59 protein-coding genes (1 of these 59 only partly in view) are annotated in these 55,104 nt (G+C 59.3%); 27 read left to right on the top strand and 32 right to left on the bottom strand.

The window, feature by feature from the left end:
- The 6 genes from AC1RMF_RS19240 to AC1RMF_RS19215 form a co-directional block, all read left to right on the top strand.
- A protein-coding gene (locus tag AC1RMF_RS19240) for a BMP family ABC transporter substrate-binding protein (RefSeq protein ID WP_493143615.1) crosses the window boundary here: on the top strand, positions 1-393 show its 3' end. Its footprint begins 765 nt before the window's first position; the window shows 393 of its 1,158 coding nt (coding positions 766-1,158); its start codon lies off the left edge, out of view; its stop codon occupies positions 391-393.
- A gap of 63 nt (positions 394-456) precedes the next feature.
- Complete coding sequence (locus tag AC1RMF_RS19235) at positions 457-1,440, top strand: aromatic ring-hydroxylating dioxygenase subunit alpha (RefSeq protein WP_493143613.1); 984 nt, start codon at positions 457-459, stop codon at positions 1,438-1,440.
- Between the two features lie 5 nt (positions 1,441-1,445).
- A complete protein-coding gene (locus AC1RMF_RS19230) occupies positions 1,446-2,486 on the top strand; it encodes an adenosine deaminase (protein WP_342621113.1) in 1,041 nt (346 codons plus the stop codon).
- A 10-nt stretch (positions 2,487-2,496) separates the two neighbouring features.
- A complete protein-coding gene (guaD, locus tag AC1RMF_RS19225; protein ID WP_342616631.1) occupies positions 2,497-3,840 on the top strand; it encodes a guanine deaminase in 1,344 nt (447 codons plus the stop codon).
- A 67-nt stretch (positions 3,841-3,907) separates the two neighbouring features.
- Positions 3,908-4,480, top strand: a complete 573-nt coding sequence (dcd, locus tag AC1RMF_RS19220) for a dCTP deaminase (protein WP_342616632.1) — start codon at positions 3,908-3,910, stop codon at positions 4,478-4,480.
- Between the two features lie 238 nt (positions 4,481-4,718).
- Positions 4,719-6,197, top strand: coding sequence for a DEAD/DEAH box helicase (locus AC1RMF_RS19215; protein ID WP_493143611.1), 1,479 nt, complete (start codon positions 4,719-4,721; stop codon positions 6,195-6,197).
- 45 nt (positions 6,198-6,242) lie between these two features.
- On the opposite strand, the gene AC1RMF_RS19210 is transcribed toward AC1RMF_RS19215, so the two are convergent.
- Positions 6,243-7,088 carry a symmetrical bis(5'-nucleosyl)-tetraphosphatase gene (locus tag AC1RMF_RS19210; protein WP_493143609.1) on the bottom strand — a complete coding sequence of 282 codons (846 nt, stop codon included), beginning with the start codon at positions 7,086-7,088 and terminating at the stop codon, positions 6,243-6,245.
- 24 nt (positions 7,089-7,112) lie between these two features.
- Between AC1RMF_RS19210 and AC1RMF_RS19205 the strand changes: the two genes are divergently transcribed.
- Positions 7,113-8,426 (top strand): hemolysin family protein, encoded by a 1,314-nt coding sequence (locus AC1RMF_RS19205; protein ID WP_342616635.1) that lies wholly within the window; start codon positions 7,113-7,115, stop codon positions 8,424-8,426.
- On the opposite strand, the gene AC1RMF_RS19200 is transcribed toward AC1RMF_RS19205, so the two are convergent.
- Entirely contained in the window at positions 8,423-9,193 is a 771-nt protein-coding gene (locus tag AC1RMF_RS19200) for a YdcF family protein (protein WP_493143608.1), read from the bottom strand. The two genes, AC1RMF_RS19205 and AC1RMF_RS19200, sit on opposite strands and share 4 nt — an antisense overlap.
- A gap of 121 nt (positions 9,194-9,314) precedes the next feature.
- On the opposite strand from AC1RMF_RS19200, the gene AC1RMF_RS19195 reads away from it, so the two are divergent.
- Entirely contained in the window at positions 9,315-9,941 is a 627-nt protein-coding gene (locus AC1RMF_RS19195; protein WP_342616637.1) for an excisionase family DNA-binding protein, read from the top strand.
- A gap of 12 nt (positions 9,942-9,953) precedes the next feature.
- Here the strand turns inward: AC1RMF_RS19195 and AC1RMF_RS19190 are convergent, their stop codons facing one another.
- A complete protein-coding gene (locus tag AC1RMF_RS19190; RefSeq protein ID WP_493143607.1) occupies positions 9,954-11,195 on the bottom strand; it encodes an MFS transporter in 1,242 nt (413 codons plus the stop codon).
- An 87-nt stretch (positions 11,196-11,282) separates the two neighbouring features.
- Between AC1RMF_RS19190 and ybgC the strand changes: the two genes are divergently transcribed.
- The gene (gene ybgC, locus AC1RMF_RS19185; RefSeq protein WP_342616639.1) at positions 11,283-11,681 is read left to right on the top strand and encodes a tol-pal system-associated acyl-CoA thioesterase; all 399 of its coding nucleotides are present in this window, start codon (positions 11,283-11,285) and stop codon (positions 11,679-11,681) included.
- 13 nt (positions 11,682-11,694) lie between these two features.
- Here the strand turns inward: ybgC and AC1RMF_RS19180 are convergent, their stop codons facing one another.
- The 6 genes from AC1RMF_RS19180 to AC1RMF_RS19155 all read right to left on the bottom strand — a co-directional run bounded on the left by AC1RMF_RS19180 (position 11,695) and on the right by AC1RMF_RS19155 (position 16,941).
- Positions 11,695-11,883, bottom strand: coding sequence for a hypothetical protein (locus AC1RMF_RS19180; protein ID WP_342616640.1), 189 nt, complete (start codon positions 11,881-11,883; stop codon positions 11,695-11,697).
- Between the two features lie 8 nt (positions 11,884-11,891).
- Entirely contained in the window at positions 11,892-12,092 is a 201-nt protein-coding gene (locus tag AC1RMF_RS19175; RefSeq protein ID WP_342616641.1) for a hypothetical protein, read from the bottom strand.
- A complete protein-coding gene (locus AC1RMF_RS19170; protein WP_342616642.1) occupies positions 12,093-12,284 on the bottom strand; it encodes a hypothetical protein in 192 nt (63 codons plus the stop codon).
- Positions 12,285-12,503: 219 nt separating this feature from the next.
- On the bottom strand, positions 12,504-14,756 hold the full coding sequence (locus AC1RMF_RS19165) for a nitric oxide reductase activation protein NorD (RefSeq protein ID WP_493143605.1): 2,253 nt from the start codon (positions 14,754-14,756) through the stop codon (positions 12,504-12,506).
- Positions 14,731-15,534 (bottom strand): CbbQ/NirQ/NorQ/GpvN family protein, encoded by an 804-nt coding sequence (locus AC1RMF_RS19160; protein ID WP_493143604.1) that lies wholly within the window; start codon positions 15,532-15,534, stop codon positions 14,731-14,733. Before AC1RMF_RS19160 ends, AC1RMF_RS19165 begins: the two co-directional genes overlap by 26 nt.
- A gap of 27 nt (positions 15,535-15,561) precedes the next feature.
- Positions 15,562-16,941, bottom strand: a complete 1,380-nt coding sequence (locus AC1RMF_RS19155; protein ID WP_493143603.1) for a ribulose-bisphosphate carboxylase — start codon at positions 16,939-16,941, stop codon at positions 15,562-15,564.
- 411 nt (positions 16,942-17,352) lie between these two features.
- Between AC1RMF_RS19155 and AC1RMF_RS19150 the strand changes: the two genes are divergently transcribed.
- The gene (locus AC1RMF_RS19150) at positions 17,353-17,577 is read left to right on the top strand and encodes a hypothetical protein (protein ID WP_493143602.1); all 225 of its coding nucleotides are present in this window, start codon (positions 17,353-17,355) and stop codon (positions 17,575-17,577) included.
- Between the two features lie 435 nt (positions 17,578-18,012).
- On the opposite strand, the gene AC1RMF_RS19145 is transcribed toward AC1RMF_RS19150, so the two are convergent.
- Genes AC1RMF_RS19145 through AC1RMF_RS19135 form a run of 3 tightly spaced genes read right to left on the bottom strand, consistent with a single transcriptional unit; the run spans position 18,013 to position 19,946 of the window.
- Entirely contained in the window at positions 18,013-18,198 is a 186-nt protein-coding gene (locus AC1RMF_RS19145) for a PEP-CTERM sorting domain-containing protein (RefSeq protein WP_493143600.1), read from the bottom strand.
- A 52-nt stretch (positions 18,199-18,250) separates the two neighbouring features.
- Positions 18,251-18,637: a hypothetical protein gene (locus AC1RMF_RS19140; protein ID WP_493143598.1), complete on the bottom strand. Its 387-nt coding sequence runs from the start codon at positions 18,635-18,637 to the stop codon at positions 18,251-18,253.
- A gap of 19 nt (positions 18,638-18,656) precedes the next feature.
- Positions 18,657-19,946: a hypothetical protein gene (locus AC1RMF_RS19135; protein ID WP_493143596.1), complete on the bottom strand. Its 1,290-nt coding sequence runs from the start codon at positions 19,944-19,946 to the stop codon at positions 18,657-18,659.
- Between the two features lie 763 nt (positions 19,947-20,709).
- Between AC1RMF_RS19135 and AC1RMF_RS19130 the strand changes: the two genes are divergently transcribed.
- Entirely contained in the window at positions 20,710-21,024 is a 315-nt protein-coding gene (locus AC1RMF_RS19130) for a PilZ domain-containing protein (protein WP_342616650.1), read from the top strand.
- A 24-nt stretch (positions 21,025-21,048) separates the two neighbouring features.
- Here the strand turns inward: AC1RMF_RS19130 and AC1RMF_RS19125 are convergent, their stop codons facing one another.
- The 7 genes from AC1RMF_RS19125 to AC1RMF_RS19095 all read right to left on the bottom strand — a co-directional run bounded on the left by AC1RMF_RS19125 (position 21,049) and on the right by AC1RMF_RS19095 (position 28,372).
- Positions 21,049-21,924, bottom strand: a complete 876-nt coding sequence (locus AC1RMF_RS19125) for an alpha/beta fold hydrolase (protein WP_493143593.1) — start codon at positions 21,922-21,924, stop codon at positions 21,049-21,051.
- Positions 21,914-22,987 carry a branched-chain amino acid ABC transporter permease gene (locus AC1RMF_RS19120; protein ID WP_493143591.1) on the bottom strand — a complete coding sequence of 358 codons (1,074 nt, stop codon included), beginning with the start codon at positions 22,985-22,987 and terminating at the stop codon, positions 21,914-21,916. The genes AC1RMF_RS19125 and AC1RMF_RS19120 overlap by 11 nt, the downstream gene beginning before the upstream one ends.
- A 10-nt stretch (positions 22,988-22,997) precedes the next feature.
- On the bottom strand, positions 22,998-23,978 hold the full coding sequence (locus AC1RMF_RS19115; RefSeq protein ID WP_493143589.1) for a branched-chain amino acid ABC transporter permease: 981 nt from the start codon (positions 23,976-23,978) through the stop codon (positions 22,998-23,000).
- 13 nt (positions 23,979-23,991) lie between these two features.
- The gene (locus tag AC1RMF_RS19110) at positions 23,992-24,717 is read right to left on the bottom strand and encodes an ABC transporter ATP-binding protein (RefSeq protein WP_493143587.1); all 726 of its coding nucleotides are present in this window, start codon (positions 24,715-24,717) and stop codon (positions 23,992-23,994) included.
- Positions 24,714-25,481 carry an ABC transporter ATP-binding protein gene (locus tag AC1RMF_RS19105; protein ID WP_493143585.1) on the bottom strand — a complete coding sequence of 256 codons (768 nt, stop codon included), beginning with the start codon at positions 25,479-25,481 and terminating at the stop codon, positions 24,714-24,716. Before AC1RMF_RS19105 ends, AC1RMF_RS19110 begins: the two co-directional genes overlap by 4 nt.
- A gap of 58 nt (positions 25,482-25,539) precedes the next feature.
- Entirely contained in the window at positions 25,540-26,748 is a 1,209-nt protein-coding gene (locus tag AC1RMF_RS19100; protein ID WP_493143584.1) for a substrate-binding domain-containing protein, read from the bottom strand.
- 133 nt (positions 26,749-26,881) lie between these two features.
- On the bottom strand, positions 26,882-28,372 hold the full coding sequence (locus AC1RMF_RS19095) for a sigma-54 interaction domain-containing protein (protein ID WP_493143582.1): 1,491 nt from the start codon (positions 28,370-28,372) through the stop codon (positions 26,882-26,884).
- 325 nt (positions 28,373-28,697) lie between these two features.
- On the opposite strand from AC1RMF_RS19095, the gene AC1RMF_RS19090 reads away from it, so the two are divergent.
- Positions 28,698-30,308, top strand: coding sequence for a methyl-accepting chemotaxis protein (locus AC1RMF_RS19090; RefSeq protein ID WP_342616653.1), 1,611 nt, complete (start codon positions 28,698-28,700; stop codon positions 30,306-30,308).
- Positions 30,309-30,468: 160 nt separating this feature from the next.
- Here the strand turns inward: AC1RMF_RS19090 and AC1RMF_RS19085 are convergent, their stop codons facing one another.
- Entirely contained in the window at positions 30,469-30,981 is a 513-nt protein-coding gene (locus AC1RMF_RS19085) for a TetR/AcrR family transcriptional regulator (protein WP_342616654.1), read from the bottom strand.
- 53 nt (positions 30,982-31,034) lie between these two features.
- Between AC1RMF_RS19085 and AC1RMF_RS19080 the strand changes: the two genes are divergently transcribed.
- Positions 31,035-31,643, top strand: coding sequence for a DUF6130 family protein (locus AC1RMF_RS19080; RefSeq protein WP_493143580.1), 609 nt, complete (start codon positions 31,035-31,037; stop codon positions 31,641-31,643).
- Between the two features lie 441 nt (positions 31,644-32,084).
- Here AC1RMF_RS19080 and AC1RMF_RS19075 read toward each other — a convergent pair whose 3' ends face one another.
- Both AC1RMF_RS19075 and AC1RMF_RS19070 read right to left on the bottom strand, forming a co-directional pair.
- Positions 32,085-32,705, bottom strand: coding sequence for a class I SAM-dependent methyltransferase (locus tag AC1RMF_RS19075; protein WP_493143578.1), 621 nt, complete (start codon positions 32,703-32,705; stop codon positions 32,085-32,087).
- Positions 32,706-32,782: 77 nt separating this feature from the next.
- Positions 32,783-33,415, bottom strand: coding sequence for a Crp/Fnr family transcriptional regulator (locus AC1RMF_RS19070; protein WP_493143576.1), 633 nt, complete (start codon positions 33,413-33,415; stop codon positions 32,783-32,785).
- A 71-nt stretch (positions 33,416-33,486) separates the two neighbouring features.
- Between AC1RMF_RS19070 and AC1RMF_RS19065 the strand changes: the two genes are divergently transcribed.
- Positions 33,487-34,059 carry an aspartate carbamoyltransferase gene (locus AC1RMF_RS19065; RefSeq protein WP_493143575.1) on the top strand — a complete coding sequence of 191 codons (573 nt, stop codon included), beginning with the start codon at positions 33,487-33,489 and terminating at the stop codon, positions 34,057-34,059.
- Between the two features lie 146 nt (positions 34,060-34,205).
- Here the strand turns inward: AC1RMF_RS19065 and AC1RMF_RS19060 are convergent, their stop codons facing one another.
- On the bottom strand, positions 34,206-34,523 hold the full coding sequence (locus AC1RMF_RS19060) for a putative sulfate/molybdate transporter (protein WP_493143729.1): 318 nt from the start codon (positions 34,521-34,523) through the stop codon (positions 34,206-34,208).
- Between the two features lie 276 nt (positions 34,524-34,799).
- Between AC1RMF_RS19060 and AC1RMF_RS19055 the strand changes: the two genes are divergently transcribed.
- Positions 34,800-36,074, top strand: coding sequence for a di-heme oxidoredictase family protein (locus tag AC1RMF_RS19055; RefSeq protein ID WP_493143573.1), 1,275 nt, complete (start codon positions 34,800-34,802; stop codon positions 36,072-36,074).
- Here the strand turns inward: AC1RMF_RS19055 and AC1RMF_RS19050 are convergent.
- The 5 genes from AC1RMF_RS19050 to AC1RMF_RS19030 all read right to left on the bottom strand — a co-directional run bounded on the left by AC1RMF_RS19050 (position 36,022) and on the right by AC1RMF_RS19030 (position 40,275).
- Positions 36,022-37,692, bottom strand: a complete 1,671-nt coding sequence (locus tag AC1RMF_RS19050) for a CRTAC1 family protein (RefSeq protein ID WP_493143572.1) — start codon at positions 37,690-37,692, stop codon at positions 36,022-36,024. The genes AC1RMF_RS19055 and AC1RMF_RS19050 overlap by 53 nt on opposite strands.
- Before the next feature lie 164 nt (positions 37,693-37,856).
- Positions 37,857-38,075 (bottom strand): hypothetical protein, encoded by a 219-nt coding sequence (locus AC1RMF_RS19045; protein WP_493143570.1) that lies wholly within the window; start codon positions 38,073-38,075, stop codon positions 37,857-37,859.
- Between the two features lie 133 nt (positions 38,076-38,208).
- Positions 38,209-39,105 (bottom strand): hypothetical protein, encoded by an 897-nt coding sequence (locus AC1RMF_RS19040; RefSeq protein ID WP_493143735.1) that lies wholly within the window; start codon positions 39,103-39,105, stop codon positions 38,209-38,211.
- Entirely contained in the window at positions 39,065-39,316 is a 252-nt protein-coding gene (locus tag AC1RMF_RS19035; RefSeq protein ID WP_493143568.1) for an Lcl C-terminal domain-containing protein, read from the bottom strand. The genes AC1RMF_RS19040 and AC1RMF_RS19035 overlap by 41 nt, the downstream gene beginning before the upstream one ends.
- A 380-nt stretch (positions 39,317-39,696) precedes the next feature.
- Entirely contained in the window at positions 39,697-40,275 is a 579-nt protein-coding gene (locus AC1RMF_RS19030) for a TetR/AcrR family transcriptional regulator (RefSeq protein WP_493143567.1), read from the bottom strand.
- A gap of 145 nt (positions 40,276-40,420) precedes the next feature.
- Between AC1RMF_RS19030 and AC1RMF_RS19025 the strand changes: the two genes are divergently transcribed.
- The 3 genes from AC1RMF_RS19025 to AC1RMF_RS19015 all read left to right on the top strand — a co-directional run bounded on the left by AC1RMF_RS19025 (position 40,421) and on the right by AC1RMF_RS19015 (position 41,938).
- A complete protein-coding gene (locus AC1RMF_RS19025) occupies positions 40,421-40,822 on the top strand; it encodes a 4-oxalocrotonate tautomerase (protein WP_493143565.1) in 402 nt (133 codons plus the stop codon).
- Between the two features lie 69 nt (positions 40,823-40,891).
- Complete coding sequence (locus AC1RMF_RS19020; protein ID WP_493143563.1) at positions 40,892-41,299, top strand: VOC family protein; 408 nt, start codon at positions 40,892-40,894, stop codon at positions 41,297-41,299.
- Positions 41,300-41,551: 252 nt separating this feature from the next.
- On the top strand, positions 41,552-41,938 hold the full coding sequence (locus AC1RMF_RS19015; RefSeq protein WP_493143561.1) for a hypothetical protein: 387 nt from the start codon (positions 41,552-41,554) through the stop codon (positions 41,936-41,938).
- Here the strand turns inward: AC1RMF_RS19015 and AC1RMF_RS19010 are convergent.
- Together AC1RMF_RS19010 and AC1RMF_RS19005 are read right to left on the bottom strand one after the other, a co-directional pair.
- Positions 41,882-42,853, bottom strand: a complete 972-nt coding sequence (locus AC1RMF_RS19010) for a DMT family transporter (RefSeq protein ID WP_493143559.1) — start codon at positions 42,851-42,853, stop codon at positions 41,882-41,884. The genes AC1RMF_RS19015 and AC1RMF_RS19010 overlap by 57 nt on opposite strands.
- Positions 42,854-42,954: 101 nt before the next feature.
- Positions 42,955-43,866, bottom strand: a complete 912-nt coding sequence (locus AC1RMF_RS19005) for a LysR family transcriptional regulator (protein ID WP_493143557.1) — start codon at positions 43,864-43,866, stop codon at positions 42,955-42,957.
- A gap of 153 nt (positions 43,867-44,019) precedes the next feature.
- Between AC1RMF_RS19005 and AC1RMF_RS19000 the strand changes: the two genes are divergently transcribed.
- From AC1RMF_RS19000 to AC1RMF_RS18960, 9 genes are all read left to right on the top strand, one after another.
- Complete coding sequence (locus tag AC1RMF_RS19000; protein WP_493143728.1) at positions 44,020-44,733, top strand: HAD-IA family hydrolase; 714 nt, start codon at positions 44,020-44,022, stop codon at positions 44,731-44,733.
- On the top strand, positions 44,730-45,452 hold the full coding sequence (rpe, locus tag AC1RMF_RS18995; RefSeq protein WP_493143556.1) for a ribulose-phosphate 3-epimerase: 723 nt from the start codon (positions 44,730-44,732) through the stop codon (positions 45,450-45,452). The genes AC1RMF_RS19000 and rpe overlap by 4 nt, the downstream gene beginning before the upstream one ends.
- Positions 45,453-45,487: 35 nt before the next feature.
- Positions 45,488-46,570, top strand: coding sequence for a class 1 fructose-bisphosphatase (locus tag AC1RMF_RS18990; RefSeq protein ID WP_493143555.1), 1,083 nt, complete (start codon positions 45,488-45,490; stop codon positions 46,568-46,570).
- Positions 46,571-46,600: 30 nt separating this feature from the next.
- Positions 46,601-47,470, top strand: coding sequence for a phosphoribulokinase (locus AC1RMF_RS18985; protein WP_493143553.1), 870 nt, complete (start codon positions 46,601-46,603; stop codon positions 47,468-47,470).
- A 151-nt stretch (positions 47,471-47,621) separates the two neighbouring features.
- A complete protein-coding gene (gene tkt, locus AC1RMF_RS18980; protein ID WP_493143552.1) occupies positions 47,622-49,631 on the top strand; it encodes a transketolase in 2,010 nt (669 codons plus the stop codon).
- Positions 49,628-50,299: an HAD-IA family hydrolase gene (locus tag AC1RMF_RS18975; protein ID WP_493143551.1), complete on the top strand. Its 672-nt coding sequence runs from the start codon at positions 49,628-49,630 to the stop codon at positions 50,297-50,299. Before tkt ends, AC1RMF_RS18975 begins: the two co-directional genes overlap by 4 nt.
- 43 nt (positions 50,300-50,342) lie before the next feature.
- Positions 50,343-51,380 carry a class II fructose-bisphosphate aldolase gene (gene fba, locus AC1RMF_RS18970; protein ID WP_493143550.1) on the top strand — a complete coding sequence of 346 codons (1,038 nt, stop codon included), beginning with the start codon at positions 50,343-50,345 and terminating at the stop codon, positions 51,378-51,380.
- A gap of 89 nt (positions 51,381-51,469) precedes the next feature.
- Positions 51,470-52,351: a hypothetical protein gene (locus AC1RMF_RS18965; protein ID WP_493143548.1), complete on the top strand. Its 882-nt coding sequence runs from the start codon at positions 51,470-51,472 to the stop codon at positions 52,349-52,351.
- A gap of 67 nt (positions 52,352-52,418) precedes the next feature.
- On the top strand, positions 52,419-52,856 hold the full coding sequence (locus AC1RMF_RS18960; protein WP_493143547.1) for a GNAT family N-acetyltransferase: 438 nt from the start codon (positions 52,419-52,421) through the stop codon (positions 52,854-52,856).
- A gap of 343 nt (positions 52,857-53,199) precedes the next feature.
- On the opposite strand, the gene AC1RMF_RS18955 is transcribed toward AC1RMF_RS18960, so the two are convergent.
- Together AC1RMF_RS18955 and AC1RMF_RS18950 are read right to left on the bottom strand one after the other, a co-directional pair.
- Positions 53,200-54,306 carry an alpha-hydroxy acid oxidase gene (locus AC1RMF_RS18955; RefSeq protein WP_493143546.1) on the bottom strand — a complete coding sequence of 369 codons (1,107 nt, stop codon included), beginning with the start codon at positions 54,304-54,306 and terminating at the stop codon, positions 53,200-53,202.
- Positions 54,307-54,624: 318 nt separating this feature from the next.
- Positions 54,625-54,918 (bottom strand): DUF1330 domain-containing protein, encoded by a 294-nt coding sequence (locus AC1RMF_RS18950; protein WP_493143544.1) that lies wholly within the window; start codon positions 54,916-54,918, stop codon positions 54,625-54,627.
- Between the last annotated feature and the right edge of the window lie 186 nt (positions 54,919-55,104).

The following is a 55,104-nucleotide window of genomic DNA, read 5'->3' as shown; positions in this document are numbered from 1 at the left end:
AAGCGCGCATTCGGCTGGGACTCTGACATGACTGCCTATGGTCCCAAGGCTCACCTGGCTTCCAGCGTCATTAACTGGACTCCCTACTACATCAAGGCCACCAAGGATGTGCTGGAAGGTACCTGGACGACCGGCCAAAGCTGGTGGGGTGTGAAGGAAGGCGCGATCGACATCGTCTCTATCGCTGAAGACGTGCCTGCCGAAACCAAGGCCAAGATCGACGAAGTCAAGAAGGGCCTGACCGACGGCTCCTTCGCCATCTGGAAGGGCCCCATCACCGACAACACCGGCAAGGTGCAGCTGAAGAAAGACGAAGTGGCTGATGACAAGTTCCTGGGTGGTCTGAATTTCTACGTCAAGGGCGTGGAAGGCAAGATCCCCGGCGGCAAGTAATCCATTGGGTCGCTGACAAGGGCCGCCTTCGAGCGGCCCTTTTTGATTGGGCAGACAGACAACATGATGGAAAAAGAACTGTGGCATCCGGTGGCGCTTCGCGAGTCGGTCACCGGCGCGCCCCTGGCTGGCGTTCTGCTGGCGCAGCCGCTGGTGCTCTGGCGCGATGGACAGGGCAGGGTGCAGGCCTGGGCTGACCAATGCCCGCACCGCGGCGCCCGCCTGTCGCTGGGGCGGGTCTGCGAAGGCCGGCTGGAGTGTCCCTACCATGGCTGGCAGTTCGATGCCGTAGGCCAGTGTGTGCACGTGCCCGCGCTGCCGCAGTTTGTTCCACCCGCTACGCATGCTGTCAAAACCTTTGCCTGTACCGAGCGCAATGGCTTGGTCTGGGTGCGTCTGGCCGGATCGGGGGACGCAGCCTTGCCCGCATTCGCAGCAGAAGACGACGCGCAGTTGCGCAAGGTCAACTGCGGCCCGTATGACGTGGCCGCCAGTGCGCCGCGCATCATCGAGAACTTTCTGGACATGGCGCACTTTGGCTTTGTCCACGAGGGCTGGCTGGGCAGCCGCGACGTTGCGCAAATTGCCGAATACGCCGTTGAGGCAACGCCCACTGGCTTGCGCGCTACCGGCTGCAAGGCCGTGCAGCCGCAGAGCAACCTGCACTCCACGACGGCTGCGGAAGTGGCCTATACCTACGAGGTGACTGCACCCTACACGGCGCAGCTCACCAAGGTGCCCGACGCGGCCAGCGTGGCATTGCAGGGTTACCGCGAGTCGATCGGTCTGTTCATCTGCCCAGTGACTCCCGAGCAAAGCCGGGTCTGGTTCCGGCTGGCCGTGGCCGATTTCACCTCCCCCGACCAGGTGCTGCGCGATTTCCAGCACACCATCTTCACGCAGGACCAGCCGGTGCTGGAGTCGCAGAGCCCGAAGCGCCTGCCGCTGGATTTGCGTGCAGAAGTACATACTGCGGTGGACAAGGCATCTTCCGCCTATCGCCGCTTCTTGAAGCAGCAAAACGTTTCCTTTGGAGTTATCCCATGAACCCTGTGCGCACAGTCAAACCGGTGGCTGCTGATCGCATGCCCGCGCTTCTGCGTGCCATGCCCAAGGCCGAACTGCATATGCATATCGAGGGCTCGCTGGAGCCCGAGCAGATGTTTGCCTTTGCCCAGCGCAATGGCGTGGCGCTGAAATTTCCCAGTGCACAGGCGGTGCGCGAGGCCTACGTGTTCGACAATCTGCAGAGCTTTCTGGACATCTACCACGCGGGCACGCTGGTGCTCAAGACCGAGCAGGACTTCTACGACATGGCTTGCGCCTACCTGCAGCGCGCGCAGGCCGACAACGTCACCCACACAGAGCTGTTTTTCGACACACAGACCCATACTGGCCACGGCCTGAGTGCCGAGATCGTGGTCAACGGACTGCATCGCGCCTGCATGGACGCGCCTGCCAAGTTCGGCATGACGGCGTCTCTCATCCTGTGCTTCTTGCGCCACTTGAGCGAAGAAGAGGCTTTCGAGTGCCTGGAGCAGGTGCAACCGCTGCGCGACAAGATAGTGGGCATTGGCCTGGCCAGCAGCGAAGTCGGCCATCCACCGGAGAAGTTCGCCAAGGTGTTTGCGCGTGCACGCCAGTTGGGCTACCGCCTGGTCGCCCATGCGGGTGAAGAGGGCCCGCCGGCCTATATCTGGAGCGCGCTGGATGTGCTCAAGGTGGAGCGCATCGACCATGGCGTGCAGTCCATGCAGGACAAGGCCCTGATGCAGCGCCTGGCCCAGGACCGCATTCCGCTCACCGTGTGCCCGCTGTCCAACCTCAAGCTCTGCGTGTATCCATCGCTGACGCAGCATGCCATTGGCCGCATGCTGGAAGCCGGCATGGTGGCCACCATCAATTCCGACGACCCGGCCTATTTCGGCGGCTACATCAACGAGAACTTCACCCAGACCTTTTCAGCATTGCAGTTGGGCGCGCAACAGGCCTACCAGCTCGCGCTCAACAGCTTCGACGCTAGCTTCATCGAGCCCAGTGAGCGCGCGCGGCATATCGACAAGCTGAATGCAGTGTTTGACTCCTTCCAGTAAATTGGCAGCCATGAAAGCCTATCGCGCCTCCCTGCTCTGGTTCGCTCCCCACAGCGAGGGCCCGGTGCAGGCCCTGTACGAAGAAGACGGCATGCTGGTGGTGGGGCCGGATGCCAAGGGTCTGCAGGTCGTGCAGGCCATCGGTCCCTGGCGCGAGGTGTCGGGCCGCTACGCACATGTGCCGGTCGAAGACCTGCGCGGGCGCATCATTGCCCCGGGCTTTGTGGACCTGCATGTGCACTTCCCGCAAACCAATGTGATCGGCTCGCCCGCCAGCGGCTTGTTGCCCTGGTTGGAGAACTACACCTTCCCCGAGGAAAAGCGCTTTGCCTCCATCGAGCACGGCGCCGAGGGCGCGCAGTTCTTTGTGGACGAGCTGCTGCGCAACGGTGTCACCACGGCGCTGGCTTTTGCAACCTCGCACACGGCCTCGGTCAACGCGCTGTTTGCCGAAGCGCAGGCGCGGAGCATGCGCATGATCACCGGCCTGTGCCTGATGGACCGCCATGCACCGGCCGACCTGCTGAACCAGCAGTCCGCTGGCGGCCATGTGGACGCCACTCTGCAAAGCCTGATGGACAGCGAGGCGCTGATCCACCACTGGCACGGCAAGGACCGCCTGGGCTACGCCATCACGCCACGCTTCGCTCCTACCAGCACCGACGCGCAATTGCGCGGGGCAGGGGAGCTGGCCGCACGCTACAGCGACGTCTGGATCCAGTCCCACGTGGCTGAGAACAAGGACGAGATCGCCTGGGCACGCGAACTGTTTCCCCAGTCCCGCAGCTACCTGGCCACCTATGCCGACTTCGGCCTGATGCGCGAGCGCGCGGTGTATGCGCACTGCATCCACTTCGACGACGATGACCGCGCCCTGATGCGCGATACCGGCTCCAGTGCCGCCATCAGCCCAACCAGCAACCTGTTCCTAGGCAGTGGCTTCTTCGATTACGAAGGCGCCGACCGCGTCGGCTTTGGCTACGGCCTGGCCAGTGACGTAGGCGGCGGCACCAGCTTCAGCCCGTTCCACACCATGCTGGCGGCCTACTACGTGGGCCGCGAAGGCCAGACCAAGCCAGGGTTGTCCTTATCACCGCAGCACCTGTGGTGGCAGCACACGGCGGGAGCAGGGCAGGTCCTGGGCGTCAAGAACGAAGCCGGGCAGTCGATTGTTGGCAATCTGCTACCAGGCTGCGAGGCGGACTTTGTGGTGCTCAATCCCAAGGCCACGCCGTTGCTGGCGCGCAAGACGGCGCTGGCCTCCAATCTGGATGAGTTGCTGTTCTCCATGATTGTGTTGGGGGATGACCGGTTAGTTGAGCGCACGGTGATTTCGCAAGGGCCTTCGGCGTAATCAGACGAACAACCCTCTTGGCTATTGCCACTGCGTACAATCAAGCCCCCTACAGGAGTTGAGCCCCATGAGCATCAAGAGCGACAAGTGGATACGCCATATGGCCGAAACCACCGGAATGATTGAACCGTTTGAGCCGGGTCAAATCCGCCAGCGCGACGGCCAGAAAATCATCTCCTACGGCACCAGCAGCTACGGCTACGACATCCGCTGCGCACCCGAATTCAAGGTCTTCACCAACATCCACAGCACCGTGGTCGACCCCAAGAACTTCGACGAAAAAAGCTTCGTCGACTTCCACGACGATGTCTGCATCATCCCGCCCAACAGCTTTGCCCTGGCCCGTACCCTCGAATACTTCCGTATTCCACGCAATGTCCTTACCGTTTGTCTGGGCAAAAGCACCTACGCCCGCTGCGGCATCATCGTCAACGTCACCCCGTTCGAACCTGAATGGGAAGGCTATGTGACCTTGGAGTTTTCCAACACCACACCGCTGCCCGCCAAGATCTATGCCGGTGAGGGCTGCGCCCAAGTGTTGTTTTTTGAGAGCGACAAGGACGACGTCTGCGAGATTTCCTACAAGGACCGCGGCGGCAAATACCAGGGGCAGGTGGGCGTCACGCTGCCCAAGGCCTGATCTGCTGCCAATACCGTTTCGACCAGTCGCTGGCCGAAAACCGGGCATTGGAGGATAATGCGGGTTTGCCCCTAGCCTTGGGGGCGCCCTGCTATCGGATGGATAGCTCACATTTTGGCTATGCCTTAACCGTTTGAATACTGAACTGAATTCCCCCTCTGAGACCGTCTCCCCCGCAGCCAACGCTGCCCCTGAGAGCACCGTCCATTCCAACGTCCTGACCCAGGACACCCCCGTGATGGCTTTTGCCCAGCTGCAGTTGGCTGCCCCTATTGCACGTGCGGTGGCCGAGATGGGCTATGAGTCCATGACGCCGATCCAGGCACAAGCCATTCCCGTGGTGCTCGCCGGGCGCGACGTCATGGGCGCGGCCCAGACTGGAACCGGCAAGACCGCCGCGTTTGCCCTGCCGCTGTTGCAGCGCATGATGAAGCACGAAAACGCTTCCACATCCCCCGCGCGTCATCCGGTGCGCGCCCTGGTGTTGCTGCCCACGCGTGAGCTGGCCGACCAGGTGGCCCAGCAGGTCAAGCTGTACGCCAAGTACACCAACCTGCGCAGCGCCGTGGTGTTTGGCGGCATGGACATGAAGCCGCAGACGCTGGAGCTCAAGGCCGGCGTGGAAGTGCTGGTGGCCACCCCAGGCCGTCTGCTGGACCACATTGAAGCCAAGACCGCCGTGCTTAACCAAGTGGAATACGTGGTTCTGGACGAGGCCGACCGCATGCTGGACATCGGCTTCCTGCCCGACCTGCAGCGCATCCTGTCGTACCTGCCCAAGCAGCGCACTACGTTGCTGTTCTCGGCGACGTTCTCACCCGAAATCAAGCGCCTGGCCAATAGCTACCTGCAAAACCCGACCTCCATTGAAGTGGCGCGTTCCAATGCCACCGCGTCCACCGTGGAGCAGCACTTCTACAGCGTCAACGAAGACAGCAAGCGCCACGCCCTGCACCAGATCCTGCAGAGCCGCGGCATGAAGCAGGCCTTTGTGTTTGTGAACAGCAAGCTGGGCTGTGCCCGACTGGCCCGTTCGCTGGAGCGCGAAGGACTCAAGACTGCAGCCCTGCATGGCGACAAGAGCCAGGACGAGCGCCTCAAGGCACTCGAGGCCTTCAAGAAGGGCGAAGTGGATTTGTTGGTGTGTACCGACGTGGCAGCGCGCGGCCTGGACATCAAGGACGTGCCTGCGGTGTTCAACTTCGACATCCCCTTTAACGCCGAAGACTATGTGCACCGCATCGGCCGTACCGGTCGTGCCGGTGCCTCCGGTCTGGCCGTGAGCTTTGTCGGTGGCAACAACGATGCGCGCCTGGTGGCGGATATCGAAAAGCTCATCAAGAGCAAGATCGAAATCGAGGCGCTGGAGTTCGACGAAGACCTACCCGACATCCGCAAGCAAGGCCGCATCAACGATGGTCGCCGCATGTACCACGAAGACGGTGGCGACAATGGCCGAAGCGAACCGCGCCGTGACGCCCGCCCAGAAGGACGTGGCGATGCGCGCAGCGAGAGCCGTGGTGGCCGCAGCGAAGGCCGACGCGAGTATTCCCGTCCGGCGCCGGCTCCGCGTGATCCGTTCTTCGACAAACCCTATGAAGCACCGGCAGCAGACGCCGCACCTTCCTGGGAGGCTGCAGCCAAGCCAGCGACCCGCAGCATATCGGCCAACATCAAGCCCAAGCGCAAGGTGGCAGCACTGTTCAAGTCGGAGTGACAAACGGGCCCTTGGGGCCCGTTTTGCTGTGCGGCCATTGCGGGCTTATTCGCCCGGCTTTTGCGCCTGCTCGCACTGCACCTGGATTAGTTCCGCATCCCACCCCTGTTGCAGGGGCGTGACGCGCATGGCGCTCAGGCAACCACCCCACACACAGCCGGTATCCATGGACAGCACATCCCCACGGTCGAGATGGCCCAAGGTGGACCAATGGCCGAACGCGACCGTACTCTGCGCCGTGTGGCGTCCGGGCACATCAAACCACGGCATATAGCCTGGCGGGGCGGTCGTGCCGCTTTCTCCGAATTCCATCGTGCCCTGCGGCGTGCAGAAACGCATGCGGGTGAGGGCATTGACCACCACGCGCAGCCGCTCGGCTCCCTGCAGCGCTTCATCCCAGGACGCAGGTGCATTGCCATACATGGTGGCAAAGAAGTCCGCCACCGTATTGGAGCGCAGCGCAGCTTCCACCTCGCGTGCCAGCTCCAGGGTTTGTGCCGCGCCCCATTGCGGCAGCACGCCGGCGTGCACCATCAGCATCTCGCGTCCGCCCCATTGCTCCAGCAGAGCCATGTTCTGGTGGCGCAGCCACTCCAGCATGGCGTGGCGGTCGGGGGCTTGCAGAATGCACTGCAGTGTGTCCTTGCGCCCGGGCTTGCGTGCGCCGTAGGAAACGGCCAGCAGGTGCAGATCATGGTTGCCCAGCAGGCAGCGGGCCGAAGCGCCATAACCCATCAGGCGGCGCAGTACCGCGTCCGACGCCGGGCCGCGGTTGACGAGATCTCCAAGAAGGTAGAGCGTGTCGCGGCTGGGCGAGAAGGATATTTTTTCCAGAAGACGCTGCAATGCGGCATCGCAGCCTTGCAGGTCACCGATCATGTAAAGTGCCATGTCTACATTTTCGCTGAAGGCTGCATGGACTTTTTAGTCATTCTGGTGCTCACGTTGCTCAACGGCGCGTTCGCCATGTCGGAGCTGGCGCTCACCGCCAGCAGGAAAGTACGCTTGCAGACCATGGCCGACGAAGGCGACGCAGGGGCCAAAGCGGCGCTGGAGCTGCTGGACAACCCGACGCAATTTCTCTCTGTCGTGCAGGTGGGTATCACCGGCATCGGCATGTTGAACGCCGTGGTGGGCGAGGCCGCCTTTGGTGACGGTTTGGCAGACGTACTGGAACGTACCTTCGCCTTGTCGCACAAAGCATCCGGCGTGACCTCCACGGTGCTGGTGGTCACGGCCATCACCTTCATCACCATTCTGTTTGGTGAACTGGTACCCAAGCGCATCGGGCAACTCTACCCGGAGCCGGTGGCCCGTGTGGTGTCGCGCCCCATGCTCTGGATTGCGATTGCGGCCAAGCCCTTTGTGCGCCTGCTGTCGCTGTGTACCCATGGCATGCTGCGCTTGCTGCAGATCGACACCAGTGACAACCGCGCCGTGACCGAGGCCGAGATTTCCGCCAGCCTGGAAGAAGGCGTGGACGCCGGCATCATCGAAGAACATGAGCATCAGATGGTGCGCAACGTGTTCCACCTCGATGACCGCACGCTCACCTCCATGATGCTGCCGCGCTCCGACATCGAGTGGCTGGACGCCAGCAGTACCGTGGCCGAAGCGCTGCAACAGGCCAGTGGCGCAGCGGAGAAGAACCCGCACTCCTGGTACCCGGTGTGCCGCGGTTCGCTGGACGACGTGGTGGGGGTGGTCAGTGTGGCGCGCATGCTGGAGCGGGGTGTGCGCTACCCCTACGGCATCGGTGCACTGGTGGAGCCGGCGGTGTATGTGCCCGAGACGTTGACTGGCATGGAACTGATCGAGCAGTTCCGCACCAAGGCCGCCCGCATGGTGTTTGTGGTGGACGAATACGGCGTGGTGCAGGGCCTGATCACGCCTCACGATGTGCTGGAGGCCATTACCGGAGAGCTCAAGCCAGAGGTGCAGGAAGAAGCGTGGGCCACCCAGCAGCCCGACGGCTCCTGGCTGCTGGACGGCCTGATGCCGGTGGCGGAACTCAAGTCGCGTCTGGATATCGAGCAGGAACTGCCCCATGAAGACCGCGGCCGCTACAACACGCTGGCCGGGTTGCTGATGACGGTTTCCGGCCACATGCCTTCAGTGGGCGAAAAAATTGTCTGCGCCCAGTGGCGCTTTGAGGTCAAGGAACTTGATGGTCGGCGCATCGACAAAGCGCTGGCCTGGCATCTGCCCCAGGGGCCTGTCAAGCCCTAGAGGCGACCCGCCAGGCGGTAGGCGGCAATACCAATGCATTCGTGCAGCAGCAGCTCCCACTGCTCCGCGCCGCTACGCAGGGAATAGCTTGTCAGCGGCGTCAGGCCGCCCGTGCGAAAGTCTACCGGATAGGGCGTTACCTTCCAGCCAGCCTTCTCAAAGGTGCGCAGCGAGCGCGGCATGTGCCAGGCGGAGGTCACGAGCAACCAGCGCTTGCTGGTATCCACGCCGGGTAGCTCCTTGGTAAAGAGGGCGTTTTCATAGGTGGTGCGGGATCGGTCTTCCAGCGCAAGGGCCTCTGTAGGCAGTCCCATGCTGGTGAAGAAATTGCGGGCCCGCTCGGCTTCGCTGGGACCGGTGCCAAACAGTTCACCTTCACCGCCGGTGAACACCACCCGCAAGGCAGGATTGCGGCGCCAGAGCGCAAAAGCGGCTGTCATGCGTTCCGCACTGGAGTTGAGCTGAGGCAGCGCATGGTGCGCACTGACCCGGCCTGACTCCAGCGCACCGCCCAACACGATGACGCCCGCATAGCCACTCAGGTCGGCTTGGGCCCCCAGCTCCGGGTACTGGTCTTCCAGTTGGCTGAGCAACGCGTCCGGCAACGTGGTTATGCCACTTAGCGCCAGCAGAACCGTGCCACAGGCCAGCAGTCTGCGGGCAGCACGGGGTTTGTTTTTGCCGAGGTAGCAGGCCAGTGCCAATAGCAGCAATACCCCGTTCAAAGGCTGTGCAAGAAGATTGAGGAGCTTGGAAAAGAACAACATGGGATAAGCTGTAGCCGGATGCTAGCAGCAAGAAAGGCCGATAAAGCGGTCCGTGTCGCCTTCTGGATGCCATATCCGTGCCTCTGCCGATAAAATCTCTACGAACAATCAGAATCGTTCCATGCGCAAAATTTCCGCCAATGAAGATGTCATGACCACCCGCGAAGCCGGGGAAACCCTGGGCGTGGCCGTTCGCACCGTGCAGCTGTGGGTGGAAGCGGGAGTTTTGCCAGCTTGGCGTACTGCGGGTGGACACCGGCGGATTGCCCGAAGCGCTGTCGAAAAACTCATGGCCGAGCGTCAGCACGACCTGAGTCCCGTCAACGGCACCGCAGCAGCGGTTCCCACGGCACTCAAGTTGCTGCTTGTGGAAGACGACCCGCACCTGCTGCGCTTGTTCAGCGGCGTAGTATCCGGTTGGCCGTTCCCGGTGGAGCTGACGACTGCAACCAACGGCTTTGACGGGCTGGTGCGCATTGGCGAGAAGCGTCCGGACATCGTGGTTTCAGACTTGGTCATGCCCGGCATGGATGGATTCGAGATGTTGCGCGCCCTGACCAAGCCCGACTCGGCTTTCGCCGGGCTCAAGTTGCTGGTGATTTCGGCATTGAGCACGGACGAGATCAATGAGCGCGGTGGATTGCCCGAAGGCGTTATCTGTTTTCAGAAGCCTGTGAACTACGCCAAGCTGGAAACCCTGGTGCACAAGCACTTCACCGATAAGCTGCAACGCGTTGCGCTGAACTGAGCCACCGAAGCCTTATCGGGGGCTGTCGGGCTGAGAGGTGTTGCGTACCCGCAGCGCGCCAGGCACCCCGAGCTGCGGATGCAACTGGCCAGCAATCGCCCAACCCAGCAGCAGTGCACATCCTCCCGCGGCAAACACGCCCGACACTGTGGTGAATTGCAGCACTGCCCAGGCCAGCGCCGGCGACAGAATCCCCGACACATCGCGAAAGCTCGAGTACACCGCCGACATTTCCGTGCGTTCCGAAGGTTTAACCGACATCAGGAAGGGTAGACCGGCGCACACATCCAGCAGCACCAGGCAGTAGGACCCCAGAACCAGTATGGCGATGGTGGCCCAGGGCAAGGGCGACACCAGGGTAGCCAGCACAAAGCAGGTTGCGCTGCACAAAAACGCCGTACGCATGGCGCGGCGTACCGAAGTGCTTTGAACCCAGCGGTACATCAGCGGCGCAGCAATCAGGCCCATGTTGGCAAGTGACGTAGCCACACCACCCACCTCATCGCCCAGGCCGTTTTGCACTGCGAAGATGCCCAGATACACAAAGTAGAACCACCAGCCGCACGAGCGTATGACGGCAAACAGCCAGCCACCGATCAGGCGCGGCTGCACAAAGAAGCGCTGCAAATACACCAGTGGATTGGAAGCTCCGGAGCGCTGTCGGGACATGGCGCGCCCATTGCCCAGCCGCAGGTACCAGATGAAACCCAGAATGGCCGCAGCGCCCAACCCAGCCAGCAGGAATGGCGTGCCGTGCCAGACCGGCAGCAGCTGCACCCCCAGCGCCGGGCCCAGCACCCAGCCTGGTGCACCGTAAAACATGCGCAGGGATTCCAGCCGTGCAAAGTCCGTCTTGGACACATGGTCCAGCACATAGGCGTTGAAACAGACAAAGGAAGTGGCCGCTGCCAGGGTGTTGCACATCAGCGCTGCCGTGACCCATTTGCCGCCCAACATGCCAAAGCCAGCCGACACCACATACAGGCTCACACCCAGGGTGTAGACCCAGCGGCGTTGCATATGTTGCGTCAGCAAAGGCACACCCAGCGCCGTGAGCAGCGACAGCACGCCCACCACGAAGTAGATTTCCGACACCACCTGCGCATCATTCCACGCGCGGTACATCAGCAAAGGGTAGGCCGCCAACGTGGCGCCACGCACCAAAGCTTCCAACCCGGCAATCAGCGCAAACTCACGCACGCCCGGTTCAACGGGCGGACGTACAGGTGTGGCGATGGGGGATTCGGAACTCAAGACAGATTGTTTTTTGAGGAAGCAGAAGTATCGCACCGCGGCCGCGCCGCTGTTCAGCGAATAATCGGTATTTTGAAAGAGAAGATTTTGAGCCAAGCCAACAGTCCCTTGCAGGTGCGGGTTTATTGGGAAGACACCGACGCGGGCGGTGTCGTGTTCTATGCTAACTACCTGAAGTTCTTCGAGCGTGCGCGTACCGAGTGGTTGCGTGCACTGGGTGTCTCGCAAAGCGCGTTGCAGGCCGAGCAGGACTGCATCTTTGTCGTGGCGGAAGTGAACCTGCGTTACCTGGCTTCGGCTAGGTTGGATGACCTGTTGAATGTCACCGTGCGGGTAGCGGAGTGTGGCAAGGCATCCATGCTGCTCGAGCAGCAAGCGTGGCGAGACGAAGTGCTGCTGGCCGAAGCGTCGGTCCGAATCGGTTGCGTGAATGCATCCAACCTGCGGCCCCGGCGTATTCCGGAAACCATTCGCCAGCTTTTGTAATCAGGACAGCGGTTTACTTGTCGTCGGGAACCGGGCGGGGCTGTTGCATGATGGCCTCCACCTGTTGCTTGACCTGTTGTGGCGCCTGCTGCAACTGCTGTTGCGAACTCTGTGCAGAACCACCGGTCAATTGCTTCTTGACCAGTACGGACACGATGCCCAGCACGATCAGCAAGCCAACGATTCCCAAAATGCCCTTCATGACGTGCCTTAGGGGGAGGGCTTTATGGATTCAAATGCGGCCCATACCGAATCGCTGAACTTCTCTACGACTTCGGGCTCTGGTACCTCTTCGAAATACACGTTTTGTTTGGCGGCAGCCGCAGGTTCAGATTGCGCTTCAACGGGAACCGGCGGGGTTTCTGTCGCGGGCTTCTTGGGAACCCAGACCCGCTTGATGGGATTGAGCATTTACAGGCTACCTCTTTGCGACTCTTCAAAATCCCGGTTGAAGGCGATTTGTGAATCCTGAAAGTCGTTCCATGCTTCTTCGGAGTCAGACTCAATGGCCTCGGGCACCGGTAAGACGGGTGCAGGTTGCACGGGCGGTGCATCACCGCTTCTGACCAGTTCTTCAAGAAGCGTCTTCAAGTCCTTGTCCATACCAACTCCTGATTTTTATATTGCAGTTGCCAACGCGAGTATAGGTAATTCACACACTTTTACCTCCCGTGTTTCCAATTTTTACATACGGTTGACGCTGGCGGCTTACGATGCGCTTAGGCAAATGCCTCCGCGTCACCTCCCTGCGCGGCAAGCTTTCGGGGCTTGCTTGAACCCAGCCCATTGGCTGGGTTCTCTTTTTTTGTCTCCTGTTGGTTCTCAGGATGTCATGGCCACAAACAGCCGGGTGAGCTTTTCCGGCAGTCGCTCGATCTGGTCGGCGACGGTGAACTGGTTGGCGAATATGTCTTTTACATAGCTGTCTGCTTGCGTGTCCAGGCTGATGCAGTAAGTGCAGATACCTTGCGCGCGCAACTCGATGACGGCCTTGCGCGCATCTTCTACCAATAGCTGCTGGTCTTGTACGTCTACATCGGATGGCCTGCCATCGGTCAGCACCAGCAGGATTTTCTTGTCGGTCTTCTGCGCAGCCAGCGTGTGGGCGGCATGACGCATCGCCGCGCCCATGCGGGTGGAATACGCAGCTTGCACGGCCGCCAGTCGCGCTTTCACCTGATCATCCCAGTGTTCGCCAAATCCTTTCAAATGCATATAGCGCAGGTCATGACGTGTATTCGAATGAAAACCTGCAATCGCCAATGGATCGCCCAGTTGCTCAATTGACCAGGCCAGCAGAGCCACGGCTTCCTGGCTCAACTCCAACAGGCTTTGTCCTGAGCCTGGCACCTTCTGGTTCAATGATTCGGACAGGTCCAGCAACAGCGTGACCGCAATGCTGCGTCCATTGCTGCGGTGGCTCTGGGTGATGCGCCCATCGGGTTGTATTCCGCAGTGGTGGTCAATCTGGGCTTGCAAGGCGACATCCAGATCCAGTTCGCTGCCATCCTCCTGGTAACGTAGCCGCACCTTGTCCTGTGGTTTGACGAGATCCAACAAGCGCTTGAGCTGCTTGGCCAGCACGGCGTGCTTCTGAAGCAGTTGGTCAATGTCACTGGCTCTCCCACTGCCGTGCAGGCATTCATACAGGCTGACCCAGTCCGGCCGGTACGTTTGGCTGGCGTAGTCCCACTCCGGGTAGAGGCGGGGTGGCAGCCTTTGCACCTCTTGTTGCTGCGTATGCGCATACGGTCTGTCAAAGTTCTCCTCATCGTCGCTGAGTTCGTGGAATTTCCAGAGGTGGCGGTTGTCGTCGCGATAGCCCACGTGGGTATGGTCAAACCAGGTGTCGGCAAGCTGGTCGCTCTGCTGACGCGTGCGCGCCAGGTACTGCAGGGCCAGTGCGCTGATTTCCGTGGTGCAGGAAGGGCCAGGGGCCAGCAGCGCATGAAAGTGCGCCACACACGTCAGCAGGTCCGGATCGGTATAACCATGGTCCGGATACAGCAGTGCGCGCGACAGCATCGTGAGCCGATGGCGCAGGCAGGAGTGGGTGGCCGGGTTGCACGCGCCTAGAAGTGGGGCAGGGTGCAGGGCGCGCAAAGTCTTGCGCAGTCCGGGGTACAACCGCATGGTCAGCAGGTCCACCCGCGCGTCTTCCAGGCATTCGATGGTCAAGCGCTGCGCCGGGCTGAAGTTGTCGGCATGGATGGCAGTGCTCCAGCGTTTGTGCGCAGCCATGTGCGCCAGCGCTGCGCGGTAGCGGTCCAGACCGCTGATGCTGGCTTCTGCCTCATACACATCGGGCAGGCGTATGCCTTCGCCATCGAAATACGGTTGCGCAACCTGCTGCGGTAGGGACTCGTCCAAGGGGGCCGTGCTGTAGGGAATCAGCAGTGCGCCGTCATCCCACAATGCTTGCAGGTACATGTCTAGCACACGCATGTGGTCCACCAGCAGGGTTCCGTGACGCTCGCGCTGCAGCACGGCACGGCTGTCTGCGCTCTGCAGGGCAAAGTAGTCACGCTGCTGCTCGGGCTGATGGCCGTAATGGCGCACGCCATAGGCGGTCCAGGCCTGCAGGCCTTCCAGCGACAGGGTCTGCAGCACTTGCGGTGCCGTTTCGAAGAAGGTGGACAGGCAGGGGCTGGCATAGGTCTTGTGGATGCCGTGGATGGAGCCGCTGGTGGCATCCATGGTGTAGCGGCACAGTGCAAAGTAGTCCTGCATCTGCGCAATGGCGGGCAGCCTGCGTGCCACCGCCGGCAGCGCCTGCAGGAAGGGCGCAATGCTGCGCCCGTTGGGCGACTTGTTGATGCTGTGCACAGTCGTCATGACGGCAGACAGAGCCTCCTCACCCAATATCTGCGCTGTCTGCGGCCAGGCCTGCAGAAAGTTGAGCAGCGGATCCGGGCCGCGCCCCAGTTTGCCAAGCTGCGCGCAGGCGTCCACGAAGTCCTGCAGGCCCTGCTTCGTCAGCAGTTCCTCTGCTTGCAGCAAGCAGTCGTCCACCACAGCCGCCACTTGCGCAAAGCCGCAGGCCACGCGCTCATGCAAAGACGCTGTCAATGGCATGGTCCAGCGTCGCGCGGATATCGGCGTCGTCGGTGATGGGGCGTACCAGTGCCATGCGGCAAGCGTCACGTGCGCCCACGCCAGCCTGCATGAGCGTGGCCGCATACACCAGCAGCCGCGTGGAGATGCCCTCGTCCAGACCATGGCCCTTGAGGCGGCGCCCGGCCTGACCCACCTGCACCAGTTGCAGCGCTTGGGCCTCGGGCAGCCCGGTTTCCGTCTGCAGAATGCCGGCTTCCACAGCGGGCAGGGGATAGTCAAAGTCAAAGCCCACAAAGCGCTGTTTGGTGGATTGTTTGAGGTCCTTCATCAGGCTCTGGTAGCCCGGGTTGTAGGAGATCACCAAATGAAAGTCCGCATGCGCCTGGATCAACTCGCCATGCTTGTCCAGCGGCAACTGGCGCCGGTGGTCGGTCAGCGGGTGGATGACCACGGTAGTGTCTTGCCGCGCCTCCACGATTTCATCCAGGTAGCAAATGGCGCCTATGCGCGCTGCGGTGGTTAGCAGGCCGTCCAGCCAGCGCGTGCCGTTGGCTTCCAGCAGGTAGCGGCCCAGCAGGTCGGAGGCGGTCATGTCTTCGTTGCAGGCCACGGTGATCAGCGGCTTGCCCAGCTTCCACGCCATGTACTCCACAAAGCGCGACTTGCCGCAACCCGTGGGCCCCTTGAGCATGACCGGCAGGCGCGCCGCATAGGCGCTCTCGTACAGCGCCACCTCATTGCCCTGCGCCTGGTAGAAAGGCTGGTTCGTGATGCGGTAGGCAGTGGTATCGGCCATGGTGGCTGTCTCTGTGGGGTAAATGCCTCAGGCGTGCGTGCCCAGCTTGTCGCGCCAGCCGGGGTAGATCTTGTCGGCGTCGCCGGGGAAGGACGCAAACGCGCGGGCAAACTCCTTGTGCTCCTTGGCAAACGCAATCGGATCCGCGCCGCTCTTCCAACATTCATACGACTGGCGCAGCGAAATGGCGCCTGCCGCCGGGCTGTCGATGTGGCCGTACGAGCCGCCACCGGAGGTGTTGATGACATTGCCGTGGCCCAGGTTCTTGAAGAAGCCCGGCAGGCGCAGCGCATTCATGCCGCCGGAGATGATGGGTGTGGTGGGCTTCATGCCGTACCACTTCTGGTAGTACACCGGGCCCTGGCATTCGTCGCGCTCGATCATGTAGGCAATCTGTCGGTCGTCGTTCTCTCCTTCCATCTTGCCGTAGCCCATGGTGCCCACGTGGATGCCCGAGGCGCCTTGCAGCCGCGCAATCTTGGCCAGCACAAAGGCGGTGTAACCGCGCTTGGCCGAGGGCGAGGTGATCATGCCGTGGCCGGCACGGTGGTAATGCAGGTATTGGCCGGGATACTGGCGCCGTGCCGTGGTGATCATGCCCGGACCGCCCACAAAGCCGTCCACCAGAAAAGCTACCTTGTCGGCGTCGGAGCCAAAGGTCTCCAGGATGAAGTCGGCGCGTGCACACATCTCATAGTGGTCATCTGCCGTGATGTTGGCGGAAAACAGCTTGGGTTGGCCGGTCTCGTCCTGCGCGCGCTTGAGGGCATCGGCCACCAGCGGGATGGTCTTCTTCAGCGGTGCAAAGGTCTGGTTGCCCTGCGGCTCGTCGTTCTTGATGAAGTCACCACCCAGCCAGAACTGGTAGGCCGCATGCGCAAACGGCTCGGGGCGCAGGCCGAGCTTGGGCTTGATGATGGTGCCGGCAATGTAGCCGCCATCCTTGAGTGGGCGGCCCAGGATGCGCCACAGGTCCGAGATGTCCTTGGCCGGGCCGTCAAACAGCTGGACGGCCCGCTCGGGCATGTAGAAGTCATGGATTTTGGCGTGCTGGATGTCGCCCATGCCCTGGTTGTTGCCGATCACCAGCGTGAGGAAGGACACGATCATCATGCGCCCGTCGGTCAGATTGCGGTCGAACAGGTCCAGCGGATAGGCAATGCGCATGTCCTCGGTGGCCTCGTCGATGTAATAGACCAACGCGTCCACACCACGGGTGAAGTCATCGGTGGTGCTCACTTCCACATTGGTCCCGGTGGATGACTCCGCCGCAAAGTGCGCCGCCGCTTCCAGGTAGCCATGCCCTGCCTTGGGCTTCATGCGGTAGGCCACCAGAATGTGTTTGCCACCGGCAATGAGCTCGTCTTCTTTCAGGCTCAGGTCCGCATAGCGGTTGGATTGGTCCATTTTTTTTGCTCCGTTGAGTGCAGGGAATTGCTGTCTACGGAGCGGACTATAGAGACGCCCATTCATCATGAAAATTCAATTTAAATGTGTGGCGAATCAGGTTTTTCTGATGGTTTTCAAGGCAGCGTGAATACTGATGACGTGCCAGGCCCGATGCCACAGCGGCCTCTATGCCCGTGAGGCTGTGGCAGCCAAAGCCAAACGCAATACGCCAGCAAGTAGCCTACGGTTGGCCATGGCCATTTGCCGTGGAGTCTCCCGGAAAAAGGAATTTGCTCTAGGGGACTATGTCCTAAGAGTCATCGGGAGTGCCTATGTGTTATGGTCATTGCGCCAATTGCATCTGATTGATTCAGGTCAGTGCGATTTATTGGAGCGGTGACACCATGAGCTTCGCTGGAGGGTAAGAAGATGGGCAAGAAAATTGACAACCTGCGCAGCGTTGTGCAGGACTTGGAAACTCGATACGGCAAAGACGACCTTGATGTTCAGCGATTGCAATCAGAGTTGCATGCATTGGAGCAGGTCAAGGAGCGGAGAGTTGTTGATCGTCGTGCGGCCACACCGCACAAGCACAACTTTCAATCGCTCGCCAAACAGCATTTCCATGCATCCAAGCTAGGTGATTTGCACTAGCTGACGTGGCTAGTTGGCATGAGTAAGTGCCAAGGCGATGAGGAAGGTGAGCATTCCAAGGCCCAACGCGAGCAAGCCAAAGTAGCCGATCTTTTGCGAAGGGTCAATGGATGGGTGCGGTCCAAAGACGATAGCAATCACACCAAGTATCACGAGTGCTGCCGATAGGTAGAAAGCCGGGTTCACAGTGGTTGCCTCCGTTGGACCTTGGTGCCTTCATCGTTGGTACACAGACAGTACGTAAGATAGCAGTGCCACCGTATTGGCACTCCATACCGCACTCAGTGGCAATGCAAACAACAGCCAAGGCATTGCAGCCATTCAAACGCTATTGTCACTGCGCGTGCGCGTAGAGCTATTGGTAAGCCTGCATTCCAGGAGCAGAAGTCGATCCGATTTGGAGCATGATTTGCGAGACTTGAGTCACATGCCCGCTTAGGCTTGCAAGGAATTGCGCTTTTTGAGTGCAGCACCGATCAGACCAATTCCCGCCAGCAGCATGGCAACGCTGGTGGGTTCGGGAACGGGGGCCACGTCGACGCGCAGGCCAAACTGATAGGCACTGGCTCCACTTTGGTACGAGTCATACCCGTTCCCTGAGGTAATTGCTGTGCGTGTCAAAGGCGTTCCTGTGGCGAACTGTGGGGCGACGAGGTTGGAGCCCTGTGTATCGCTAACTTCCAGGCCAATCCAATATGTCCCGCTGTCCACTGTCCACTGTCCAGTTCAGATTGGATGCCCCGTTCCAGCCGGTGCCCGTAAAGGTCGCAGTGCTGGAATAAAGCTGGGAGCTCACCTTGTTTGCCGACGTGTTGCTATACAGCGTGATGCTGAAGTCGTTGCCACCTGGGAACAGTTGGTCCAGGTATGCAGAGATACTGTTGACTTGATAGGCTTGGTTGAAAGTCACCTGACCGGCCAGCCAGTCGGCACTGTCAACAGCAATCTGGCTGCCTGTATTGTCAGGCGTTCCGGTATTGACGGCCAGTTCGGCGTGGGCAACATTGACAGACAGCAGCAGTGCCAGCAGAGCAGAACCCGCAAATGTTTTGTTCATCATGATGGATATTTCTTTGCGTTCAGTAAGGCAGAACGAAGTTGCTCAGAACGGCGGTGCCGTTGTAGTTTTCATCGAAGCCGTATGCAGTTACTTGAACCTTGCCGCTCTGGTAGACGCGAACCTCGGCCCACGCATACTTACGGTCATTGGGGTTGTTGGTCGTAACCGACGTTTCAAACGGGGAACCACCAGAACCTACCAGCACCTGATAGGAACCACCCAACGGTTGCTGGATGTTGAAGATGTGTTCGTGTCCAGAGAAGTAGGTCGCATGGTTGCTTTCGATCACTTTCCAGAACTCGTCACGATTGCACGCAGTAGCCACAATTGCCACACTTCCATCCGCCGGGTTGGCGCACTTGGCGGTAGTTGCATCAATGCCTGCCAGTTTGGTGATGGCAACTGGTGGCGTTTTGGTGTAGTCCATGTACTTGTACGTATAGGCTGGCTTGTGACCGAATACGAACAGCTTGACGTTGGGGTTGCGTGCTTGGGCGGCAGCGAAATCAGCGGCGAGCCACACAGCAGGCGCGCGACCGTCTACGCCCACCGCATCGGTATTGACGATGGCGAAGTGGCTACCCTTGAAATCAAAGCTGTAGCTCAGACCATACTGGCTGGTTGAATAGGTCTTTGCTGGCTCCGAATTGGCCAGCTTGTCGCCAATTTTTGGATAGTTATTGGCGTCGTAGTAGAGATCAGAGGCGGACGCTCCCGTCACGTTCAGCAAACGGTTGTTATCCAGAATGAGATCAACCATGTTGTCGCGCCAGATCGCCTCATTGCCTGGTTGGGCGGTTTTGGCAGGTGTGCAGCTCTTGCACTGTGTTTCATGATTTCCAGGAACAGGAACCACGTAGGTGCCAGTCTCAAACAGATTGGCCACCATCCCACGCCAGAAGGCGTACTGTGCATAAAAATCCGTGGTGTCCGTCGTCAAACCGGAAGGCAGATTGGCCGGCGTCCAGACTCCGCCCACATTGGTGGTCTTGTATGGTGTCAGGTCCGTGCCATTGCCATATCCCATGACCATATCGCCATTGAAGAACAGCAGATTGGCTTTATGGGACGAGATGGTACGCATGATTCGCGACCATGCTTTGGTGTTCTGCAGCCACTTCGCATCCTGCGCAGTTACTCCTCCTTGTGCGACTTGAGAGGGGTCCAGGGTAATGGGATCCTGGCGGGAATCTCCAACGGTTGCAAAAGTGAGGATGACTGGATCATCAGCGAGAGCCGAGGTGGACACAGTGAGCGCGGCTGATGCGGCAAGTGCAAGGACAAATTTGGACAGGGTTGGATTTTTCATGGGTTCCATCTTTAGACTGATAAATGCAATAGCCCGCGGGCGTACCACGCATCCCTGAAATCAGGTCAGCGGCTCATCGTATGGATCAATTGTTACGAGAGATGCATCCACTCATGTGCGGAGCGTAGTACGTTTGGCCAAAGTACAAGCCCATTTGCGCGACGTACTACATGGCCTGCATCGGCAGAGACACTCAGGACGATGCCCGGATCGGCGTCGCCGCTCGATGCGAAAAAGTTGATGGCTCGTGCGTTTCGCACTGGCGGTGGTCCTTAAGACATAAACCAAGGCCGACCGTGCGTTCGGCGTTATTGGGCCAGCGTGAATGTCAAACCAAATATGCGGAGAGCCAAGTTTTGCATGGGGGCGGTCAGTATTGACTCGCTGTAATTGAGCATTCCTATCGTATTGACATATGCCAATGTAACAATTAATGGGAAAAAGTTACATTTCACCCGAATGGGGGATGCGTAGCTGGTGCTTCATCAATAGACTGAAAGAAATGCAGTATTCATATCGCCATCCAGACGCAAACGTTGCGGAAACCAAGGGTCCGGCGGAATCCGCGCGCCCAGAGATCAAGTCTATTGACCTGGTGGAGCGGCGAAAGTTTGTACGGACGTTACCTGTGCCGGAAGCGTTCGAAAGCAATGACGAGGAGTCCTGGAGACTTTGGACTCAAGCCTTGGATAAGTAGTCTTTCAATGCGGTCCACTCTTTACTGAAATTCAGCAATACGGCTCCAATAGCGTAAATACAGAAATTGCAAAATCCAACCAATACCGTCGTGGAGGGGTACCAGCAATCGCTGGATCGCGCCGAGCGTGTTTATGCAACGCTCCCGCTTGGGTATGGGGCTGCGGGGGCAACCACGCAGAATATCAGCGCCACCGGTGTCCTGTTTTCAACGAACGAGGATGCCGAGCTTGGATCGACAGTGACATTCACCGTAGAAGTCGTGTTGGACGGTAGAAGGCTGAATCTGGTATGTGAGGGGAAGGTGGTTCGGGTCGAACATCAAAACGGGAGAACCAGTGTGGCCGCAAGACTGTCTGATTCCTTTTTTGAAGTCGCCTGACCACATCTCACGGGTCCTTCCAGACTACCCCACCCGCTGAATGAACTCCGTGACAGCATCAAGCTGATGCGCAACATTGAGTGCTGGCGCATGGCCGCAGCCCGGCACTTCTAGCACCCGCAACTGTGCATGCTGGCCGGGGCCCCGGCTGCGCATCTGGTCTACCGTTTCGGGCAGCACGAGGTCGGAGTCTGCGCCGCGCAGCAGCAGTACTGGGATGGTCAGTGCATCGTAGTGTTGCCAGATCAGGTAGTCGTCCGGATGGTGGAAAAACTGGCCGACCATGGCAGGGTCATAGTGCGGGGTGACGCGGCCGTCCGGCAGGCGGCGTGTGGAACTCTCGGCCAGGCGGCGCCACTGCGCATCGCTGAGCCAGCCGAAGGGTTTGTAGGCCTGGCGGAAGAAGGCTTCGAGTTCGCGCACGGTGGCAAAGGCGGGCGGGTTGCCTGCATAGGCCTTGATGCGTTCAATGGCCGACTGGGCCAGTTGCGGCGCGTTGTCGTTGAGCACCAGGCTCTTGATCCGTTGCTTCATGGTGGGCGCATAAAGGCCCGAGGCACAGACGGTGCCGATGGCGCCGCCCATGGAGGTGCCAACCCAATGCGCAGACTGGATTCCCAGGGCATCAAACAGCCCTGCAGCCAGCCGTGCATAGAAGGCCAGGCAATATTCGTTGTGCGGGTCCGGGCTCCACTGGCTGTAACCGCGGCCCAGCGTGTCGGGGCAGATCACGCGGTAGCCGCGCTCGGCCAGGTGCATGGCCAGCTCGTCCATGTCGCGCCCGGTGCGCGCCAGCCCATGCCAGGCAATGACGACCGGGCCCTGGGCCGGTCCCCAGTCCATGTAGTGGATCTCGCGACCGGCGCAGAGAGCGTATTCCGAATGGGACTCAATGGCCATGAGATTCTCCTTGGCGGCGCAGGCGTCCCACCATGCCGGTGGGGAAGTAGTAAACCGAGAGCACAAACAGCAGGCCCAGCCACAACATCCAGCGGTCGGGCGAGAGCAGCGCGGAGAGCAGGGGCAGGGCGGTGGTGGCTTCGCTACCCAGGCGCAGCAGATCCTGCAGATAGCTTTGGGCCACCAGAAAGACCACCGAGCCCACGAGGGCGCCGTAGATCGTGCCCATGCCGCCGATTACCACGATGAGCAGCACGTCCATCATGATTTCGAAAGACAGCGAAGTGTCGGGCCCGTTGTAGCGCAGCCAGAGCGCCAGCATGACGCCGGCCAGCGTGGCAAACAGGGCGGACAGCACGCTCGACAGCGTGCGATACACGACCACCCGGTAGCCTATGGCCTCGGCGCGGAATTCGTTTTCGCGAATGGCCTGCAGCACCCGGCCAAAAGGCGAGTTGACGATACGCAGTAGCGCCAGCGTCAGCAGCACAGCCACCACAAAAAGCAAGTAATAGCAGATCACCCGGCCATCGATGGTCAGGCCCAGCACGGGTTCGTCAAAGGGTTCAAAGCTGGGCATTAGCCACAGCGGCAGCTTGAAGCTTAGGCCGTCCTCACCGCCGGTCACATCCGATAGCTGGGACGCCAGCGTTTGGAAGGCGGAGGCCACGGCCAGCGTGATCATGGCAAAGAAGATGGCGCGAACCCGCAATGAAAACAGGCCGACGGCCAAGGCCAGCAGCAGCGACAACAACAGCGACGCCCCCGTGCCGATGGCCAGTGCACCCCAGGTCGGGCCGAGGCTGGTAGTGGCAATTGCCACGCCATACGCGCCTATGCCAAAAAACATGGTGTGCGCAAAGCTGACGATGCCGGTGTAGCCCAGCAGCAGGTCAAAGCTGGCCACCAGCACCACGAAGGTAAGCACCTTGGCCGCCACGCTCAGCGCCTTGACGCTGGGCACCACAAAGGGTGCGGCAGCCAGCGCGAGCAGCAGCAGCACCAGGATCACGGCCAGCACACGGCTGCGCGGATAGTCGTTGGAAATGATGCGAGCAAACATGGGTTGGTCCTCAGCGGTTCGCTACCGGGTAGACCCCTTGCGGGCGCCAGAGCAGGATGGCCACCATCAAGGCGATGTTGGAAAACAGCGCCACCTTGGGCACCAGAAAGCCGGTGTAGTTGGCCATCAGGCCAACCAGCAGCGAGCCGATCAACGCGCCACCGGTGGAACCCAGGCCGCCAATGATGATGACGATGAAGATCAGCACATTGACCTGCGCGCCCATTTGCGGGATCACGTTCTGCTGGTAGAGGCCCCACATCACGCCGCCCAGCCCCGCGAGCGCGCTACCCATGACAAATACGCCAACAAAGAGCCGCCGTATGCGGTAGCCCAGGGCCTCGACCATCTCGCGGTCCTGCACACCGGCGCGGATGAGCAGGCCGATCTTGGTCCTGGACAGGGTCCAAGCCTGGGCCGCAAACACGGCCAGCCCCACCGCCACCACCACCAGCCGGTATTTCTCGACGGCAGCTTCACCAAAGATCAGGGAACCCCGCATGGCCTGGGGCAGGGGCAGCGGAATCTGCTGCGGGCCCCAGATCACCTTGATCAGCTCCTCACCGATGATCATGCCGCCCATGGTGATGAGAATCTGCTTGAGGTGCTGGCCATAGACGGGCCGCACGATGAAGCGCTCAAAGGCCAGTCCCAATGCACCGGCCACCGCCATGGCCACCAGCATGGCCGGGAACAGTGCCACCAAGTTGCGCCAGAGCTGGTCCGATCCGGTCCAGTCGCCCATGGCGCCCAGCACGCTGGTGGCCACAAAGGCGCCCAGCGCAATGAATACGCCATGGCCGAAGTTCAGCACGTCCATCAGCCCGAAGACCAGTGTCAGACCGGAGGCAATGATGAAGACGATCATGCCCATGGCAAGACCGGCAACGGTGAGTGTCAACCAGGTGGAGCCCGAGCCCACCAGGGGCAATGCCAGCAGTGCCAGCAGGGGCACCAGAAGCAGAGGCTTGAAGTCGAAGTTCGGTTTCATGATTCCTCTTTCCTCACAGTGCCAGACCCAGCAGCGAGCGCTGCAGTGCCTCGTCTTCGGCCAGGGCCTGCATGCTTCCGGCATGCACTACCTTGCCGTCGTCCATCACCGCCACGGTATCGCCCAGGCGCTTGGCGAAGTGGATGTTCTGCTCCACCAGCAGAATGGTGGTGCCGCTGGCCTTGAGCTGCTGGAAGGCATCGATCATGTTGTTGATCATCACGGGCGCGAGCCCCTTGCTCGGCTCGTCGATGATGAGCAGGTCGCGTGGCTCCACGATGGCGCGCGAGACAGCCAGCATCTGTTTCTGCCCGCCCGAGAGTTTGCCGGCCGGATGGTTCCAGAACTTCTCGACCGCGGGGAAGAGCTGGAATATCCATTGCAACCGGGCCGCATCGATCTGGCGCAGGTTGCTGGCCTTGCGGGCTGCCAGCAGCATGTTTTCCTTGACGGTGAGGTCGGAGAAGATGCCCATGTTCTCTGGCACGTAGGCAATGTTGAGTCCGGCGATGTGCGGCGTGTGCAGGCGGGTGATGTCCTGGCCCTTGAACCGGATGCTGCCACCCGATGCGGGCCACAGGCCCATGATGGTGCGCAGCGTGGTGGTCTTGCCCGCGCCATTGCGGCCCAGCAGCATGGTGAGCTGGCCGCGGGGTACGGTGAGGTCCACACCATGCAGGATGTGATAGACCCCGATGTGTGTATGCACGCCCCGGAGTTCGAGCAGGTTGTCGCTCATGCAGCCTCCTTGGCGCTCACGCCCAGATAGGCTTCCTGCACTACCGGCGAGGCAATGATGGCGGCCGGTTCTCCGTCAGCCACCAGGGTGCCGTTGTGCAGCACGATGATGCGGTCGGCAAGCTCCCGTACCACATCCATCTTGTGCTCCACCAGCAGAATGGTCTTGCTCTTGTCTTTCTTCAGCGAGCGGATCAGATTCAGGATCACCGGGGCCTCATCGTGGCTCATGCCAGCCGTGGGTTCGTCAAACATGAATACCTGTGGGTCCAGCGCCATGAGCAGGGCTACTTCCAGCTTGCGCTGGTCACCGTGCGGCAGGCTGGCCACCGGCATGTGCTGCTGTGCGGCCATGGCCACGGACTCCAGAATGTGGTGGGCCCGCTCGGTCAGTTGGGTATGGTCGCTCCAGATGCTCCACAGGTTGATGCCATGGCGATGCGCACCGGGCTGTGCTGCTTGCACGGCCAAGCGCACATTCTCCAGAACGCTGAGGTGGGGGAACAGATTGGTCAGCTGGAAAGCCCGGCCCAGACCGGCACGGGTACGCGCCGAAGCGGGCTTGCCGGAAAGGTCCTGTCCATTGAGCCGCACGCTGCCTGCTGTTGCTGTGAGTTGGCCCGAGATCAGGTTGAAGTAGGTGGTCTTGCCGGCACCATTGGGGCCGACGATGGCAGTCAATGTTCCGGGTGCAAAGCGGCACGAGACAGCATTGACCGCCACGTGGCCGCCGAAGCGGATCGTCAGATCTTGGGTTTCTAGCATGGGGAGTGCCCCCTTCAGTGAAGGGGGTGGTGAAAGTCAGTACAGGATCGGCAAATAGTCAGCGCTGGTTGCGAATCGGAACATTCATCTCTTCGGGTTTGATCTCGCGGATCAGCTCGGGCACACCCCAGGCAAATGCCGGGTCCACCTTGATCTTGAAGTGGTACATGCTCTGCATGGCCTGGTGGTCTTCCTTGCGGAAGGTCATCTTGCCCTTGGGTGTGTCAAAGCTCATGCCTTCCATGGTCTTGATGAGCGTGTTGGCACTGGTGTCGCCATTACTCTTCTTGAGCGCGGTCACCAGGGCCATGGCCGCAGAGAAACCGCCCGCTGTGAAGAAGTCCGGTGGTGCCTTGAACTGCTTGTAGTGCTGGGCCACCATGGCCTCGTTCACCGGGTTCTTGGGAATGCCGAAGTAGTAGTAGGCCGCGCCCTCCATGCCGGGGTAGTTCTTGAAGGACACCATCGCAGGCAAGATGTTGCCGCCCGTGGCGAGTTCAATGCCGTAGCGCTTTTGCAGCTCCAGCTCGGCGAACTTGCCAAAGGGCGGGTTGGCGCCAGCCCACACCACCCAGACGAACTTGCGCGCCGGACTGTCCTTCAGCCGGTCCACGACGCGCTGCAGTCCGGCAGTGAAGTCGGTGGTGGCGGGCGGCAGGAATTCCTCATGTACCAGCTTGGCTTTCTTCAGGGATTCCTTGAAGGCCTTGACGCCATCCTTGCCGAACGCGTTGTCCTGCGCCAGTGTGACGATGCTCACACCCTCCTTGTCCAGTGCCACGGCATTGGCAATCGCATCCTGGCTGCTGTTGCGGCCGGTGCGGAAGATGTACTTGTTCCACTTCTCGCCGGTGATGCTGTCGGCCACGGCAGGTTCCACCAGCAGGATCTTCTTGTATTCCTCGGCGACCGGCAGCATGGCCAGGGCTACGGGTGAGGCGGTCGGGCCCACGGCTAGGTCCACCTTGTCATCTCCGTAGGCCGAGGCCAGCAGGCTCTTGCCCAGGTCGGGCTTGCCTTGGTCATCCTTTTCCAGCACGGTGATCTTCTTGCCTGCCACGGTCATGGTGCCGCCGGTCGCGTAATCCAGGCCCATCATGAATCCAGTCTGGGTCTGCTTGCCATAGGCTTCCAGAGGACCGGTCTTGCTGTAGATGTGGGCGATCTTGATTTCCTTGGACTGGGCCCAGGCCACCGGGGCGGTGAGGGTGCAAAGGGAGGCGAGGGCGATCAGGCCTGCGCGCGCGAACCAGGTGCGGCGTTGCATAGGTGTCTCCGTTGTTGGAATAGGTGAGCCAGTAGAGCATGCTTCATGCCGGGGCATCAATGCCTTGTTTTGCCTCTTTTTCAGGCAAAAATGCGAAAAACTGTCTGAAAGTCAGACGGTATATGTATTGTTTTCAGGCACTTGCTTGAATGTCAGACAGTCGCTCATACAGCTTGGCCCTGGAGATTCCAAGCAATCTGGCTGCCGCCACCTTGTTCCCGTCGGTTGCTTTCATGGCAGTGGCAATGGCCGCCTGCTCGGTTGCGCGGACCTGCTCCGCCAACGGGCGCAGGCCAAGTGCGGGCTGGGCCGGTGGGGGTGCAGCCTCTGGTAAGGTGGCGGGCTTGGCCGAGAGCGCCAGCGGTGGGGAGCCCGCCTCCCGCAGCACACGCTCAATATCGTTGCGCCCTATGGGCCCGCCATCATGGAGTAGCACCGCCTGCTCCAGGGTGTTGCGCAGTTCGCGCACGTTGCCACGCCATTCGCAGGCGCACAGCAGATCGGTCGCCTCGGCGGTGATCTCGGGCAAGGGCCTGCCATTGCGCAGGGCCAGCTCTTCGTTGAGCATCTCCACCAGGGCGGGAATGTCCGAGCGGCGCTCGCGCAGCGGCGGCACGCGAATCGGCAGCACATGCAGGCGGTAATACAGATCTTCCCGGAAACGCCCTTCGCGCATCAGTTGGGACACATCGCGCGAGGTGGCGGCAATCACACGGGCGTCAAAGCGGGTCAGCCGGTTGGAGCCCAGGGGCTCGAATTCCCCCTCCTGCAGCGCACGCAGCAGCTTGGCCTGCAAGGCAAGCGGCATGTCGCCTATCTCGTCCAGGAACAGGGTGCCGCCGTCGGCCAAGCCAAACTTGCCTTCGCGCCCCTTGCGGTCCGCGCCGGTATAGGCCCCCGGCGCCACGCCGAAAAACTCCGCTTCCAACAGGGTGTCGGGGATGGCCGCGATATTGACCGTGACAAACGGCCTCGCCGCCCGTGCCGAGCTGGCGTGGATGGCGTGGGCCAGCAGCTCCTTTCCGGTACCGGTTTCGCCCAGCAGAAGCACCGGGCTGGCCGACTGCGCCGCCCGCCGTGCCAGGCGCTTGACCTCGACCGCCGCCGGGCTGGTGCCGGCAAAGCTGGCAAAGGTGTGCTTGGCCTGGCGCGCGCCTCCACGCTGATGGGCCAGTTCGCGCCGTGCGTCATCCAGTTCCCTATGCAGCGTGGCAAATTTGTTGATCAGGGGCTGTAGCGTGGTCTCGGGGTGGTCGAACAGCACGATTCCCAGCGCGCCTATCACTTCGCCCGCGGCGTCACGCAGCGGGATGCGGCTGACCACAAAGGTGCCGGCTCGGTTGCTCAGCAGGTCGATGAGGATGGGTTTGCCTGTTTCCAGTACTTGGTGCATCTGGGTGTTCTGCACCACGTTCGCCACCGGATGACCCACAAAATCCTCAACCCGTGAAAAACCCAGGGCAGGTAGGAAGCGCTTGTATTGCTCATTGATCCAGACCACGCGCCCGGAGCGGTCCACCAGCAGCATGCCCTCGCTAGCAGTGGCAAAGAGGTCGAACATGGAGCGCGCTGCGAGTTCAAGAATGCTCTGGGCGTCGCGGGGTAGCGAATCGGTAGTTTGCATTCTGTCAATGGTAGCGACTACAAGTGCGCCCATACTATGTCAGTATGATGTTTAAATAACGCAGCACCTGAGCATTTGTTGGTTCGTCGCAGTCAGGTCAGGAGTGTTGCTGGCACAGATGGGACCAAAGCTCTGGCAACAACAGGGGCAGGGGGGTGTCTTCATATGAACAGGACACGGTCAGTCTGCAATAAGGTGAAGTTAAGGTGACGCACAGACAATCATGTCTAAAACAAAGACTTTGGCATGGCTCCCAATTCCCGAGGTCTGATCGCTGACGCGATGATTCGGCAATAACAAACAATAGCAATAGCGAGGTGTCACCATGCGTACCAATCTACCTGTCTCCCAGCACGCGTACGTGGTTCCATCGGAGCAGACCTTGGTATCTGTTACAGATCTCAAGGGGCGTATCGTCTATTGCAATCCCGCTTTTATTGAAGTCAGTGGCTTTGCGGCCAGCGAGCTTTTGGGTCAACCGCACAACATGGTGCGTCACCCGGATATGCCAGAAGAGGCGTTTCGCGATCTGTGGGACACCATTCAGGCCAAACAACCCTGGAGTGCTCTGGTAAAGAATCGCCGCAAGAATGGTGATCACTATTGGGTCCGCGCCAATGCCACCCCCATGGTGGATGGCGAGAAGATCACGGGCTACTTGTCTGTGCGCACGTCCCCATCGCCCGATTCCATTCGTGAAGCGGAAGAGCTGTATGCCGCAATGCAGGCCGAGGCGAAGACTGGTCGCGTTACCTTGAAGCTGCACAGAGGGCAGGTCGTGCGAACCGATTTAAAGGGGCGTTTTTTCCAGCTGTTCAAGCCCGGTTTGGTGGCCCGTCTGGCATGGATCCAGTGTCTGCTTATGGCGCTGGTGGTGGCAGCTTCCGCTCTGGCGCTGCCGTTGCTGCCCATGGCATTGTTGGCCGTGGGCATTGCCGCAGCAACGGTATGGACCACGTGGCGCATGACCATCAAGCCATTGCAAAGTCTGGTCGCCGATGCCAATCACCTGGCAGCCGGAGACTTGTCTCACAAGGTGCCCGTCAGCGGTCAAGGCCTGCTGCGTGAACTGCGGCAGGCAATGCGGCAGATGTCTGTCAATCTGCGTACCGTGGTGAGCGATGTGCGGGAGGAAATTGAACAAGTCAGCCGCTCCGTGCGGGAGATTGCAGACGGCAATCAGGATCTTTCTGCACGTACGGAATCGCAGGCTAGCAGTCTGGAAGAAACGGCAGCGTCCATGGAGCAGATCAATAGCGCCGTGAAAACGAGTGCTGCATCTGCCAAGCAGGGGGCCGAAATGGCGTTGCAGACCCAGGCCGTCACGCACAACAGCAATGAGGCTGTGGCCCAGGTTGCTCACTCCATGCACGAGATTTCAGAATCGTCTGGACGCATTACCGAAATCATCCACCTGATAGAAGGCGTGGCTTTTCAAACCAATATCCTGGCCTTGAATGCAGCGGTGGAAGCAGCTCGTGCGGGCGAACAAGGCCGGGGGTTCGCTGTGGTGGCCGCCGAAGTGCGCTCGCTGGCCCAGCGCACGGCTTCAGCCGCCAAGGATATCAAGCAACTCATCACCGAATCCAATGGGCGCATCACGATTGGCAGCGACCAGACCCGCTTGGCACAAGAAAGAATGAAGGGCGCATTGGACGCAGTCGACCAGGTCAACACCATGCTGGGCGAGATCACCACTACGTCATCCGAACAGACACAGGGAATTTCCCAGATAAACGAGGCCATTGCGCAAATGGACACCATTACCCAGCAGAACGCTGCCATGGTTGAAGAGTTGGCGGCCACAGCCAATGCCCTGGCGCAACAGGTGCAGGGCGTGAGCAATTCCATGCGATTGTTCCGATTGAAGGCCGGAGACCAAACGATTGACCAGGTGGACGCAGTTTCGTTGCGAAGGTTGGGTAAATCAAATTGATCTGATCGCTGGTCATTTGGTTCAGAACACCTCGTTCGTTGGAAACGGAGAGGTCTTTCAAACAGGATTTTCGGATAGCTGTGAATGCGGAGTGCGAATGCTGTGCCCGTTTCCGCCGGTCGCGACTGGCAACTTTGGGCGGCAAATCAGCCGATTCTGTTCAGGCACGAATTGTTTTTATAAATTGATCAAGCACTTTCATACTTTCACATAGTGCTTGTTCGGCATCCACTCCCCAAGTATCGAATTGACCATCGATGCGCATTCGCGCCAATCCATAGGCCAACGCGCGGGCACCCAAAACGTATTGGGCGACATCGCCAGGCCTCAGGTAGCCTTGATCAGCTGCGCTCTGCATCAAGTGCATCATGGTTTGCTGAAGTTCATTATTGCGCTGGCGCAGACCTGGGCTGTCATAGTCGATAACCGCGCGTGTCGAGATCACTTGGAAATGTGTGGGATTCGCAAAAGCCCATCGCAAAAATCCTTCGCCAATCGCGCGAAACTTGTTTAGCGGATCATCTTCAGACGCAAGTTTTAGTGTCTGCTTCACGGCCTCCATCAATCGATCCTGGGCTTCTTCAGCCACCGCAGTTAACAATGCCGTGCGACTTTGAAAATGACGAAATGGTGCCCCCGGAGATACGCCAATACGACGCGCAAGTGCGCGCACGCTAACGGCTTCCAGGCCTTGCTCTTCAATGAGATCAACTGCCGCAGCAATTAATGCTTGGCGAAGATCACCGTGGTGGTACCCGCGCTCAGCTTCGTCAATTTTTTTTATTGGCATTAATTCAAATTTTTGTAATCGGTGATTACATTGTACTAGAATGGAATGTAATCGATGATTACTTTGTTTATGAAAGAAACACGCAAATGCTTACCGAATTGCAGAAACGCCTTGCTTCTTTGTTATTGACCTGGATTCTTGCGGCATCTGGAATGCCCACTGCCTGGGCAGACGCTGCTTCAGTGATTTCTCACATTCCGCCCGAATCTGCCCCCGAAGCAGCTAACTTAACAAAGGTTCATCTAGATGTTGAGGCACCGTTGCCAGGTCCGCTCGCGCATGGTGCGGTGGTTATTCCGTTCCATGCCGATCATTTGCAGATCGCGCCGGTATATGGTGCGACCGCCGCGCAAGTACTGCCCCGACTGGGGCATCTGCATCTGACCCTCGACAACGCAAGCTGGCACTGGGTGCAAGCGAGTTCCGATTTGATCGTTATCCAAGGACTGATCAGTGGTAAGCACACATTGCAGGTGGACCTGGCCGACGCCAATCATGCCGTGCTCGATAGCCGCTTGATTGCGTTTACGGTTCCCGAACATTGACCTTCGATGAATTTTGTGAGTAGCCGGGGATCAAACTGTGGGCTGCCAGATGGCCTGACAGCCGCTTAGCAGTCATTGGCGATCGTCTGCTAGTGATAAAGCCCCCACCGGCAGTCCAACTCGGTCTGCCCTGAACCAGTCGTTGAATATTGGCAAGGTCCCCCGGACCCATTTTTAGGAATTGGATCCCTTGGAGCGGTGTTCGATGCAACGAGACTGTTTCACATTGCCGATGCGAATGCCGGTGGAGGATGTCAGGATATGCACTTGGGCGTGATGCTCAGTCAGATGGAGCCACACACCTGCTGCCATCAATGCAGCTGCTGTCCAGAAACTGGTACCAGTGGGCTCCGCAAATGACGAGCTGCTTGGCAAACGGTGTGTTGACACCAAACAGGATAGCTGCCCCTAGTGCAGGCCATGCAGCACGGTGCAACCCCGTCACGTGATCATCTTTCTGCACATGCAATAGATGAACTGCTGGTCTGTGCCAAACGGTGTGTGGTGCAGCTGCTCCTCGTGAGTCAGTAAGGTAAACGCTTCGCCAAATTCAGAATGAAGCTCCTCAGGCGCATAGCGCATCACCGGCAGGCCACTGCATTGGGTCGGCCCCTTGGTTCCGAAAGTGGCCATGATGACGTGACCTCCCGGCTTAAGCGCGCGCAGCACTTGCTTTACGTAGGCCTTGCGGTCCTCATCCTTTGTAAGGAAGTGAAACACCGCACGGTCATGCCAGATGTCAAAGCTGTAGGGCTCGAATACCGCTTGTGTGACGTCAGTCTCCATCCAATGCACGCACTCGCCTTTGGCTCCCAGACGTCGCCGGGTCTCGCCCAATGCGACGCCGGACAAATCCAGCACCGTTATCGCGCGGTAACCATCTTCAAGCAGATCATCTACAAGTGTGGAAGCGCCACCGCCTACATCGATGATGGCGGCATCGCGCCCCAATCCAGTGTCGTGAATCAAGCGCATGGACATCTCCGCATGGGGCTGAAACCAGCTCACGTTATCCGGTGCCTTGGTGGTGTAAACCTTTTCCCAGTGCTCTTTGTTTTGCATGCTTGTCTCCTTGTCTTGCTTTAATCCTGATGAGGATGCTGTTCGAGTTTAGTTTCGGGTCCTTTAAAAGCCATGTTTTATGGCTTGGTAGACATGCGTGAGTCGTCAACATAAAGCAGCCCCTCGTCTTGCATGCGCCGCAAGGTTCGATAGAGTGCCTCGTGAGACAGCCCAAGCTCAGCAGCCCATGACTTGCGGGAGTTGGTTAAGGTTAAAGCACCATCTATCCCCTCGGATTCAATGTAATGTGTGATCCGGTCGGCTGCGTTGTGAAGGCTCAACCTTTCGCACTGGGCGCGAAGCTTGCGAACCTCTTTGGCAAGCTGGGATTGCCAGGCTCTGCGGAATTCCGGATCGTCTTCCAATGCAGAGCGAAACGCATTGACTGAGAATTTAAGGATAGTCGTTGACTCTGACGCGATTCCGTCGCAATGGTACGTGCGAGAGTCCAGACTGGCTTCTGCAATGAATCCTCCGCGCGAGCGTTGCAATATGATCTCGCCGCCTTGGCTGTCCCAGCGAATCAGGCGTGCTTCTCCAGAGATTACCAAGTAGATGTTTCGTACTGGATCTCCTGTGCGGAACAGCGTTTCGCGCGCCGGTGCGTCAATTTGCCGCGCCTGCATTCGCAGGTTCTCCGGGATCAGTGCCGCAGCAGGCTGCGTACTTACTAGGGATGTCCAATCCAATTTGTCAGAAGATCGATTCATATGATTTGAATCATATCCATTCGGAGCGGTGACGCCCTAGGATCGATCAAACGTTTATTTTGGAGAAAGCCGTGCTTAAAACCATCACCGCCTCGTGCGCTTTTGTCATCCTTGCATCAGGTGCCAATGGCCAAACAATGGATCCCACGACCATGGACCATTCGAACATGGATCATGCCGCCCATATGAAAATGATGGAAGCGGCCCAACGCCAAGCTGTGGTCGCTGAGCGCGGCAAAGATGTCATGCCTTTTAACCTCGCAGCGACGACGCACATTTTCACCAAGACAGCGGAGGGCGGTACGCAGCAAGTTGTGGCGAAAAAGTCCACCGATAAAGCTCAGGTGAACTTGGTGCGCGGGCATTTGCAAGAGATTCGCGAGCAGTTTTTGAAGGGTGACTTTTCAGGCCCATCCCATATTCATGGAATGGACATGCCAGGGCTCGTCGATCTCAGAGCTGCCAAGCCGGGACAAATTGCAATCGAATACAAAGATGTCGCGGGTGGGGGACAGTTGACCTACAAGACAGCAGACGCCTCGCTCGTGGCAGCGCTTCACAAATGGTTTGACGCACAACTGTCCGACCACGGCAAGGACGCAGTGGAGGGACACGTAAACCATGCCGACATGGCCAAACCCTGACAAACAGGGGCTCAACAATTGAAGGAAATGGGTATTCGTTTGATCCAACAGATCGGCTGGCATATGTGAATCAATTTACCGGCCATGCGATCATTTACCCTGGTCAGGCGTAACCCGCGCATGGCGGCAACCCACCATACCGATCTTTAGAACTTATCCAGCCACGTTTCCAAGCGAGACTGGCAATCACGCCATAGGCTACTGCTGCCCCGGCATTCCATACGGCAAAGGCTGCAGTTGTCAAAACCAGAAATCGTTCCACCTTTTTTGATCCAATGTGGCGGCCTTCCTAAGGCCAACTCTGCCCTCGCCATAAAAAGTAGTACGCCAAGCGCAGGTGTTGGAAACAATCGAAAGATCGTGCCCACAGAATCGGGAAAAAACAGCCCAATGAACAAAAGCATGCTTCCGAGAATGATGGATGCGCCGCCAGTGCGCGCTTCGAACTTGACGTGCCCGGCTATGCCAACCGCGGTGCCGTCTCAGTATAGTGATGGCCACGGACGCAGTTGCGTATATGCATTTGCAGCAACGATGGTCTAGTTCAAACTTTGACGAACAGATCGGCTCAAGCTGAGTCCTTATCGCCAGCCAACCGCGCGCAGTACCATTCAGAAAATTAAACGAGGCAAGACATGAATTTCAAGTTCGGAGCATCCCTATCAGCTGCAATGTTTGGTCTGACTTTGTGTGCCTTTGCCCAGGCCAATCCAGAAATTTATGATGGGCCTGCAATTTCCGTGTTTCCTGAGCATGAAAAGATTGGCAAAAGCTACCCGCTGAAGCAGGCCCTATCAGACGGCAAACGCTTGTTCATTACGAAGTTCAATCTGGCAGATGGCGCTGGGCGCCCATTTGCCACCGAACACAACTTTCCCACACGGCGTTCAGAGCCCGGGCCCCGTTTTCAACGCATTGCCGGCCCCGATGCGAACTCCTGTGCGGGATGCCATAACCAACCCAAAGTGGGCGGAAGTGGAGAGTTCGCCGCCAACGTGTTTGTCGCTGCCCCGCAGTTCGGAGCCACACCGAATGAATCCATCAACGCTGCATTTGCCAATGAGCGCGTCACGCGCAGTTTGTGGGGAATCGGAGGTATTGAAATTGCGGCTACCGAGATGTCCCGTGAGCTGATCCGCCAGCGCGATGCAGGAATACGCCAGGCCCAAAAGGAAGGTCATGACGTTGAGGTGAAACTCAGTGCAAAGGGTGTTCGGTTCGGCACTATCGTGGTCACGCCCGATGGCGATTTGGATTCCACCAGGCTGGAAGGCATCAGTCCGGACCTGGTGGTCAAACCGTTCAATGCCAAGGGCACGGTGGTATCCATCCGGGATTTCACGGTCGTGGCGCTGAACCAGCACCACGGGATTGAGCCGGTGGAAATGTTTGGCGAGACCCGAACAGGATTCAAGGACTTTGACGGAGATGGCAAGGAAGGCGAGTTCTCCAATGGCCAGACGACGGCGCTGTCCCTTTGGCAAGCGTCATTGCCAGCACCCAATAACCGGGGATTTCAAAAGCACCCTGGTTTCAAGTTGTTCAAGCAGATTGGGTGTGATGGATGCCACATCCCTGCAATGCATCTTCAATCGAATGTCTTCAAGGAGCCCAACGAATTCAATCGAGAAGGTGTTCTGGCACCGGCAGATACCAAAAATGTCATACGCATGCCGCTGGCCCTGGAACGCGAAGGCAAGACCTTTGTGATCAACGCATACACCGACCTCAAGCGCCACGTCATGTGCGATGAAAAGCGCAACTACTTCTGCAATGAACGCAAGAAACAGGACAAGGTTCCGCTCAATGAATTCATGACAAGCAGGCTGTGGGACCTCAACACCAAGGCCCCTTATTGCCACCGCGGAGACTGTACAACCATCACAGAAGCCATTGAGGCGCACGGTGGCGAGGCTGCAGCCTCAACCGATGCTTTTGACGCGCTGCCTCGCAAGGACAAGGTTACTTTGGTGCAGTTTCTGAAGAGCCTTGGCTCACGCGAAGCGTTGCGTTGAGTGATACGGGGGGCGCCGCGTCTGCGGGCTTTGGCGCCACCCATTGTTTGGCGCCCGTGGCCTTGTCCAGTACATAGAAGCTGTTCGGCGCCACAGTCTGCCATGGGCTCCACTGGCCACCGTTGTTGGGCCATTGCACCCGCACCTTGACGTCGGACGCGTTGCCCAGACCGAAATGCAGCCAGCCCAGATGCCCACTGGCGTGCCCACCCCCAATGGTGTTTTCACGCCGAATGATGCGGCCACCCAGATCGACTTCAATCCAGGCGCCAATGGCATCGCGATTGGAGTCGTCTTCGTGAAGGCGAATCTGCAGCCACCCTCCCAATCCGTTGCTGACATTTCGCCACAGTGTGGCATTCGCCAAGCGATTGACCACCACCATATCCAGCATGCCGTCGCCATTGAAGTCCGTCAGCATGCCTCCGCGTCCGGTCAGATACGTAACAATTCCAGCCTTGTCTCCCACCTCCTCAAAGCTGCCATCCGGCTTTTGCAGAAGCAGGTCATTGGTGTCGCGGCTGGCGAAGTCCGCCATGGTTGACACATTGCCCTTCACGATCCACAGGTCGGCGTAGCCATCGTTGTTCACGTCCTCAAACTGCGCATGCCACGCAGTGGACGGTTTGATGTCTCCACCCACGTAAGGGCGATGTGCCGTCGCTCCGCGCTTGAACGCTACGTCGGAGTAGCTGGGTTTGAGTACTCCCTCCATGCTGTCGAGCTTCTGCAACTTGTTGTCGGCCATGCTGGTAATGAACACTTCCGGATAGCCCGTGCCATCGAGGTCCATGCTCGCGATTCCCATGCCCCAAATCTGCAGAGGCTTGAAGCCGTCGCTTTGCGCGTAGCTGCGTGGCGGTTTGCCTGGTTGCATCTGCCACAGCTGTTCGCGCCCGTTTTTATAGTATTCGCGGTCATTGGCGACGCGCAAATCAGCGTGACCGGAACGGTTCCAGTCACTGAACAGCATCGACAGGCTGCAAAAGCTCGGCTCCAATCGCATGGGTGCACCGTATGTGTTTGCCGTGGGCTCGGGGCGGTAAATGACCGCGGGCGTGCAGGTGCCCCACGGATAGCGTTTGCGCTTGAGGTCGGTGTATGTTCCAAAGGCAAGCGTGGGCAATCTGTTGCCGGCCTCCCATGTCGCGCTGAATGCGGTGTGCCAATGTTGCGGTGTGTGGATATTCCATCGGTCGTTGGCCAACTCGAATTTGCAATTTCCCAGGCCGCGGTAGATTTGTACTTCGCCAACCCGCAAAACCACCAAATCCGTCTTGCCGTCGCCGTCAATGTCAATGGGATAGGCACCAATGGCGTTGGTTGTTTCCAGCCCGGAAGTCTCTTCGGTGAACTTCAGGGGACCTCCTGGCGCAGATTGGTTGCGGTAGAACTTGGACCGATTGGCACCCGCCGTCAGGTACATGCTTGGCAGCCCGCTGTCGTCGCAGTTGAAGGTGGCCACGCCGCCGCCTACCAAAAACTCATCGTCTGCGTTTTCGAACCTGCTTTCGATGCCGGCAGAGGCCGTTTCTTCGGAAAACTTGGGGATGACAAGCGCCTGAGCATGGGCAAGCGATTGACTGATGCCAAAAGCCATCAGGGCTGTGGCAAGCATTTTGCTTGCGGAGTTCGTTATGGGGCAGAACATAGAGGGAGGAGTCCTTTTACGTTCTCCGATCATAATTCCCGCCATGGCCTCACGGGATTGCGGTCAACCCTCAAGCAGAAGCAGTCGCTTGCAAGCAGTCTCTCCAATTGAGATCGCATCAACTGCAAGTGTTATTTCTTCTTGAAGACCTTTTTGCGCCAAGCCATCTCAAATGCAGCGAACTCTTTGCTGGTCAGCAGGAAATCCCTGCTTGCGCTGAACATCTCTACCGCCAAGTCAATAAAAGCCCGCTCTCGCCTGGGTTGCGCATTTCGACTTACATAGTAAATGTGCACGCCGACATTTTCTGACATGAAGCAGTCACGTCGCCCCCTTTTGTTGAAAGACATCATCATGTATCCTTGCGAAAAAATTTTTGATGTGCTTCATAGCTCATCGGATAGGCCGATGTATCTTTCTTCATTTTCAACTTTCGAATTGACACGGGTCTTCTCAAGTCACACCCGTTCCACAACGTCAAAGTCAACGTACCAACGGTTGGTGATCTCCTTCGAGGAAGTATTCCTTTGGCGCAGAGTGATCAATTGGAAAGGGCTTCCAACCGTTCTTCAGCAACGCACGTCGGAAGGACAAAAACGACGCACTCTCTGCAGAGGCGTAGCTTGTGGTGAACTTCCACGGGTTTCCCTTTTCAACAAAGTGAACCCGCAGTTCCCGGTTGAGTGAGTGCACGTGGCCTTTGCTGAACGACAAGTACTTCATCAATAAGCCCTCGCTCTGAGTGGCGTCACCATCAGGCAGGTAGCTGTTCTCCGGAAAGCCGATGGATCCATCAAATTCTTCGGTTACAGCGGCACAGGTGCTGTGCAAGGAGGGCAGGTGGAGAAACTGCGGTTTGCCACGGGAAGCAAACGGATCGATGAGCAAGAAGACCTCTGTCTTCTTGAATCGACCCGATCCCATGTAGTGCCCCTCAATGCAAACCACATCGGGTCGTTTTTCATTCTTGGCGGCTGCATATGCCGAGACGGAACCAAGTGAATTTTCCTTCGGAGCTTTGGCGGAGTCTTCAAGAGCGCGAGCATCAGCGAAGCGATAGACCTTGCCATTGATTGCCACCTTTGCGTAGGTCGAGCTGGTGGTGATGCTCAACTTCTTGGCACCAAGTTGCCCGTGGAGGTCTCGGCAAGAATCTTCTTCACCGCAGAACCCCTTTTCCCCTTTGAGTGAATAGCGCTCGTTCTCCTTATCCGGTTGCAAAGCGAATTTGAACAACGCTCCTGGCATCTGCTCATAGAAGGTCTCGTAGCTTGTAAAAACATCGCCTGCCTGTGCGGCAGAGACGATCACGAGGCTCAACACCAAAGCGGGGGCGAGCCTACTTCTCAACATGTACCAACCGCAGTGCCAGTCGGTCATCTGCCGACGAATGGTCTCCCGACATGTACCCAACATATCCATCAGTAAAGTCAACGTACCACGCCGCACCATCCGCAAACATGTCGCAAGTCCAGTAAGCACCTCCGTTTAGTGGTGCGTCTGGAAAAATCGTGGCGTCGATCTTCATGCCCTTTTTGCTTGTATCTACTAACGTTGCCAGTTCATTCTTGGTGGGTATCGTCGGAGACAAAGCGCAACGAAGATCCTACGCACACACCGCCTTTTGCGGTGCGGGCTCCGGACCAGGCCATCTCGTATCGTGTGTAACGTTTATTGCTTGGGGTAGTCACATAAATCTCCTGAAGAGTGAAGGAGATGTGACTGTGCCGATGGACGACTAAAGCGTCTGGGTGAATTGTTTAGAGCTGAACTGTTTCGATTGTTTTGTTGAGATGTTTTGTGTTGCTGATTGAAGACCGATAGACCGTTTACACAACCGCCCTTCAGAAGGCCATGGTTCTTTGAGAAGGGACTGAAGTGCTGAGAGAACAGTCACTCATAAGCGGATACTCAATGCCCGACTTGGGCCAGTTGCGGGCATTCTCGGGAGGCGGCTTCCAGGCAGTGAGGTTACTTTGATCGAGCCGGCCCCAGCAATGCCAACTCGATAGCAGCCGCAATCTGGTCTGCGAAGACCCGGCTTTCAACCGCCCGCGAGAGTGTGACCGCACCTACCAATGAAGCCATGGCCGCGCACGCCGCATCAACGTCTTTCGGCGCACGCGGCGATGCAGGTCCGTCGACAACAGCTTGCGCAATTTCACGCAACGCCACCTCGAAGGCCATTCGCGACTCCTGATCGGAGCGTGCCACTTCGATTGGCATCGCCTGCAGCGTGCATCCCTCTGACAAGTCACAGGTGCGCTTCACGCTCAGATAGAACCTCACGAACTCTGGCCACCACCGGTGTCCATGCGCTGCTTGGAAATAGAGAATTCCACCGCGTAGCTCGTTCATTCCATGCTTCAGCGACTCGCGGAAGGCAGCTCCCTTTGAATCGAAGTGCACGTAGAAGGCGCCAGAGGTAACACCAGCCTCTTTTGCCAAGCCATCCACGCCCGTGCCGGCATATCCCCCTTTGCGAAATGCGCGGCCAGCGCCCTCAATAATGCGCTGGCGCGTTTGCTCCTTCTGTTCAGCCCTTGACATCGAGATTCCTTTCGATCGCGTAGAGCGCATTGTAGTTGACCGAAGAACGATCGTTATGTATAGTTGAAATCACGGTCGTTACCCGACGCTCGATTGGCGAGCGTGTTCGCAATGTGACACCGTAACCATCTAACTAGGAGTTTTGATGCCTCTCACCCTCACCCTCACCGAAGGCGTTTTGCCGAAGGGCCAAGAACAGCTCGCTTTCGCCCGGCTCTCAGATGCCATGATCAAGTGGCACGGATTGACTGGAAACGCGGCCATCACGCCGAACATTGTTGGCTCCATCAACGTCGTGTCAAAGGAGCACACGTTCTCCGGATCGAAGGAGGCCTCCGTTGCATTTGTCGAGTGGAAAGTTCCAGCGTTTGCATTCAATAGCCGCGAGATTCAGTCGGGGTACATCGAAGAGGCCACCGACATCATTCATTCGATGTCAGGCGGGCGGCAGCCCAGAGAGCGTATCTGGGTCAACGTAGTTCACGCCGTGGATGGCGCCTGGGGAATTGGCGGCGTCGCGCTGACCAATGCGCAGCTCGCCGGCTGACCTGGCAAGACTCGTCAGTCTTCACGGGGAGGGCCTAGAGCACTTCCCGTTTTACCGAAGGAGAATGCGATGCAGCTTTCAAACTACCTGTTCTTTACTGACAATTGCGAGGAAGCTCTCGCCTTTTACGAGGCGTGCGGCCTCGGTCAGATTGTCGAGATCCTGCGGTACGGGAAGGATGGGATGCCAGCCAAGAGCGAGGCGATGCGCGGGAAGGTCATGCATGCCAAGTTCCAAGGGCGCGGCGTCGTCTTCTATGCGTCGGATAACGATGACGCTGAGCCCATGAGAGGGTCCGCGCATCATCTGGAAATGGACGACCGGACTTCGACCGATTGGCTGTTCTGCGCCTTAGGCTCAGGGGGGATCGTGACAACTGCGCTTGGCATGCAACCGTGGGGCGACTACTACGGAAAGCTAACGGATCGATTTGGCGTGCAATGGATGCTGAACTGTCATGAATCTCCTTGCCAATGAACACGTGCGAGGCAGAGCCGCTAGAAAGAGCCGGTGCCGAATGGCAGCTCCCAGGCTTCGAATTAGCAGAACTGAATGTCGCTGATGGGTCGGAATCAGTCTTTGGGATTCGCGCTATGAGTCACTTTTTCCAACCCAAAGCCGCTTCCCCCATTCCCCATTCCAAGCAACCCCCACATTGACACCTCACCATCCCACCCCCTACATTCTTGACCTTCATCAACCCAATATAAACAGCGAGAGGGGCACGACATGGACAAAGGTCTGGGGCTGCGGTGGATCAAGATGGCGGCGGTGTATCTGACCGTCGGGGTGGCGTTGGGCATTCACATGGGCAAGAGCCATGACTTTGTGCTTGCGCCGGTGCATGCGCACATCAACCTGTTGGGTTGGGCCACCATGGCCTTGATGGGGGTGTTGCACCATCTCTTTGCGGCGCAGCTGGCCAACAAGCTGGCGCAGGTGCAGTTCTGGTTGCACCAGGTGGCCACGCCGGTGATGTTGATTGCGCTGGCAGCGATGCTGATGGGCAATGCAGCAGTGGAGCCCGTGGTGGGCATCGCCTCGCTGGTGGTTGGCGTGTCAGTGCTGCTGTTTCTCTACAACGTGCTGCGCAACCTGCGCGCTGCTGCCAGCTGACGCATTGCCGCTGCGGGCAAAGAGCACGATGCCCGCCAGCGAGATCAGTAGGCCCACGGCCATTTGCCACGACAGGGGCTCGTCAAACATCAGCCAGGCCCAGACCATGGTGATGGGCGGGCTCAGGTACAGCACTGCCGTGACGCGCGCAGCCGAGGTGTGGCGCAGCGCCAGGTAATACAGGCTCCACGACCCAAACGTGGCCACAAACACCAGCCATAAGATGCCGCCAATGAAGCGTGGGTTGGTCGACGGCATGACGCTGCCCTCAAACCCCGCGCATACGGCAAACACGGCCGCCGCGCTCAGGCACTGGATGCAGAGCTGCTGGTACACCGGCATGTTTCTGGAAGGGCTGTTCTTTTGCAGCAGCGTGGCCAGTGCCAGTGCTGCCGTGCCCAGCATCGGCAGGCCATAGGCCCACAGCGGCGCTTCACCACCCTGGGTACTGACGCCGGAGGCCACCACCACGCCCAAGAGGCCAACCACCGTGCCAACCCACTGCCGGCCCGACAGCGCATGGCCCAGCACGGGCCACGACAGCACCGCCACCACCAGCGGCAGCATGTCGGTCACCAGTGCCACCAGGCCGATAGGTACGCGCTGGCCTATGGCCAATGCAAAGCTGCCCAGGTAGGCTGCCATGGCCAGTGCGCCAAAGAAGATCTGTGCGCGCACCTGCGCCCATGGCATGCGCGGCCCCAGGCACAGCGCAATTGGCAACAGCAGCACGCCCGACACCAGGCTGCGCCAAAGCAGGATGGAGAAGATGGGTGCGTAGTCGCTGGAAAAGCGAATGCCTACAAAGCCGCCGCTCCAGCTCACCACCATGGCGGCTTCCAGCAGCAGGGCCAGGGCGACTGTGCGTGCGCGTCCCTTGGGTTGGGGTGTGGTGTGGCGCGCTGTTTCCTGCAATGTGCTGACTCCCTTTGCCTGGTGCAGCCATGCTAAGCGCCGATGCGGCTATGCCCTTGGAGCGCCACGACCCCAACTAGCGCAAATGCGCCGGTGCAGCCTCAGCTCCACGAATCCATCAATGCCGCGCCCTGCTCGATCAGGAAATCCTTGAAGGCGCGCGCAGCCGGCGAGAGCGTCTTGTGCTTGAGGTGCGTCACATACCAGTGGCCCGGGGGCGGCAGGTCCTTGACGTCGATGAGCGCAATGTGGCCACTGGCCAGCTCATGGCGCATGGTGCGCATGGACAGAAAGCTCAGGCCCATGCCCGCCATGACGGCCTGCTTGATGGTTTCGTTGCTGGGCATTTCCATCTCGATTTGCAGCGGCGTCTTGTGCTGGGTAAACAGGCGCTGCATGGCCGCACGCGTGCCTGAGCCTTCTTCGCGTACCACGAACTTGTAGTCGGCCAGAGCCGAGAAGGGCAATTGCTTGCGGCGCACCAGCGCGTGGTTGGGTGCGGCCACAAAGGCCAGCGGGTTGCTGGCAAACGACGTGGCCTCGATGTCCATGTCCGAGGGGCTGCGCCCCATCACCACCAGGTCCACCTCCTTGCGCGCCAGCAGGCCCAGCACGTTCTCCCGGTTGTCGATCTGCAGCTGCACGTGGATGCCCTCGAACAGCTTGCCAAACTGCACCAGCAGCATAGGGATGAAGTACTTGGCCGTGCTCACCACAGCCAGGTCGATGCGGCCTTTCTTCAGGCCCACATGGTCGGCCATCTGCGCTTCCAGGTCCTTGAACTGGCCCATGGCTGCCTGCGCGTGGGTCAGGAACACCTGGCCTGCGTGGGTCAGGCGGATGTTGCGCCCCTCAGGCTCCAGCAGTGCCAGGCCAAAGGCGTCTTCGAGCTGGCGGATCTGCATGGACACCGCCGGCTGCGTGACAAACAGCCGCTCGGCCGCCTTGGACACGGACTTCTGCCGCGCTACTTCCAGAAAGGTCTGGATTTGCTTGAGTGTGTAGGGACGCATGGTGGGCTTATTGTGGGTGCAGTTGCATTAGTTAAAGCTGATGCGTTGTCCAGAAAACGTGATTGGAGTTTATGGGTGCAGCCCCGTAAAGTAAATCCCAAGTTGCCGCTCAGGTGACCCGATTTTCCCCAACCAGCGAGGCAACCCGGCATGTTGAAGGCCCTGATTTTTGATGTGGATGGCACCCTGGCAGACACCGAGTCCGCCCACCGTGCGGCCTTCAACCAGGCCTTTGCCGAAATAGGCATGGACTGGCATTGGGACGAGGCGCTCTACACCCGGCTCTTGCATGTGTCGGGCGGCAAGGAGCGCATTGCCCACTACTGGCAGGAGGTGCACCCCGAGGTGCGTGCCATCGACGGCGTGGCCTTGCAGGACACGGTGAACCGCCTGCACGAGCTCAAGACTGCGGCCTACAATGCTGCCGTCAACAGTGGCGCGGTGGTGCTGCGCCCGGGCGTGCTGCGCCTCATGTCCGAGGCCCACGCGCAGGGGCTGCAACTGGCCATTGCCACCACCACCTCGCCAGTCAACATTGCGTCCTTGCTGCGCCGCGCCCTGGGCGCGGACTGGCGTTTGCAATTCAGCGCCATTGGTGATGCGTCCACCGCTCCCATCAAGAAGCCGCACCCGCAGGTGTACCTGCAGATGCTGCAGGCACTGGGTCTGCAGCCCCAGGAATGCATAGCCTTTGAAGATTCTTCCAACGGGCTGCAGGCGGCACGCGCTGCCCAACTGGCTACGTTGATCACGCCCACCAGCTACACCGCCGACCACGACTTTGATGGCGCCTTGCGTGTGGTGCCGGACCTCACCCATGTGGACCTGGTGCGCCTGCGCAGCTGGCACGCACAAGCCCTGCAATGAAAGACACCATGACCGCGACCGACTTCACACCCACCCGGCTGCGCCTGGCGCCCTCCATCCTCTCGGCCGACTTTGCGCGTCTGGGCGAGGAGGTGCGTGCCATTGAAGCTGCCGGTGCCGACCTGGTGCACTTCGACGTGATGGACAACCACTATGTGCCCAACCTGACGATTGGCCCGCTGGTGTGCGAGGCGATACGCCCGCATGTGTCCATCCCCATCGACGTGCATCTGATGGTGGAGCCGGTGGATGCGCTGGTGCCACTGTTTGCCAAGGCAGGTGCCAACCTCATCACCTTCCACCCCGAGGCCTCGCGCCATGTGGACCGCACGCTCTCGCTCATCCGCGACCACGGCTGCAAGGCCGGGCTGGTGCTCAACCCGGCAAGCCCCTTGCAGTGGCTGGACCATGTAATGCACAAGCTCGACATCGTGCTGCTCATGAGCGTGAACCCCGGCTTTGGTGGCCAGCAGTTCATACCCGCCACGCTGCCCAAGTTGCGCGCCGTGCGCCAGCGCATCGATGCCCACATGGCCGCAGGCGGCCAGCCCATCTGGCTGGAAGTGGATGGTGGCGTGAAGACCGACAACATCCAGACCATCGTGTGCGCCGGCGCCGACACTTGCGTGGCTGGCAGCGCCGTGTTTGGCGCACCCGATGCCGATGGTGGCTATCGCACCGTCATGCACACCCTGCGCAGCCAGGCGCTGCAGCGCTGAGGCCCCCGAATTTTCAGCAATCCGAGAGACCCACCATGCCCCTGACCAACCGCTCCACCCTGACGCAGTTCCTCATCGAGGAGCGGCGCAATTTCCCCAACGCCAGCGGCGACTTCAATGCCCTGATCCTGGACGTCGCCCTGGCCTGCAAGGCCATTGCCCGCGCCGTGGCCTTTGGCGAGCTGGGCGGCGTCATGGGCAACCATGCCGAGCACACCGGCGGCTCCATCAACGTGCAGGGCGAGACGCAGAAGAAACTGGACGTGCTCTCCAACGACGTGTTCATCCAGCGCACCGCCTGGGCCGGGCATCTGGCGGGCATGGCCTCGGAAGAGATGGAGCAGCCCTACCAGATACCGGCGCAGTACCCGCGCGGCAAGTACCTGCTGGTGTTCGACCCGCTGGACGGCTCCAGCAACATCGATGTGAACGTGTCGGTGGGCAGCATCTTCTCGGTGCTGCGTGGCCCGGACAACGGTGCCGATGTAACCGAGGCAGACTTCCTGCAACCCGGCACCCAGCAGGTGGCTGCGGGCTATGCGCTCTACGGCCCTACCACCATGCTGGTGCTCACCGTGGGCACCGGCGTCAACGGCTTCACCCTGGACCCCAACCTGGGCGAATTCATGCTCACCCACCCCAAGATGCAGATCCCCGCGGACACGCAGGAGTTCGCCATCAATGCCTCCAACAGCCGCTTCTGGGAGCCGCCCGTCAAGCGCTATGTGGACGAGTGTCTGGCCGGCAAGACCGGCCCGCGCGACAAGGACTTCAACATGCGCTGGATTGCCAGCATGGTGGCCGAGGCGCACCGCATCCTGATGCGCGGCGGCGTGTTCCTCTATCCGCGCGACACCAAGGACGCGGCCAAGCCCGGCCGCCTGCGCCTGCTCTACGAGGCCAACCCAATCGGCATGGTGATGGAGCAGGCCGGTGGCCGCGCCAGCACGGGCGTCGGGCCGGTGCTGCAGGTGGAGCCCATTGGTCTGCACCAGCGCATCGGCCTGGTGTTCGGCTCGCGCAACGAGGTGGAGCGCATCGAGCGCTACCACGCTGAGCCCGTCCGCAAAGACCTAACCAACCCCCTGTTCGCCGAACGCAGCCTGTTCCGCGACTGAAACGAATTCACAACTTGAGGAGAGCAACCCATGTCCGAGCGGCATCCCATCATTGCCATCACCGGCTCCAGCGGGGCGGGCACCACGTCGGTGACCCGCACCTTCGAGAACATCTTCCGCCGCGAGAAGGTCAACGCCACCATCATCGAGGGAGACAGCTTCCACCGCTATGACCGCCAGGAAATGAAAGTGCGCCTGGCCGAGGCCGAGAAGAAGGGTAACAAGAACTTCAGCCACTTCGGCCCCGAGAACAACCTGTTCCCCGAGCTGGAAGCCCTGTTCGCCAACTACGCGCTCACCGGCACCGGCAAGCGCCGCAAGTACCTGCACGACCCGGAGGAGGCAGCGCCCTACCAACAGGAGCCCGGCACCTTCACGCCCTGGGAAGACGTGCCCGCCAACACCGACCTGCTGTTCTACGAAGGCCTGCACGGCGCGGTGGTCACGCCCGAGGTCAACATCGCGCAACACCCGGACCTGCTCATCGGCGTGGTGCCGGTGATCAACCTGGAGTGGATACAGAAGCTCTGGCGCGACAAGTCCAAGCGCGGCTACAGCACTGAGGCGGTGACCGACACCATCCTGCGCCGCATGCCGGACTATGTGAACTACATCTGCCCGCAGTTCGTGCACACGCATGTGAACTTCCAGCGTGTGCCCATGGTGGACACCAGCAATCCCTTCATCTCGCGCGACATTCCTTCGCCTGACGAGAGCATGGTGGTGATCCGCTTTGCGCAACCCAAAGGCATCGACTTCCAGTACCTGCGCAGCATGGTGGACGGCAGCTTCATGAGCCGCGCCAACACCATCGTCGTGCCCGGCGGCAAGATGGAGCTGGCCATGCAACTGATCTTCACGCCCTTTATCTGGCGCATGATGGAAAGGAAGAAACGCTAACCCCCGTCCGGGCTCACTGCGTGTAGCCCGTTCCCCCCTTGCAGGGGGCAATACCGGCGGACCGGCGAAGCCGGTTCCGCGGTATTCCTGGACAAGACACAGCGCTCGCAGCGTGCTTCTCTCTCACTTGATTTTTTGTATGCATCAAACTATGAATAGTCCTTCGCCTGACATGGCCCGCAAGATGGCCAACGCCATCCGCATGCTCGCAGTGGATGCGGTGGAGGCCGCCAAGTCCGGCCACCCCGGCGCGCCCATGGGCATGGCCGACATTGCCGAAGTGCTGTGGAACCGCCACCTGCGCCACAACCCGGCCAACCCGCAGTGGCCCAACCGCGACCGCTTTGTGCTCTCCAACGGACACGGCTCCATGCTGCTGTATGCGCTGCTGCACCTCACCGGCTACGACCTGCCCATGGAGGAGCTGCGCAAGTTCCGCCAGCTCCACAGCAAGACACCCGGCCACCCCGAGGTGGACGTCACCCCCGGCGTGGAAACCACCACCGGCCCGCTGGGCCAGGGGCTGGCCAACGCAGTGGGCATGGCACTGGCCGAAAAGCTGCTGGCTGCCGAGTTCAACCGGCCCGGCCACGATGTAGTGGACCACTTCAGCTATGTCTTTTTGGGCGATGGCTGCCTGATGGAAGGTATCAGCCACGAGGTGTGCTCGCTGGCCGGCACGCTGCGCCTGTCCAAGCTGGTGGCCTTCTACGACGACAACGGCATCTCCATCGACGGCCATGTGGAGGGCTGGTTTACCGATGACACGCCCGAGCGCTTCAGAGCCTATGGCTGGAACGTGATTGCCAACGTCAACGGCCACATTCCGGAGGCCGTCGATGCGGCGGTGCGCACCGCACGGGCGCAGGCGCTGCTGCCCGATGGCAAGCCCACGCTGATCTGCTGCAAGACGGTGATCGGCATGGGCTCGCCCAACAAGGCCGGTACCCACGATGTACATGGTGCGGCCCTGGGTGCGGAAGAGGTGACCGCCACGCGCGCCGCGCTGGGTTGGGATCATCCGCCTTTCACCATCCCCGCAGACGTTGCCGATGCCTGGAATGCGGTGCAGCGCGGGCAAGCGGCAGAGCAAGCATGGCGGCTGCAGTTCGAGTCTTACCGCAACCACTTTCCGGAGCTGGCTGCCGAGTTCGAGCGGCGCATGTCCGGCGCGTTGTCCGCCCGGTGGGACGTCGCATTGCCAGCCTTGCTGCAATCCATTGCGGCCAACACACAGGCCCATGCCACGCGCAAGGCCAGCCAGAATGCGCTGGACGTATTGGCGCCCTTGGTGCCCGAGTTCTTTGGCGGCAGTGCCGACCTGACCGGCTCCAACCTCACCAACTTCAAGGGCTGTGTGCGCGCCGGGCGCGACACCTGGGGCAACCACCTGAGCTACGGCGTGCGCGAGTTCGGCATGGCCGCCATCATGAATGGCATGGCGCTGCATGACGGCTTCATTCCGTATGGAGGCACCTTCCTCACCTTCAGCGACTACAGCCGCAACGCGGTGCGCATGGCCGCGCTCATGAAGCAGCGGGTGATCCATGTGTTCACCCACGACTCCATCGGCTTGGGCGAAGACGGCCCCACGCACCAAAGCGTGGAGCATGTCCCCAGCCTGCGCATCATTCCAGGCCTGGACGTATGGCGGCCAGCGGACGGGCTGGAAACAGCGGTGGCCTGGGTCAGTGCACTGGAGCGTGCCGACGGGCCCAGCGCGCTGTGCCTGTCACGCCAGAACCTGCCGCAGGTCACGCAGTTGACGATGGTGGCGGACATACGCCGCGGCGCCTATGTGCTGCGCAACATGCCGGATGCGCGGGCCATCATCCTCTCCACCGGCTCTGAAGTGGAACTGGCCTTGCAGGCCCAGGTCACCTTGGCCGAGCAGGGCATTGCCACCCGCGTGGTGTCCATGCCGTGCAGCAATGTGTTTGACCGCCAGCCATTGGACTACCAGGAATCCATCCTGCCGCTGGCCCTGCCCGTGGTGGCTATTGAGGCGGCGCATCCGGACTTTTGGCGCAAATACGTGGGGCGCACGGGCGTGGTGATCGGTATGCCGGGCTTTGGCGAATCGGCACCGGCCAAGGACTTGTATGCACACTTTGGCATCACGGCGGAGCGTGTGGTGCAGGCCGTGAAGTCCCTGACATGAGTGCCTTCGACCTTGTCCTGTTCGATCTGGATGGCACGCTGATCGAGACCGCACCCGAGATCTGCGATGCGGTCAACGACACGCTGCGCCAGACCGGGCGGGCACCGGTGACGCAGCAGCAGGTCAACGACTGGATAGGGCAGGGCACCCGCGAGCTGCTGGTGCAGGCACTGGCGTTTTCCAACCAGGTCCACGCCGAGACGGTGCGTGCCAGTGCGGGCTTTGCCGAGATTGCGGCCATCTTCAATCGGCATTACCAGCAGCGCTGCGGCACGCGTAGCCGCCTGTACCCGCAGGTGCGCGAGACGCTGGTGGAGTTGCGCGTGCGTGGCGTCAAGACGGCGGTGGTGACCAACAAGGAAGGCCGCTACACCGACATCGTGCTCAAGGCCCATGCGCTGGACAGCCTGCTGGACATGGTGGTGAGTGGCGACACGCTGGCCGTCAAGAAGCCCGACCCCGCGGGCGTTGCGCTGTGCCTGCAGACGCTGGGCGTCCGTGCTGAACGTGCGCTGTTTGTGGGCGACTCCAGCATCGACGTGGCCACCGCCCGCAACGCCGGGGTGCAGGTATGGGCCTTGCCCTATGGCTACAACATGGGCCAGCCCATTGCCGCCAGCCTGCCGGACCGCGTCATTGCCGACTGCTCGGCGCTGCTGGCTGGCTAGCCGCAGCACCGCTTTCATTTTTCAAAAACTGAGGAGAATTTTCATGGCCCTTGTGTCACTGCGTCAGGTGCTGGACCACGCTGCCGAATACGGCTACGGCGTGCCCGCTTTCAACGTCAACAACCTGGAGCAGATCCAGGCCATCATGGAGGCGGCGCAGGCCACCGACAGCCCGGTGATCCTGCAAGCCTCTGCCGGTGCGCGCAAGTACGCGGGCGAGAGCTATCTGCGCCACATGGTGCTGGCCGCGGTGGAGGCCCACCCGGATATCCCGGTGGTGCTGCACCAGGACCATGGCGCCAGCACGGCGGTGTGCATGCAGGCCATACGCTCGGGCTTCACCAGCGTGATGATGGACGGCTCGCTCAAGGAAGACGCCAAGACGCCGTCCGACTACCAATACAACGTGGACGTAACGCGCGAAGTCTGCCGCCTGGCCCACAGCATCGGTGTGTCGGTGGAAGGCGAGCTGGGCTGCCTGGGCAGCCTGGAAACCGGAGCCGCCGGTGAGGAAGACGGCTCCGGCGCCGAAGGGCACCTCACCCACGACATGATGCTGACCGACCCGGTGCAGGCCAAGGACTTTGTGCGCCAGACCGGCGTGGATGCGCTGGCCATTGCCATAGGCACCAGCCACGGCGCGTACAAGTTCACCCGCAAGCCCACCGGCGACATCCTGGCCATAGACCGCATCGCCGCCATCCATGCCGAGATACCGAATACGCACCTGGTGATGCACGGCTCCAGCAGCGTGCCACAGGAGTGGCTGGCCATCATCCGCAATTTTGGCGGCGACATCAAGGAAACCTACGGCGTGCCAGTGGAAGAAATCCAGCGCGGCATCCAAAGCGGTGTGCGCAAGGTCAACATAGACACCGACATCCGCCTGGCAATGACCGGCGCCATGCGCCAGGCCTTTGCCCAGCAACCGTCCGAGTTCGACCCCCGCAAGGCCCTGATTGCCGCTCGCAAGGCCGCGCAGGGCATTTGCCAGAGCCGCTTCGAAGCTTTTGGCTGTGCAGGGCGGGCCAGCAAGATCAAGCCGGTGAGTCTGGACGCGATGGTGCGGCGGTATGTCTGAGGTCAAGCACCGCTGAATCACAAGGCATTGGCAGCATGGAATGTGCAATGATGTCGACCTTCTAAATACATGAAAAGGGAGGTTATTCAATGCTGCGGTCGAACCACAAGGGCTTGTCGTTTGTCTGTTTTTTACACCTTGTAGGGTTGCTATGCGCATTGCCCTCACTGGCAAGTGCATCCGATTTATTCCCATCTGGGCGTGTGCGGGCCTACCAACGGTTTGAAGTGCTGGAACCAGGGGCCACTGCCGGGGGATACCCCATCTTTCAAGGCCAGCGCGCCTGGAGGATTGCCACGGCCGATACCACAGCAAACAACCTCGGGATACAAATTGGCTCTGTGCAACTGATAAGCCCCATTGGGGTTGATTACTTCGCAGAAATGTCGCTGACGACAGCAGGGGGTGGCATTGAACAGTACGAAGGCTATTTTTCTGCAGACCCTTGTGCAGTAGCGGTACCGGCCTTGGTGAAGGTCAACAAAGGAGCATCCCGCTTTGACAACTGCCTGGTCATCAACCCTCGGGTTGTGACCATCATGAACAAGCCTGTGACGACGCTCTTTGTTCATATCCGCAATTCGCAAAATAACTGGCGACTTTATGACCTCGGACTTTTGTTGGCAGTGGACGCACTGGGGTTTACAGATGCATCAAGCGCCGACTGGGGTGCCGCCGCTGTCGAACAGGACCCTGAAAAGAAAAAGTTCCTTGAGAAATTGACCGTGTGGGCAAGGTTGCTGCAGGATGGTGTCAATCGGGCCATTGGCTATGAGAAACCGCAGGATGCTTTCAAGGACGTCCCTCCGCTGAATACACTTCTGGCGCCCAATGCCATGGAAAAGCAGCTGAAATTCGATCGCGCTCTGACTGAACGCAAGTCAGCGCCTAACGCTGGCGTTTCTTACATCTACTGTGAAAGCCAAAAGAAGATGGTGCCAGAAGATGGAAAGAGCTGCCCAGACTTGTAACGCCCAAGTGCTAGCTATGATGCACACGCTCTTGAAGCTGACGGTACTTTGAATCCTGGGAATGCATATGAACATCCGACTGGCACGTGAAGACGACTTCGCACAATGGCTGCCCCTCTGGCAGGGCTACCAGACGTTCTACAAGACGCAAATAGCGGAGGCCGTGACCGCCAAAACCTGGGCGCGTTTTATGGACCCCGCCGAGCCCATGCACTGCGCAGTGGCGGAATTGGAAGGCAAGCTTGTCGGCATGGTGCATTACATCTTCCACCGCAGCTGCTGGACCGCGGGCGACTATGTCTATCTGCAAGACCTGTTTGCCGATCCTGCCGTGCGGGGCACGGGCGTCGGACGCGCCCTGATTGAACATGTGTACGCCAAGGCCGCCGAGGCCCAGGCCTCAAGGGTATGGTGGCTCACCCACGAATCCAACACACAAGCCATGCTGCTGTACGACCGCATCGCGGACAAGAGCGGTTTCGTGCAGTACCGCAAGCTGCTGTGACTGAGCGTGCATTGCACTGCACACCTTTGAACTTCACCGTGAATTCACCGCAATCGGCAAGGGGCGGGAGCGGTGTTCCGGAAGAGCTAGGCGACTGTCCGTGATTGGGGAATAGCTGCATTCTGCGGCGGATGGGGGTGACGGATACAAGCTGGAAGCGGAAATGAAGAACGCAGTCATCGCAGGCAGATTCCGACTCAAAGGCGACGTACGAGACTATGAATTGCCTTCCGTACAGCGGTCACTCAATTGACAGACATTCATTTCAATTCCGCTGCGAAAGTTGACGTTAAAAATGCGAAACTAACGCCGAACTTCCCTTGCTACTGCATCGCAAATGTTGCTATTCGCGATAACTCAAAGGCTTCCAAAATACGGTTCGATCAATTTTGTCCAAACTGACTCGTCCCGTCATTGCCATTGCACCCTCCAGTTCTCTACGCAGAATATTCACTACAGAATGGACGCCCCGCGCACCGTCAACGCATAAACCATAGACATACGGGCGCCCGATCATCACAGCATTTGCGCCATAAGCGAGTGCCTTCAGAACGTCGGTTCCACGGCGAATTCCGCCGTCGATAAGGACAGGAACACGGCCTGCCACACGGTCCACAACTGTGGCTAGAACTTCAATCGATGATGGCACTGTGTCCAATGCCCGTCCTCCGTGATTCGACACCACGATACCTGCGACTCCATGTTTTATTGCCTCGTCGGCATCCTGTGGGGTCATGATTCCCTTGAGGATGATCGGTATGGTTGCAAATGATTGAATCCATGCCAGATCTTTCCAACTGAACCGACGCCTAGGTCGACCACCGCCGCCTGGCCCTGCAATGATTCCCAAGTTCGGAAATGGCATCTGAGGTGCTTGTGCCCGCGTCCGTTCTTCGCGATACCGTGCAAAGGCAAAGGGGTTGTCGACCGTGATGCACAGGGCTTTGCACCCAGCCGCTTCTGCTCGTTGAATCAATGCCTTTACCCCGGCCAGATCATCCTCGACATAGAGTTGAAACCAAACTGGTTTGGAGGTGGCCTGGCAAATTTCTTCAATGCTTCTGTTAGACACCGTGCTTGCGACCATGATGGAATCTGACAGATCAGCGCCAATCGCAGTTGCAACTTCACCTTCTGGGTGCGCCAGCATATGAGAAGCAGTGGGTGCAAGCACGATGGGGTGACTCATGGGTACGCCAAACAGCGTCTGGCGCATATCGATACTGCTTACATCCACCAAAATTCTGGGTGTTAAGAAGATGCCATCAAATGCACTTTGGTTTCGACGCAATGTGATTTCATCTGCCGCACCGCCACTTATGTAGTCCCATGCGGATGCTGTCATCAACGTCTTCGCAGCGTCCTCGTAGTCATTGAGGCAGACAAGCGGTGATGAACTAGGTGCTGACGCACTGAATTGATTGATATTTGTCGCAGCGTCTTTTTGCATGGTTATCTAGTTTGGAATTTAAATAGTGTCTGATCAATTCAAAATGGAATCTCCCGACCTCAGTTGGCATGCCAACTCTGCGCATTCCGTAACCTGTCAATCAGAGTCTTTCGCCGGCAGGAAAAGTTAAAAATATGTCCACCGATTAGCGGTCCGACCGTAAGTACTTGGCCGGTCTCCGTCAATTGCACTTGCACAACCTAAAACCGCTTTTCGCGGTACAGCCGCGTAGGCGATACAGCTTAGACAGCCAACAACTTCAACTTCTTTGGTACTAACATTAAACGACTAAAGTATGCGACCAAGCCACTGCTCGCCTCAAGGCAGGTGGCCCTCTATCAGTGCAATACTACCTGTGGCGGCTCGCTGGCGAATGTCCTTGAGCGGTGTGTATTCTGCAGAAAAGTAAAAGGCTTTAAGCGCTGTCATGTCTGGAAATTCGAGAATGACCTGGCGCTGGGCATTCGCATCACCCTCAACCACTTCCACCGCACCTCCGCGAACGAGGTAGCGCCCGCCATACTTGGAAATGATTGCTGGCACCTGCGCAGCGTATTCTTTGTACAAGACCGTGTCATGGATCTGAATATTGCCGTGAAGGTACGCTGTCATTTGGATTTACTCCTTTGCTATGGTGGCGCTACTCTAAACCACTTCGCTCAAGCATCGCCATTTCTCTTTTGTTGGTATCTTGTGAGCGATGGACGCCACCGGCGAACGGCAAGTCCAAGAGTACCCGTCGGCGTGCACTCAGGAGGACTTCCAATATGCAGCCGCACGAAGGCTTCCGCTATCGCG

The sequence above is a fragment of the Rhodoferax sp. GW822-FHT04A08 genome, assembly GCF_058801025.1.
The sequence above is the reverse complement of the archived record's forward strand: the minus strand, read 5'-3'. Positions and strand labels throughout refer to the sequence as shown.

What these genes read in the sequence shown, in the direction of transcription:
- AC1RMF_RS19235 (WP_493143613.1), top strand. Translation starts at nt 457, where the DNA reads ATGATGGAAAAAGAACTGTGGCATCCGGTGGCGCTTCGCGAGTCGGTC.
- AC1RMF_RS19165 (WP_493143605.1), bottom strand. Translation starts at nt 14,756, where the DNA reads ATGCCATTGACAGCGTCTTTGCATGAGCGCGTGGCCTGCGGCTTTGCG.
- AC1RMF_RS18965 (WP_493143548.1), top strand. Translation starts at nt 51,470, where the DNA reads ATGCTGCGGTCGAACCACAAGGGCTTGTCGTTTGTCTGTTTTTTACAC.
- AC1RMF_RS19045 (WP_493143570.1), bottom strand. Translation starts at nt 38,075, where the DNA reads ATGTCTTTCAACAAAAGGGGGCGACGTGACTGCTTCATGTCAGAAAAT.
- AC1RMF_RS19135 (WP_493143596.1), bottom strand. Translation starts at nt 19,946, where the DNA reads ATGAAAAATCCAACCCTGTCCAAATTTGTCCTTGCACTTGCCGCATCA.
- AC1RMF_RS19015 (WP_493143561.1), top strand. Translation starts at nt 41,552, where the DNA reads ATGGACAAAGGTCTGGGGCTGCGGTGGATCAAGATGGCGGCGGTGTAT.
- AC1RMF_RS19120 (WP_493143591.1), bottom strand. Translation starts at nt 22,987, where the DNA reads ATGTTTGCTCGCATCATTTCCAACGACTATCCGCGCAGCCGTGTGCTG.
- AC1RMF_RS18985 (WP_493143553.1), top strand. Translation starts at nt 46,601, where the DNA reads ATGTCCGAGCGGCATCCCATCATTGCCATCACCGGCTCCAGCGGGGCG.
- AC1RMF_RS19025 (WP_493143565.1), top strand. Translation starts at nt 40,421, where the DNA reads ATGCCTCTCACCCTCACCCTCACCGAAGGCGTTTTGCCGAAGGGCCAA.
- AC1RMF_RS19170 (WP_342616642.1), bottom strand. Translation starts at nt 12,284, where the DNA reads ATGGACAAGGACTTGAAGACGCTTCTTGAAGAACTGGTCAGAAGCGGT.
- AC1RMF_RS19005 (WP_493143557.1), bottom strand. Translation starts at nt 43,866, where the DNA reads ATGCGTCCCTACACACTCAAGCAAATCCAGACCTTTCTGGAAGTAGCG.
- AC1RMF_RS19100 (WP_493143584.1), bottom strand. Translation starts at nt 26,748, where the DNA reads ATGCAACGCCGCACCTGGTTCGCGCGCGCAGGCCTGATCGCCCTCGCC.
- AC1RMF_RS18955 (WP_493143546.1), bottom strand. Translation starts at nt 54,306, where the DNA reads ATGCAAAAAGACGCTGCGACAAATATCAATCAATTCAGTGCGTCAGCA.
- AC1RMF_RS19040 (WP_493143735.1), bottom strand. Translation starts at nt 39,105, where the DNA reads ATGACCGACTGGCACTGCGGTTGGTACATGTTGAGAAGTAGGCTCGCC.
- fba (WP_493143550.1), top strand. Translation starts at nt 50,343, where the DNA reads ATGGCCCTTGTGTCACTGCGTCAGGTGCTGGACCACGCTGCCGAATAC.
- AC1RMF_RS18990 (WP_493143555.1), top strand. Translation starts at nt 45,488, where the DNA reads ATGCCCCTGACCAACCGCTCCACCCTGACGCAGTTCCTCATCGAGGAG.
- AC1RMF_RS19140 (WP_493143598.1), bottom strand. Translation starts at nt 18,637, where the DNA reads ATGATGAACAAAACATTTGCGGGTTCTGCTCTGCTGGCACTGCTGCTG.
- AC1RMF_RS19150 (WP_493143602.1), top strand. Translation starts at nt 17,353, where the DNA reads ATGGGCAAGAAAATTGACAACCTGCGCAGCGTTGTGCAGGACTTGGAA.
- AC1RMF_RS19105 (WP_493143585.1), bottom strand. Translation starts at nt 25,481, where the DNA reads ATGCTAGAAACCCAAGATCTGACGATCCGCTTCGGCGGCCACGTGGCG.
- AC1RMF_RS19020 (WP_493143563.1), top strand. Translation starts at nt 40,892, where the DNA reads ATGCAGCTTTCAAACTACCTGTTCTTTACTGACAATTGCGAGGAAGCT.
- AC1RMF_RS19210 (WP_493143609.1), bottom strand. Translation starts at nt 7,088, where the DNA reads ATGGCACTTTACATGATCGGTGACCTGCAAGGCTGCGATGCCGCATTG.
- AC1RMF_RS18975 (WP_493143551.1), top strand. Translation starts at nt 49,628, where the DNA reads ATGAGTGCCTTCGACCTTGTCCTGTTCGATCTGGATGGCACGCTGATC.
- AC1RMF_RS19215 (WP_493143611.1), top strand. Translation starts at nt 4,719, where the DNA reads ATGGCTTTTGCCCAGCTGCAGTTGGCTGCCCCTATTGCACGTGCGGTG.
- AC1RMF_RS19090 (WP_342616653.1), top strand. Translation starts at nt 28,698, where the DNA reads ATGCGTACCAATCTACCTGTCTCCCAGCACGCGTACGTGGTTCCATCG.
- AC1RMF_RS19080 (WP_493143580.1), top strand. Translation starts at nt 31,035, where the DNA reads ATGCTTGGCGAAGATCACCGTGGTGGTACCCGCGCTCAGCTTCGTCAA.
- AC1RMF_RS19115 (WP_493143589.1), bottom strand. Translation starts at nt 23,978, where the DNA reads ATGAAACCGAACTTCGACTTCAAGCCTCTGCTTCTGGTGCCCCTGCTG.
- dcd (WP_342616632.1), top strand. Translation starts at nt 3,908, where the DNA reads ATGAGCATCAAGAGCGACAAGTGGATACGCCATATGGCCGAAACCACC.
- AC1RMF_RS18950 (WP_493143544.1), bottom strand. Translation starts at nt 54,918, where the DNA reads ATGACAGCGTACCTTCACGGCAATATTCAGATCCATGACACGGTCTTG.
- AC1RMF_RS19160 (WP_493143604.1), bottom strand. Translation starts at nt 15,534, where the DNA reads ATGGCCGATACCACTGCCTACCGCATCACGAACCAGCCTTTCTACCAG.
- rpe (WP_493143556.1), top strand. Translation starts at nt 44,730, where the DNA reads ATGAAAGACACCATGACCGCGACCGACTTCACACCCACCCGGCTGCGC.
- guaD (WP_342616631.1), top strand. Translation starts at nt 2,497, where the DNA reads ATGAAAGCCTATCGCGCCTCCCTGCTCTGGTTCGCTCCCCACAGCGAG.
- AC1RMF_RS19175 (WP_342616641.1), bottom strand. Translation starts at nt 12,092, where the DNA reads ATGCTCAATCCCATCAAGCGGGTCTGGGTTCCCAAGAAGCCCGCGACA.
- AC1RMF_RS18960 (WP_493143547.1), top strand. Translation starts at nt 52,419, where the DNA reads ATGAACATCCGACTGGCACGTGAAGACGACTTCGCACAATGGCTGCCC.
- AC1RMF_RS19110 (WP_493143587.1), bottom strand. Translation starts at nt 24,717, where the DNA reads ATGAGCGACAACCTGCTCGAACTCCGGGGCGTGCATACACACATCGGG.
- AC1RMF_RS19200 (WP_493143608.1), bottom strand. Translation starts at nt 9,193, where the DNA reads ATGTTGTTCTTTTCCAAGCTCCTCAATCTTCTTGCACAGCCTTTGAAC.
- tkt (WP_493143552.1), top strand. Translation starts at nt 47,622, where the DNA reads ATGAATAGTCCTTCGCCTGACATGGCCCGCAAGATGGCCAACGCCATC.
- AC1RMF_RS19030 (WP_493143567.1), bottom strand. Translation starts at nt 40,275, where the DNA reads ATGTCAAGGGCTGAACAGAAGGAGCAAACGCGCCAGCGCATTATTGAG.
- AC1RMF_RS19075 (WP_493143578.1), bottom strand. Translation starts at nt 32,705, where the DNA reads ATGCAAAACAAAGAGCACTGGGAAAAGGTTTACACCACCAAGGCACCG.
- AC1RMF_RS19155 (WP_493143603.1), bottom strand. Translation starts at nt 16,941, where the DNA reads ATGGACCAATCCAACCGCTATGCGGACCTGAGCCTGAAAGAAGACGAG.
- AC1RMF_RS19125 (WP_493143593.1), bottom strand. Translation starts at nt 21,924, where the DNA reads ATGGCCATTGAGTCCCATTCGGAATACGCTCTCTGCGCCGGTCGCGAG.
- AC1RMF_RS19205 (WP_342616635.1), top strand. Translation starts at nt 7,113, where the DNA reads ATGGACTTTTTAGTCATTCTGGTGCTCACGTTGCTCAACGGCGCGTTC.
- AC1RMF_RS19050 (WP_493143572.1), bottom strand. Translation starts at nt 37,692, where the DNA reads ATGCTTGCCACAGCCCTGATGGCTTTTGGCATCAGTCAATCGCTTGCC.
- AC1RMF_RS19070 (WP_493143576.1), bottom strand. Translation starts at nt 33,415, where the DNA reads ATGAATCGATCTTCTGACAAATTGGATTGGACATCCCTAGTAAGTACG.
- AC1RMF_RS19095 (WP_493143582.1), bottom strand. Translation starts at nt 28,372, where the DNA reads ATGCAAACTACCGATTCGCTACCCCGCGACGCCCAGAGCATTCTTGAA.
- AC1RMF_RS19195 (WP_342616637.1), top strand. Translation starts at nt 9,315, where the DNA reads ATGCGCAAAATTTCCGCCAATGAAGATGTCATGACCACCCGCGAAGCC.
- AC1RMF_RS19180 (WP_342616640.1), bottom strand. Translation starts at nt 11,883, where the DNA reads ATGAAGGGCATTTTGGGAATCGTTGGCTTGCTGATCGTGCTGGGCATC.